At 72.5% G+C, this 50047-nt stretch carries 43 protein-coding genes; 14 read left to right on the forward strand and 29 right to left on the reverse strand.

Annotation, left to right across the window (positions count from 1 at the left end; all coding sequences use genetic code 11):
• Positions 1–104 precede the first annotated feature (104 nt).
• The 17 genes from ACWEGE_RS44160 to ACWEGE_RS44240 all read right to left on the reverse strand — a co-directional run bounded on the left by ACWEGE_RS44160 (position 105) and on the right by ACWEGE_RS44240 (position 22300).
• A complete protein-coding gene (locus tag ACWEGE_RS44160) occupies positions 105–308 on the reverse strand; it encodes an acyl-CoA carboxylase epsilon subunit (RefSeq protein WP_449666494.1) in 204 nt (67 codons plus the stop codon).
• A gap of 14 nt (positions 309–322) precedes the next feature.
• Complete coding sequence (locus tag ACWEGE_RS44165; RefSeq protein WP_449666532.1) at positions 323–1864, reverse strand: acyl-CoA carboxylase subunit beta; 1542 nt, start codon at positions 1862–1864, stop codon at positions 323–325.
• 167 nt (positions 1865–2031) lie between these two features.
• The gene (locus tag ACWEGE_RS44170; RefSeq protein WP_449666495.1) at positions 2032–2229 is read right to left on the reverse strand and encodes a DUF6222 family protein; all 198 of its coding nucleotides are present in this window, start codon (positions 2227–2229) and stop codon (positions 2032–2034) included.
• Positions 2226–3320, reverse strand: a complete 1095-nt coding sequence (locus ACWEGE_RS44175; RefSeq protein WP_449666496.1) for an SDR family NAD(P)-dependent oxidoreductase — start codon at positions 3318–3320, stop codon at positions 2226–2228. Before ACWEGE_RS44175 ends, ACWEGE_RS44170 begins: the two co-directional genes overlap by 4 nt.
• Positions 3321–3333: 13 nt before the next feature.
• Positions 3334–3906 (reverse strand): flavin reductase family protein, encoded by a 573-nt coding sequence (locus ACWEGE_RS44180; protein ID WP_449666497.1) that lies wholly within the window; start codon positions 3904–3906, stop codon positions 3334–3336.
• 1 nt (position 3907) lies between these two features.
• Positions 3908–4357: an acyl-CoA thioesterase gene (locus ACWEGE_RS44185; RefSeq protein ID WP_308674455.1), complete on the reverse strand. Its 450-nt coding sequence runs from the start codon at positions 4355–4357 to the stop codon at positions 3908–3910.
• Positions 4358–4359: 2 nt separating this feature from the next.
• A complete protein-coding gene (locus ACWEGE_RS44190) occupies positions 4360–10182 on the reverse strand; it encodes a type I polyketide synthase (RefSeq protein WP_449666498.1) in 5823 nt (1940 codons plus the stop codon).
• Positions 10183–10445: 263 nt separating this feature from the next.
• Complete coding sequence (locus ACWEGE_RS44195) at positions 10446–11243, reverse strand: TIGR03084 family metal-binding protein (protein ID WP_449666499.1); 798 nt, start codon at positions 11241–11243, stop codon at positions 10446–10448.
• Positions 11244–11468: 225 nt separating this feature from the next.
• Complete coding sequence (locus ACWEGE_RS44200) at positions 11469–12494, reverse strand: carboxymuconolactone decarboxylase family protein (protein WP_449666500.1); 1026 nt, start codon at positions 12492–12494, stop codon at positions 11469–11471.
• A 162-nt stretch (positions 12495–12656) separates the two neighbouring features.
• Positions 12657–14309 carry a GMC family oxidoreductase N-terminal domain-containing protein gene (locus tag ACWEGE_RS44205; RefSeq protein ID WP_449666501.1) on the reverse strand — a complete coding sequence of 551 codons (1653 nt, stop codon included), beginning with the start codon at positions 14307–14309 and terminating at the stop codon, positions 12657–12659.
• On the reverse strand, positions 14306–14875 hold the full coding sequence (locus ACWEGE_RS44210; RefSeq protein WP_449666502.1) for a DUF5987 family protein: 570 nt from the start codon (positions 14873–14875) through the stop codon (positions 14306–14308). Before ACWEGE_RS44210 ends, ACWEGE_RS44205 begins: the two co-directional genes overlap by 4 nt.
• Before the next feature lie 35 nt (positions 14876–14910).
• Positions 14911–16287 carry a cytochrome P450 gene (locus ACWEGE_RS44215; RefSeq protein WP_449666503.1) on the reverse strand — a complete coding sequence of 459 codons (1377 nt, stop codon included), beginning with the start codon at positions 16285–16287 and terminating at the stop codon, positions 14911–14913.
• Positions 16284–17288, reverse strand: coding sequence for an enediyne biosynthesis protein (locus ACWEGE_RS44220; RefSeq protein WP_449666504.1), 1005 nt, complete (start codon positions 17286–17288; stop codon positions 16284–16286). The genes ACWEGE_RS44215 and ACWEGE_RS44220 overlap by 4 nt, the downstream gene beginning before the upstream one ends.
• A gap of 1 nt (position 17289) precedes the next feature.
• Positions 17290–19263, reverse strand: a complete 1974-nt coding sequence (locus ACWEGE_RS44225; protein ID WP_449666505.1) for a CRTAC1 family protein — start codon at positions 19261–19263, stop codon at positions 17290–17292.
• Positions 19260–20243, reverse strand: coding sequence for a DUF1702 family protein (locus ACWEGE_RS44230; RefSeq protein ID WP_449666506.1), 984 nt, complete (start codon positions 20241–20243; stop codon positions 19260–19262). Before ACWEGE_RS44230 ends, ACWEGE_RS44225 begins: the two co-directional genes overlap by 4 nt.
• A 119-nt stretch (positions 20244–20362) precedes the next feature.
• Positions 20363–21358, reverse strand: a complete 996-nt coding sequence (locus tag ACWEGE_RS44235; RefSeq protein ID WP_449666507.1) for a DUF1702 family protein — start codon at positions 21356–21358, stop codon at positions 20363–20365.
• 36 nt (positions 21359–21394) lie between these two features.
• A complete protein-coding gene (locus ACWEGE_RS44240; RefSeq protein ID WP_449666508.1) occupies positions 21395–22300 on the reverse strand; it encodes a helix-turn-helix transcriptional regulator in 906 nt (301 codons plus the stop codon).
• A 490-nt stretch (positions 22301–22790) separates the two neighbouring features.
• Between ACWEGE_RS44240 and ACWEGE_RS44245 the strand changes: the two genes are divergently transcribed.
• Positions 22791–23597, forward strand: a complete 807-nt coding sequence (locus tag ACWEGE_RS44245) for an AfsR/SARP family transcriptional regulator (RefSeq protein WP_449666509.1) — start codon at positions 22791–22793, stop codon at positions 23595–23597.
• Positions 23598–23666: 69 nt separating this feature from the next.
• Positions 23667–24365, forward strand: coding sequence for a winged helix-turn-helix transcriptional regulator (locus ACWEGE_RS44250; protein ID WP_449666510.1), 699 nt, complete (start codon positions 23667–23669; stop codon positions 24363–24365).
• Between the two features lie 80 nt (positions 24366–24445).
• On the opposite strand, the gene ACWEGE_RS44255 is transcribed toward ACWEGE_RS44250, so the two are convergent.
• Together ACWEGE_RS44255 and ACWEGE_RS44260 are read right to left on the reverse strand one after the other, a co-directional pair.
• Positions 24446–25690, reverse strand: coding sequence for an RNA polymerase sigma factor (locus ACWEGE_RS44255; RefSeq protein ID WP_449666511.1), 1245 nt, complete (start codon positions 25688–25690; stop codon positions 24446–24448).
• Positions 25687–26070 carry a YciI family protein gene (locus ACWEGE_RS44260; protein WP_449666512.1) on the reverse strand — a complete coding sequence of 128 codons (384 nt, stop codon included), beginning with the start codon at positions 26068–26070 and terminating at the stop codon, positions 25687–25689. Before ACWEGE_RS44260 ends, ACWEGE_RS44255 begins: the two co-directional genes overlap by 4 nt.
• A gap of 145 nt (positions 26071–26215) precedes the next feature.
• Here ACWEGE_RS44260 and ACWEGE_RS44265 point away from each other — a divergent pair, with 145 nt between their 5' ends.
• The gene (locus tag ACWEGE_RS44265; RefSeq protein ID WP_449666513.1) at positions 26216–26881 is read left to right on the forward strand and encodes a maleylpyruvate isomerase family mycothiol-dependent enzyme; all 666 of its coding nucleotides are present in this window, start codon (positions 26216–26218) and stop codon (positions 26879–26881) included.
• A gap of 18 nt (positions 26882–26899) precedes the next feature.
• Here ACWEGE_RS44265 and ACWEGE_RS44270 read toward each other — a convergent pair whose 3' ends face one another.
• A complete protein-coding gene (locus ACWEGE_RS44270) occupies positions 26900–27520 on the reverse strand; it encodes an L-threonylcarbamoyladenylate synthase (RefSeq protein ID WP_449666514.1) in 621 nt (206 codons plus the stop codon).
• Between the two features lie 143 nt (positions 27521–27663).
• Here ACWEGE_RS44270 and ACWEGE_RS44275 point away from each other — a divergent pair, with 143 nt between their 5' ends.
• On the forward strand, positions 27664–28164 hold the full coding sequence (locus ACWEGE_RS44275; RefSeq protein WP_449666515.1) for a DUF899 family protein: 501 nt from the start codon (positions 27664–27666) through the stop codon (positions 28162–28164).
• Positions 28165–28323: 159 nt separating this feature from the next.
• On the forward strand, positions 28324–30693 hold the full coding sequence (locus ACWEGE_RS44280) for a sensor histidine kinase (protein ID WP_449666516.1): 2370 nt from the start codon (positions 28324–28326) through the stop codon (positions 30691–30693).
• A gap of 30 nt (positions 30694–30723) precedes the next feature.
• On the opposite strand, the gene ACWEGE_RS44285 is transcribed toward ACWEGE_RS44280, so the two are convergent.
• Together ACWEGE_RS44285 and ACWEGE_RS44290 are read right to left on the reverse strand one after the other, a co-directional pair.
• Positions 30724–31329, reverse strand: coding sequence for a response regulator transcription factor (locus ACWEGE_RS44285; RefSeq protein ID WP_449666517.1), 606 nt, complete (start codon positions 31327–31329; stop codon positions 30724–30726).
• A 318-nt stretch (positions 31330–31647) separates the two neighbouring features.
• A complete protein-coding gene (locus ACWEGE_RS44290; RefSeq protein ID WP_449666518.1) occupies positions 31648–31824 on the reverse strand; it encodes a hypothetical protein in 177 nt (58 codons plus the stop codon).
• Positions 31825–32283: 459 nt separating this feature from the next.
• On the opposite strand from ACWEGE_RS44290, the gene ACWEGE_RS44295 reads away from it, so the two are divergent.
• Entirely contained in the window at positions 32284–33033 is a 750-nt protein-coding gene (locus ACWEGE_RS44295; RefSeq protein ID WP_449666519.1) for a helix-turn-helix domain-containing protein, read from the forward strand.
• 262 nt (positions 33034–33295) lie between these two features.
• On the forward strand, positions 33296–33901 hold the full coding sequence (locus tag ACWEGE_RS44300; protein WP_449666520.1) for a response regulator transcription factor: 606 nt from the start codon (positions 33296–33298) through the stop codon (positions 33899–33901).
• A gap of 77 nt (positions 33902–33978) precedes the next feature.
• Here ACWEGE_RS44300 and ACWEGE_RS44305 read toward each other — a convergent pair whose 3' ends face one another.
• The 3 genes from ACWEGE_RS44305 to ACWEGE_RS44315 form a co-directional block, all read right to left on the reverse strand.
• Entirely contained in the window at positions 33979–35166 is a 1188-nt protein-coding gene (locus tag ACWEGE_RS44305; RefSeq protein ID WP_449666521.1) for a sensor histidine kinase, read from the reverse strand.
• A gap of 88 nt (positions 35167–35254) precedes the next feature.
• Positions 35255–36700, reverse strand: coding sequence for a SagB family peptide dehydrogenase (locus ACWEGE_RS44310; protein WP_449666522.1), 1446 nt, complete (start codon positions 36698–36700; stop codon positions 35255–35257).
• Between the two features lie 48 nt (positions 36701–36748).
• On the reverse strand, positions 36749–39058 hold the full coding sequence (locus ACWEGE_RS44315; RefSeq protein ID WP_449666523.1) for a TOMM precursor leader peptide-binding protein: 2310 nt from the start codon (positions 39056–39058) through the stop codon (positions 36749–36751).
• Positions 39059–39354: 296 nt separating this feature from the next.
• Here ACWEGE_RS44315 and ACWEGE_RS44320 point away from each other — a divergent pair, with 296 nt between their 5' ends.
• The 3 genes from ACWEGE_RS44320 (at position 39355) to ACWEGE_RS44330 (ending at position 42099) form a co-directional block, all read left to right on the forward strand.
• Positions 39355–40050, forward strand: a complete 696-nt coding sequence (locus tag ACWEGE_RS44320) for a winged helix-turn-helix transcriptional regulator (RefSeq protein WP_449666524.1) — start codon at positions 39355–39357, stop codon at positions 40048–40050.
• A 145-nt stretch (positions 40051–40195) separates the two neighbouring features.
• Positions 40196–40765 (forward strand): hypothetical protein, encoded by a 570-nt coding sequence (locus ACWEGE_RS44325; RefSeq protein WP_449666525.1) that lies wholly within the window; start codon positions 40196–40198, stop codon positions 40763–40765.
• The gene (locus ACWEGE_RS44330; RefSeq protein ID WP_449666526.1) at positions 40762–42099 is read left to right on the forward strand and encodes a copper resistance CopC/CopD family protein; all 1338 of its coding nucleotides are present in this window, start codon (positions 40762–40764) and stop codon (positions 42097–42099) included. Before ACWEGE_RS44325 ends, ACWEGE_RS44330 begins: the two co-directional genes overlap by 4 nt.
• Before the next feature lie 636 nt (positions 42100–42735).
• On the opposite strand, the gene ACWEGE_RS44335 is transcribed toward ACWEGE_RS44330, so the two are convergent.
• Positions 42736–43410, reverse strand: coding sequence for a maleylpyruvate isomerase family mycothiol-dependent enzyme (locus ACWEGE_RS44335; protein ID WP_449666527.1), 675 nt, complete (start codon positions 43408–43410; stop codon positions 42736–42738).
• Between the two features lie 214 nt (positions 43411–43624).
• Here ACWEGE_RS44335 and ACWEGE_RS44340 point away from each other — a divergent pair, with 214 nt between their 5' ends.
• The 3 genes from ACWEGE_RS44340 (at position 43625) to ACWEGE_RS44350 (ending at position 46497) form a co-directional block, all read left to right on the forward strand.
• A complete protein-coding gene (locus tag ACWEGE_RS44340; RefSeq protein ID WP_449666533.1) occupies positions 43625–44344 on the forward strand; it encodes an MgtC/SapB family protein in 720 nt (239 codons plus the stop codon).
• A 120-nt stretch (positions 44345–44464) separates the two neighbouring features.
• Positions 44465–45796: a M protein gene (locus ACWEGE_RS44345; protein ID WP_449666528.1), complete on the forward strand. Its 1332-nt coding sequence runs from the start codon at positions 44465–44467 to the stop codon at positions 45794–45796.
• Entirely contained in the window at positions 45793–46497 is a 705-nt protein-coding gene (locus tag ACWEGE_RS44350) for a CPBP family intramembrane glutamic endopeptidase (protein WP_449666529.1), read from the forward strand. The genes ACWEGE_RS44345 and ACWEGE_RS44350 overlap by 4 nt, the downstream gene beginning before the upstream one ends.
• Before the next feature lies 1 nt (position 46498).
• Here ACWEGE_RS44350 and ACWEGE_RS44355 read toward each other — a convergent pair whose 3' ends face one another.
• The 3 genes from ACWEGE_RS44355 to ACWEGE_RS44365 are packed head-to-tail and all read right to left on the reverse strand — an operon-like array spanning position 46499 to position 49088.
• On the reverse strand, positions 46499–46780 hold the full coding sequence (locus tag ACWEGE_RS44355; RefSeq protein WP_043785431.1) for a metal-sensitive transcriptional regulator: 282 nt from the start codon (positions 46778–46780) through the stop codon (positions 46499–46501).
• Between the two features lie 56 nt (positions 46781–46836).
• Entirely contained in the window at positions 46837–48885 is a 2049-nt protein-coding gene (locus ACWEGE_RS44360) for a heavy metal translocating P-type ATPase (RefSeq protein WP_449666530.1), read from the reverse strand.
• Positions 48882–49088 (reverse strand): heavy-metal-associated domain-containing protein, encoded by a 207-nt coding sequence (locus tag ACWEGE_RS44365; RefSeq protein WP_325153889.1) that lies wholly within the window; start codon positions 49086–49088, stop codon positions 48882–48884. The genes ACWEGE_RS44360 and ACWEGE_RS44365 overlap by 4 nt, the downstream gene beginning before the upstream one ends.
• 77 nt (positions 49089–49165) lie before the next feature.
• Here ACWEGE_RS44365 and cobF point away from each other — a divergent pair, with 77 nt between their 5' ends.
• Positions 49166–49930: a precorrin-6A synthase (deacetylating) gene (gene cobF / locus ACWEGE_RS44370; protein ID WP_449666531.1), complete on the forward strand. Its 765-nt coding sequence runs from the start codon at positions 49166–49168 to the stop codon at positions 49928–49930.
• The last annotated feature ends 117 nt before the right edge of the window (positions 49931–50047 follow it).

Raw genomic sequence — 50047 nt, forward strand, 5'->3', positions numbered from 1 at the left:
CAGGGCGAGCCGGGACGGCGATCGGGGCGCGCGACGTCGCCGGGACAGCGCTCGGCGCCTGCTGGGGCCGTAAGGCGGGTTCTAACCCGCCTTACCACTCACGACTACCGCGGCAGGCCGGACACCCGCCAGGCTCCCGCGCGCGCCCGCAGGTCGCGCCCGCGCCACCCCGGGTCGCCCCACACCGACGGCCGGGGCGCCTCCGGCGGCCCCGCCGCGCCGGCCACCGCCAGCACCGCCACCAACGCGGCCAGCTCGGCGTCGGACGGACGGCCGTGCACCACCCGGATCGGTTCGGCTGCGGGCACCGGGAACACCTCCGTCAGATCGGCAGGTTGCCGTGTTTGCGGTCCGGGGACGGCTTGCGCTTGTCGCGCAGCATGGCCAGCCCGCGGGCCAGCGCCGCACGGGTCTCCGCCGGATCGATGATGTCGTCGACGAGCCCGCGCTCGGCCGCGTACTGGGGGTTCAGGAACTCCGCCGTGTACTCCGCCACCAGTTTCGCCCGCAGCGCCGCCGGGTCCGCGGCCTCCGCCAGTTCGCGGCGGTGCAGGACGTTCACCGCGCCCTCCGCGCCCATCACCGCGATCTGGTTGGTCGGCCAGGCCAGCGACAGGTCGCACCCGATCGACCGCGAGTCCATCACGATGTACGCGCCGCCGTAGGCCTTGCGCAGGATCACCTGGATCCGCGGGACCGTCGCCTCGCAGTAGGCGTGCAGCAGCTGCGCGCCCTGCCGGATGATGCCGCCGCGCTCCTGCTCCACGCCCGGCAGGAAGCCCGGGACGTCCACCAGGCTCACCAGCGGGATGCCGAACGCGTCGCAGAACCGGACGAACCGCGCGGCCTTCTGCGAGGCCGGCCCGTCCAGCACGCCGGCGAACACCACCGGCTGGTTGCCGACCAGGCCGACCACCCGGCCGTCGATCCGCGCCAGCGCGCAGAGCACGTTGCGCGCCCAGCCCTCGTGCAGCTCGAAGAACTCCCCGTCGTCGGCGACCTCCGCGAACACGTCCCGCATGTCGTAGGGCTGGTTCGGCTCCACCGGCACCAGATCCGCCAGCCGGGGCCGGTAGTCGTCCTTCGCGTTCGTCGCCGCCGTCGACGGCGGCGGGTCGAGGTAGTTCGACGGCAGCAGCGACACCAGGTACCGGACGTCGGCCAGGCAGCTCTCCTCGTCGTCGTGCACCACCGTCGCGACGCCGGACGCGGACCCGTGGACGTCCGCGCCGCCGAGTTCCTCGTGCGTGACGCGCCGTCCGGTCACGGCCTCGACGACGTCCGGGCCGGTCAGGTACATCCGCGCGGTGTCCCGCACCATGAACGTGAAGTCGGCCAGCGCGGGCGAGTACGCCGCGCCGCCCGCGCACGGCCCGAGGATCACGCTGATCTGCGGGATGACGCCGGAGGCCTCGACCTGGCGGCGGAAGATCCCGCCGTAGCCGTTGAGCGCGAGCACGCCCTCCTGGATCCGCGCGCCACCGCTGTCGTTGAGCCCGATCACCGGCGCGCCGTTGGCCACCGCGAGGTCGAGCACCTTGTGGATCTTCGCGGCGTGCGCCTCGCCGAGCGAGCCGCCGAACAGCGTGAAGTCCTGGGCGTAGACGAACACCCGCCGTCCGTCGATGGTGCCGGAGCCGGCGACCACGCCGTCGGTGTGCGGGCGGTTGCCCGCCAGGCCCGGCCCGCTCGCCTGGTGCCGCCGGTAGGGCTCGATCTCGGTGAAGGAGTCGTCGTCGAGCAGCAGGGCGAGCCGTTCGCGCGCGGTCAGCTTGCCCAGCGAGTGCTGCCGGCGGACGGCGTCGAGCCTGCCCTCGTGGATGTGCGCCCGCAGTTCTTCCCGGCGGCGCCGCAGCAGCGGCATGTCCGCGGGCGCGGGCCGGGCCTGGTCCGCGGCGCGGGCCAGCTCGATCACCTGGGCGTCGCCGGTCTCCCCCGGCCGGCCCAGCCGCCGCCGGCCGGCGCGGCCCGCGGAGACCCCGTCCGGGATCGGCACCACCTCGGCGTCGCCCGCGGGCTCCTGGCTTCCGCTCACGCGGCATCCCTCATCCGGGCACGCTCGTCCCGCTCGATCTCGGCGACGATGTCGGACCACACGATGCCGCGGCCCAGCCGGGGCATCGGGCGGACCGGCACGTCCACCGGCAGCCCGGTCGGGGCGGGGTCGGCGGCCAGCCGCACGGGCTGCTGGTCACCGGTGCCCGCGCGGGCGGCGTCGCTGGCGGTCATGGCAGGACCTCCTCGGTCGGGACGTGGGCCGGGACGGTCCCGGATCGGCCGGGACCGTCCGAACTGGACAGAGCAGGCAGCGCGGCCGCGCCGGCCTGCCGGTCGGTGAGGCGCCCGGTCGCGTGCAACCAGGCCACCGTGTCGCGCACGGTGTCGACGGCCGGCCGCGCCGGGACGCCGCCGGTGGGGGCGTCCGCGGCGACCGGGACGGCGGTCGCGCAGACGTAGAGCGCGCCGTACTGGGCCGGCACGTGCCACGGCCAGGCGCGCTGCAGCAGGTCGGCGGCCCGGCCGACCGGGAACATCGCCCGCGGCGGCAGGAACACCGCCGGCAGGGCCCGCCCGGTCGCGGCCCGGACCGCCGCCAGGTACTCGCGGGTGGCCAGGAAGTGCCCCGGCCCGAAGCACGCGGCCCCGGGTGTCCCGGTGGCGAACAGCTCCGCGTGCGCCGCCGCCGAGTCGCGGACGTCGCCGAGCGGCAGCCCGCGTCCCGGCCAGATCGGCATCAGCCCGCGCAGCAGGTCCCGCAGGCGCAGGTTCTGGTCGCCCAGGTGCGGGTCGTGCGGGCCGAGCAGCGCCGGCGGGTAGGTGACGGTGACCGGTGCGCCCTCGGCCCGGTGCCGCCGGGCGATCCGCTCGGCTTCGGCCTTCGACGCCAGGTAGGGCTCCCGCGGCGCGCCGACCGGGCTCGCCGTCCCGATCGACGGCGAGTCCGTCGGGTAGAGCGCGCCGACCGTGGAAACGTGCACGATCCGCCCGGTACCCGCCCGCCGGGCGGCATCGAGGACGACCTCGGTGCCGCCGGCGTTCACCCGCCACAGCTCGCCGCGCCGCCTGCTGTCGAAGGTGTAGACGCCCGCCGCGTGCAGCAGCGCGTCCGCCCCGGCGACCAGCCTGCCCGCCGCCGCGGCGTCCGTCACGTCGCCGACCTGGACGTCCACAGTGGACGCGTCGGCGCCGAGCGGCGCCAGCGCGCGGGCCACGCCGCTCGCGTCACGGGCGAGCAGCCGGACCCGGTGCCCGCGCCGCAGCAGCGCCGCGACCGTGTGGGCACCGAGGAAGCCGGTCCCGCCCGTGACCGCGATCAGCATGACCTTGCCTCCCTCAGGCCGCGCGGGCCCGGCCGTCGACGTGGTGGTAGCCGCCGCCGTAGAAGACGAGCGCGTGCTCACCGGTCCCCCGGCTGGTGGCCACCACCCGGCCCAGGAAGATCGAGTGGTCACCGCCCTCGAGCACCTGCGCCAGCTCGCACTCCAGCCAGGCCAGCGCGCCGAGCAGCAGCGGCGAGCCGGTCTTGCCGCCCGGCGTGTAGCCGACGGCCTCGAACTGGGCCATCCCGTCGGGACGGCGCCAGTCGGCGAAATACTTCGACGTCTCCTGCTGGTCCGCCGCGAGGATGTTCACCCCGAACGAGCCGGCGGTGACGATCGCCGCGTGCATCCTGGCCGCCTTGGACACGCAGCACAGCACCATCGGCGGTTCCAGCGAAACCGACGAGAAGGCGTTGGCGGTCATGCCGTGCGCGTCTTCCCCGCCCGCCGTCAGCACCGTCACCCCGGTCGCGAACTGCGCCATCACCTGGCGCAGTCCCGGCTGGGCCGACAGGCCGCGGCGGGCCGGTGAGGTCGGCAGCCGCTTCAGCACCGGCCGTTCCGAAGGCTCAGACTCGTAGCCCACTTCAGACTCCCTTGCCGTTGACCGCGGCCGTCGAATAGGGCACCAGTGCTTCGCGCAGCTGCTCGGGGACCCGCGACGGCACGGTGGCCGTGTTGGGGCCGCGCATGCAGGCGATGCGCTGCCGTCCCCGAGCCACCAGCACTTCGCCCTCCGCACGGAGGTGGACGTAGTCGAAGGCGAACTGGATCTGCGTCGAGGTGAGCTCCTCCAGCCGCAGCCGGATGGACAGCTCGTCGAACGCGGTGATCTCGGCGAAGAACTCGCACTCCACCTTGAGGGTGAAGAGCTTGAGGTCGTGCCGGACCTCCTCCAGCACCGCCGGCGCCTTTTCCTTGAGGAACATCTCGCGGCACCGGCCCTGCCAGCGCACGTAGTTCACGTAGTAGACGTTGCCCACCAGGTTGGTCTCTTCGAAGCCGACCGTGTGGCGGATCTCGTAGTAGTCGGACATCTTCAGTTCCCCTCTGCGTGGAGCACGGCGAAGACGATCGGGTCGGTCCGGTCGTTGACGGTGGTCGACCAGGTGGCGATCCGGGCGTTGCCGGAGGCGAGCAGCGCCCACCCGTCGGCGTCGACCTGGCGCACGGTCAGCGCCTGGGTCATCGAGCCGGTCTTGCGCACGCACTCCAGCGCGCTCCACACCCGGGTGTTGGCCACGCTGATCGGTTCCCCGGTGTCGGCGGCCAGCAGCCGGCCGAGCGCGAGGAGCTCTTCGCCGAGCAGGCCGGCCCAGTCCTCGTCGGTGCGTTCGATCGCCGTCTCGATGTCGCAGGCGACCTGGTCGGCGCCGGCGACCACGAGGGTCAGCTCCGAGGTGTGCGACGCGGTGACCTGGACGCCGTCGCACTCCGGCTTGCCGTCCGGGCGGTAGCGCACCTCGACCGGCTTGTCGAGCGCCCGGCCCGCGGCGAGCGCGGTCTGCGCCCTCCGCTCGGCGATGCCCTCCGCCGGCCGCCCGGCCGGGTCCGGCTCGAGCACGACCGACCGCGTCCCGCCGAGCAGCCGCTCACAGGCACGCTCCACATAGGACCCCAGCATCGAGGGGACCCACGGCCCGGCGCCGTCGCGCTTGCGGACCGCGCGCAGCTTCAGGCCTTCCCAGCGCTCGACCAGCGTCCCGTCCGGGTTGCGCACGTCCAGGTCGTAGCCGTAGCTGTCGCCGTCCTGGAAGCGTTCCTTCGCGTCCAGCAGGACGTACTCGGAGTGCTGACGGCCCGGCTCGGCGAGGTACAGCTTCTCGATGCCCTGCGGCAGCAGCGTCGCGTCGGGGACGCAGCACTGGATCGCGTGCATCATCGCGTCCCGGGTGCCGGGGTCGGCCAGCAGCCGCTCCTGCGGGAGGAACGGGGCGAACCAGGAGTGGTCGGCGCTGGTCGAGATCTCGGCGACCGCGTGCCGCGCGCTGGCCCGGCGGTAGCCCAGCACCCGCTGGAACCGCTTGCCCTGGAACAGCACCGAGCCGTACAGCTCGCTGATCGGCTCCACCGGCACCGGCGGCAGGGCGACGTCGCGCGGGACGCATTCGCCGATCCGGTCCGGCCGGGCGAAGCTCAGCCGCGCCTTGAAGTGGTCGGCGCTGAAGCCGGTCTCGTCACTGCGGATCACGACGTCCACGGTGTCGGCGTCGCGGGCCAGCGTGGCCAGCCGGACCGTGGTCGACCCGCCGGGCGAGACGATGATCGGCCGGAGGAACTCGACGTCGGAGAGCACCGGGGTGCCGGTGCGGTCCAGCGTCGCCGCCGCGGCCTGCGTCATGGCCTCCATGCCGAGCACCGCCGGGAACAGCAGCTGCCCGTCGAGCAGGTGGTCGGTCAGGTACGGGTCGGCACCGTCGGACAGGTCGGCCTCGGTGATCAGCTCGACGCCCGGGTAGTGCACGACCGCGCGGTCGACGAACCGGGTCAGCGGCAGCTCCCGCTTCTGGATCGGCAGCGTGGCCAGTCCCGACGTGCGGCCGCAGACCACCAGCACCGGCGGCGCGGCCGGGTCGGCCAGCACCTGGCGGAGGATGGTGATGCCCTCCTCGGTCGGGATCGGCGTGATGCCGTCGCGCATCAGGGCGCTGACCACGCCGAGCTTCTCGCCCATGCCGGTGCCCGACCAGACCGACCACTCCAGCGCGATCGCCCGCGCCTGCGGGTGCTCCTGGCCGAAGCGCAGGGTCAGCTCGGTCATCCAGTCGTTCGCCGTGGCGTAGTGCGCTTCACCGCGCAGGCCCGCCCGGCCGATGATGCTGCCGAAGGTGACCAGGAGCTTGATCCGGTCCTGGTCGACCGCGGCGAGCACCGCGTTCAGCCCGCCGATCTTCGGGGCGAGGGTCTTGCGGAAGCTGTCCTCGGTGAGGGAGAACAGGGCGGCCGGCTCGTTGCGGCCCGCGCCGTGGAGGATCGCCGTGACCGGGCCGAGCTCGGCCTCGACGCGGGCGACCGCCTCGGCGATCTGCGGGGCGCTGGTGACGTCGGCGCGCTCGTAGCGGTAGCGGATGCCCGCCGCCTCCATGCGGTCGAGGTTCTCCGCCAGCTCGGTGTCGGACTCCGGGTCACTGCGCCCGAGCAGGGCCAGCCGGGCGCCGGAGTCCTTGGCCAGCGCGAGCGCGCTCTCCGCCGTGATGCCCTTGCCGCCACCGGTGACGAGCAGGACGTCGGAGGAGTCCAGCGAGTCGCGGATCGGGCCGGGCTTCGGCGCGGGCAGCGCGGACAGCCGCGGCACCGTGCGGCCACCGTCGGCGCCGTAGCGGGCTTCGGTGAAGTCCGTGGTCGCGGCGACCTCGGCCACCACGGTGGTCACGGCCGAGGCGATCTCGCCCGCGTCCGACGGCGTCGGGTTCGCGAAGTCGATGATCGTCGTCTTCGCCGACGGGTCCTCGAGCCGCAGGGTGCGGGCGAGCCCGGCGGCGCCGTAGCCGTGGTGGACGACCACGAACCGCGTGCCGTTGGGGGCGGCCATGACCGCGCGGCCGGCGTCGAGGAACAGGCCGACGTGGCTGGAGTCGCAGTCCGCCGGCAGGCAGAGCAGCACCCCGTCACCGGCACCGGACTTGGCCAGCGCTGCCCGCAGCGGTTCGGCCAGCGGGTGCCGAGGCGTCGCGAAGACCTGCCACTCGGCGTTGCCGGCCCCCGGGGTGAGGTCCGCGGTGGGCCGCGGCGCGGGCACGTACTCGACCGCGAACGGCCGGACCCACGGCCCGACGCCCGGGGCCTCGCCGACCTGGGTGTCGGTCGGCTTCGCCGTCTGCGCCAGCTCGTCGATCATCTCGGCGAGCTCACCGAGGCACACCGTCGCGAAGTTCGGCATGCCTTCCAGCGCCGGACGGCCCAGCGCCCGGGTGACGTCGTTGACCAGCTGCCCGACCGTGATCGACGACAGGTGCAGGTCGTCGAGCGGGTGGGTGTCGGCGGTGACGGTCTCCAGCGGCAGCTCGACGCGCTCGGCGGCGAGCTTGCGCAGCAGGTCGAGCGTGGAACTGCCGTCGGTGTCGGCGGCGGCGTCCGCCTCGGCGGCCTGCGCCTTCTCCGCGGCCAGCTCGGCGGCCAGCTCGCTGTCGATCGACGGAGCCGCTTCGCAGGGGCTGGCGAGGAAGTTGAACTGGCCGTCGGCGGGCAGGGCCCGGACGACGCGGCCCTCGAACAGCGCCTCCACCGACAGCTGCGCGCCGAGCGCGAACGCCGCACCGACGACCCGCAGCAGCGCCTGCAGCGACGCGTTGTCCGTGTCGATCGCGAGCACCGGCGTCTCCGGGGCGATCTCCTCGAACAGCCCGGTCAGCACCCGGCCGGGGCCGACCTCGACCACCAGGTCGCTGCGCTCGGCCACCTTGGCGGCGGCCTCGCGGAAGCGGACCGGCAGCACGATCTGGTCGCGCAGCAGCTCGGGCAGGTTCTCCGCGGCGTGCAGGACGTCGCCGCTGACGGTGGAGACGACCGGCCGCTCCAGCCGCGAGAAGGTGAATTCGCCCAGCTGCTCGGTCATCGCGTTCGCGGCGGGCTCGACCGCCGGCGAGTGGAACGCGTGCGAGACCTTGATCCGGGTCGCACCGACGCCCTGGGCCTTGGCCCGGGCGACGATCCGGTCGATCGACGCGGCCGGGCCGGAGATCACGGTCTGCTCGGGCGCGTTGTAGCCGGCGATGACGACGTCGTCGCCGAGGCCGAGTTCTTCGACGCGGCCGGGCGAAGCGGCGATCCCGGCCATCGCGCCGGTCCCGTCGCCGGTCGTCGTGGCCATCACCTTGCCGCGGACCTTCGCCAGCTCGAGCAGCCCGCGCTCGTCGAGCGCGCCGCCCCAGTGCAGCGCGGTCAGCTCGCCGAGGCTGTGCCCGGTGGCGGTCGACGCCTCGATGCCGAACGAACGCAGCACCCGCAGCGCGGCCAGCGAACCGGTGACGATCCGGGGCTGCGCCACCTCGGTGGCGACCTGGTCGCCCGCGGCCGGCAGCGCGGCGGCGCGGTAGATCTCGTCGGCCACCGCGAACCGGCGGCGCAGCGCGCTGTCACCGCCGCGGCCGGAGCCCTGGCCGGGGAACAGGTAGCCGATCTTCGGCGCGGAGGTGCGGCTGCTCGCGAAGATGCCGTCGGCGCTTTCGAAGACCGAGTCACCCGATTCGAGCTGCTCGAGGAGCTTGGTGAGCTTCCGCTCCGCCTGCTCCGGGTTGCCCGCGACCACCGCGGCGCGCACCGGCTTGCCCGAAAGCTCCTTCGCCAGCGACCCGGCGAGGTCGGTCAGCTCGGCGAACGACAGCTTCGGCACGACCTCCAGCGCCGCCGCGATGTTCCCGCGCAGGGTCGCGACGTCGTCGGCGTCGAACAGCAGCAGCTCGGCGTCCTGCCGGCCGGCGACCAGCGTCCTGGCCCGCTCGTCGAGCTCGCGGCGGCGGGCCGCGGTCGGCGCCTCGGTGACCGTGACGTGGGAGTTGATGCCGCCGAAGCCCATCGCGGAGACACCCGCGCGGACCGGCTGGTCCACCGGCCAGAGCGCCGCGTCACGCGGGACGTACATCCGCGCCGACGTCCCGGTGAGCGACTCGTGGGGGTCGTAGTGCCCGGTGGCGGGCGGGATGACCTGGTGGTAGACCGCCAGGGTCGCCTTGATCAGGCCGGCGACACCCGCCGCGGCCTTCGTGTGGCCGATGTTGCCCTTGATCGTCGACAGCGCGGCCTGCTTGGCCAGCGGGTCGGCGTCGCGCCGGGCGGTGGACAGCGCCTCGATCTCGGTGGCGTCGCCGAGCGCGGTGCCGGTGCCGTGGCCCTCGAAGTAGGAGACGGTCTCGACGCCGTAGCCCGCGCGGTCGTAGGCGCGCTTGAGGGCCAGCCGGTGCCCGGCCGCCTCGGGCCGGGTGATGCCACCCTTGCCGTCGGAGGAGACGCCCCAGCCGCCGATGGATGCGTAGATCCGCTTGCCCTGCTCGAGCGCGTCGCTCTCGCGCATCAGGACCAGCATGCCCGAGCCCTCGCCGGGCCAGAAGCCGTTGGAGTCGGCGTCGTAGACCTTCATCTCGCGCTTGGCCAGCGCGCCGGTCTTCGCGAAGCCGATCACCTCGAACGGGTCGATCGAGAGGTCGACACCGCCGGCGATGGCGAGGTCGAGGTCGCCCTGGGCGAGCGCGTTGGCCGCGGTCACCACCGACAGCAGCGAGGACGAGCAGGCGCCGTCGACGGTGTAGCCGCCGCCGGCGAAGTCGAAGTAGTTGCAGACGCGGCCAGCGATGGTGTTCGCCAGGCCACCGGCGAGGGTGTCCTCGTTGATCTCCGGGAACGGCTCCTTGTACTGGACTTCGAGCTCACGCAGGAAGCTCGCGGTGTCCTCGTCCTCCCAGCCGCGGGCGGTCAGCGCCGCGGCGACCGTGCGGCGCACGTACGGCCAGCGCAGCCGCATGATGTTGGCGCGGGAGAACTCGCCGGTGAGGCTGTTGCCGATGACGACACCGGTGGTCGTCTTCGGGGCTCCGTCACCGTCGCCGAACCCGGCGTCCGCGAGCGCCTGCGCGGCGACCTCGAGGGCCAGCCAGTGCGTCGTGTCGGTCGCCCGGAACGTGCTGCCGGCGACCTTGTGCGCCACCCGGTCGAACTCGTAGTCCCGCAGCACGGCCGCCTTCTGCGCGTAGAAGCGGTCCGGCGCCTTGGGGTCGGGCGAGTAGTAGTCCGCCCGGTTCATCCGTTCGTCCGGGAGCCTGCGGAACGCCCGGCGCCCGGCCAGCACGTTTTCCCAGAGCTCCTCCGGAGAACTCGCGTCGGGGTACCGGAGACCGATACCGACGATCGAAATCCGCTCTACGCTCATGCCACCGCACTCCCACTGGCTCTCGAGCCCCGTATCACCGGAACCTTCAGGTCCCCGCTGTCCTCCGGAACGGGATCGGGGTCCCGCTCCGGTCTTCGGTCTTCGCCGCCGGGCGGTGCGCCTTCGCCACCACCCGGTGCCCGATCCGCCGGGCCGTCCGCTCCAGCATCTCCCGGGCGGTCCGGACCGTCTTCTCTCTTCCTGCCCGCGCGCCGCACCTGCGCACGCTCGGACATGCCGCCACTACTGTCTACAAAGGATTGTCAGACGCGGAACTGGCCGGGACGACGTCCTTCGCCCGCCGGCCCGCGGTAGGCCTGGGCGATGTCGAGCCACTGGTCGGCCAGCGTGCCCTTCGCCCGCACGTCGAGGTCGTAGCGGTGCCGCCGCCGGGTGACGAGCAGGCAGAAGTCCTCGGCGCTGCCGCTGATCCGCTGCTCGGCGTCGGCGGGCCCGAACGTCCAGAGCGCGCCCGACGGCGCGGTGAGCTCGAACCGGAACTCCTCCGACGGCGGCGTCAGGTTCCGCGCCTCGTAGCCGAAGTCGCGGACCCGCACGGCGAACCCGGCGAGGTGCCGGATCCGGTCGGTGCGCTCGGGGCGCACGCCCAGCGCGTCGGCGATGTCCTGGCCGTGCCCGAACAGCTCCATCATCCCGGCGCAGGCCAGCACGTACGGCGGCAGCGGGTTCACCAGCCACGGCACCAGCTGGTCGCCCGGCACGGCCGCGAGGGCCTTGATCCCGGCGTCCCGCTCGGCCCGCCAGCGCGTCAGCAGCACCTCGGCCGGGTCGTGGACGTACTCCTGCAGCGCGCCTTCTACCGCCTTTTCGAAGCCGACCGACGCAAGCGACTTCGTCATCGCCACGAACGCCTCCGGCTGCGCCGCCGACAGGCCGGCGATGCGGAAGATGAAGGCGAGGTGCCCGATCTGGTGCCGGACGCACCAGCCCGGCGCGGGGGTCGGCATGTCCCAGCCGTGCTCGGCGAGGCCCGCGACCAGCGCATCGACCTCCGCAGCCTCGGCGGTCAGGTCGGCGATCACGCCCCTGGTGTCAGTCACCCGTCTGTCCTTTCCCGGAATGCGACGTCTTTGCGTGGGCCGGCGGCCGCCGCGGGTGGCGGGTGGGGGAGCCACCGCGCGGCGCGGCCGCCGGCCGAGCGGGCCGGCCGCCGCGCGGGGCAGCGGCGCGAACCGGGTGGTGAGGGTGTGTCCCGGTGCTGCGCGCCCCGGCGGGGCCGTCCGACCTTTCGATCATCACCCGCGCCGACCTGCGCGGTCTTCTCTTCACGCGCGGTGCGCCAGCCGGTCACCGGCCGCCACGGCCGCGGTGAGAGCGGCCCACGAGACCAGCTCCACCAGGCCGCGATCGTCCGTCCTTTCCGGACGGACGGCGGCGACGTCCGCCGCGCCGATCCGGTACGCCGCCTTGGCGGTGAGCAGCGCCAGCCGTCCCGCGGCCCGCTCCTCCACCGGCAGCTCGCCGAGCACCGGCTCGAGCCAGGCCCGGCTCAGCCCGGGCGGTTTCCCGTCCCAGTCCTTGACTTCCCGGCGGACGAGGTCCCGCACGCGCGAGGGCACCGAGCGTTCCCCGGCCGCCTCCACGGCCGCCGTGGCGCGCGCGAAGGCGTCTTCGAGCGGGCCGGCCGGTGCGTCACCGGGCACGGCGGGCAGGAACCCCAGCGCCTCCCCGGCGGGCGGTGCGTCCCCCGGCTTGAGCAGGAAACCCAGCACCGCCTTGGCTTTCTCCCGCGCCCGCGGCGGCACCCGCTCCGGCAGCGGCGACGGGCCGAGGAACACGCTGACCACCCGGTTGAGGTAGTGGAACGCGACGGCCACCGCGGTGAACTCCGCCGCGGTGGCGGCGGGCACGTCCGCGGGCAGCGCGCCCTCGCCTCGCGCCCACAGCGCCAGGGCCCGCGTCTCGCGGTCCTGGATGGCGCCGGCGTCGCCGCCCTCGATGGCCGCGGCGGCGTCCGGCTCGCCCAGCGAGCCGAGCGCCATCCCGTGCACCTCGACGCAGTACGGGCACGAGTTCGCCGCCGACACCGCGGCCGCGACGACCTCCTTGTCCGCCCGGCTCCCGGTCCCGGCCGCGACCAGCGACTCCCGCAGCACCAGCCACGCCGCGGCGAGCACCTCGGGGGCCGCCGAGTGCAGCGCGATCGGCGGGGCGAGCATCCCGAAGTCCCGTTCCACCTGCCGGTAGACGTCCTTCACCAGCCCCCGCGCCTGCCGCGGCCGCACCACATCGACGTACTTCACCTCCCGCAGCGTCCGCCGCAACGCAACCCGCACCACTCCCGGCGCCATACTTCCTCCTCAAACCACCGAACTCACGTGCTGGCAAACGGAACTCGCGTGATCAGAGCCGTAACTCACGTGCTTGGAGCCGTACCGCGTCCGATCACGCGAGTTACGGCTTCAATCACGCGAGATCCGTCCCCGATCACGCGAGTTCGCTTTTGCGGTGCGTCAGTTTCCGGCGACCAGGTCCAGTTTGGAGACCGCGCGGCGGCCGGTGATCGAGCCGTCGGGGGCCGGGGCGCCGTACTTGACGTCGACGCCGCGGGCCTGCAGCTCCCGGACGATGCCCGGGATCGAACGCTCGGCCAGCGCGGCGATGGTCATCGCCGGGTTGACCGTCAACGCACCCGGCACCGACGCGCTGTCGGTGACGAAGATGCCCGGGTGGTTGCGCAGCTCGTGGTTCGGGTGCAGCGCGGACGTCGCCGGGTCGTCCCCGATCCGGCAGGACGCCAGCGGGTGCACCGTGTACGCCCCGACGACGTCGTTCGTCCAGGGGGCGACGCGAGCCAGGCCGTCCTTCTCGATGATCGCCTTGCAGTCCGCGTCCGCGAGCGCCCAGCCGTGGCGGGTGTTCTCGGTCGGGTCGTAGCGCAGCGAACCGCGGCCGAGCATCTGCTGCGAGATCCGGTAGGCGTTACCGGTCGGCGGCGGCGTGCCGAAGACGCCTTCGTTGTCGTCCTCGGTCATCAGGAAGATCGTCAGCCAGTTGGCCCACTGCTTGAGGATCTCCTTCTTCTCCGCCCCGAACCAGCGCGGCTCCTCGCCGCCGGGCACCTGGGCGAGGATGGTGCCCAGGCCCGGCGGGAAGTACAGCTGCTCCAGCGAGTACCGCTCGTACTCCGGCAGCGACCCGTCGAGCTTGTCCCAGTTCGCCACGGTCGGGCCCTTGCCGATGTGGTTGGCCGAGTACACCGGACCGTCCTCACGGGACAGTCCCAGCACCTCGCGGACGCGGTCCTCGTCGATGATCGCGGTGTTCAGCCGCTCGCCGTTGCCGGAGAAGTACCGGCCGACGCCGTGCGGCATCTCGCCCAGCGCCGCCTCCGAGCGCTGCAGGATCACCGGGGTGGCCCCGGCGCCGGCGGCGATGATGACGACCTTCGCCTCGATCACGCCGCTGCCGGTGTGGATCCGGTAGTCCTCGTCGTCGACGATGTCGAAGTGGACGCGGTAGCTGCCGTCCTCGGTGCGTTCGAGCCGCTGGACCTCGTGCAGCGGCCGGATCTGCGCGCCGTGTGACAGGGCCGCGGGCAGGTAGTTCGTCAGCATCGACCGCTTGGCGTCGAACTTGCAGCCCGCCATCATGAAGTTGCAGTTGACGCAGGTCGCGTTGTCGACGGCGACCGGCGCCGGGTTGGCGGTCCGCCCGGAGTGGTTGCAGGCCGCGGCCCACAGCCCACCGGCGTAGGAGACGTCGCTCCAGTCCTGTTTGGACACCGGGATCGACTCGTCGACGCGGTCGTACCACGGCTCCAGCGTGTCACGGGAAATGACCGAAGGCCACATCCGGCGCCCGATGCTGCCGTGGCGTTCGAAGACGAACCGGGGCGCCCGCGGCATCGCGGCGAAGTACACCACGCTGCCGCCGCCGACGCAGTTGCCGCCGAGCACGCTCATCCCGTCGCCGACGACGAAGTCGAACGCGCGGGTGTAGGACGAGCCGAGCAGGTAGTCGTGCTCGAAGTCGTCGGCCGCCAGCCACGGCCCGCGCTCCAGCACGGTCACCTTGGCCCCGCCGGCGGCGAGGTGGTAGGCCGGGATGGACCCGCCGAAACCACTGCCGACGATGACGACGTCGGTCTTGTCGATGGCACTCATGCCGGGCTCCCGGAGGCAGTCGTGTCGGGGTGGAGTTCGGCCAGCTTGCGGCCGTAGCCGTACTTCGGGAACCGCCAGAACCCGTCCGCGTCCGGCGGCGTGTACCCCAGCGCCAGCAGGCCGGGGTGGCCGTCGCGGATGGCTTCGGCGGTGTGCAGGTGCGCGGCGCTGTCGAAGGCCATGTTGCAGAACAGCGCGAGGCTGACCCAGCCGTCCTTCTCCGGGTGCCCCGGCGTGGTCAGCCGGTTGACCAGCTCGCGGCGGTGCTCGTACGGCAGCGCGACGAACGGCGGGACGTCGTGGTCGAGCTCCAGCTCCACCTCGCCCGCGTAGGCCTTCGCGTGGTCGTTGAGCGACTGCGCGAGGTAGGGCAGCCCGGCCGTGACGCCGGTCGCGTCGAAGTTCAGCAGGTCGAGCGCGCCCGCCGCCACCGAGCCGGGGCCGGGCGCGGCCCCGGCGATCGCCCGGTCCTCGGGGGACCGCTTCTCCCCCGGGACGATCGTGTCCGCGTAGGCCTCGAGGGTCATGTTCTTGAAGCGTTCTTCTTCGGTGGCCTCGGCTTGCACCGGCCTACCTCCTCATCGAAATGTCCACAGTGAACTCAGGCGGCTTCGGACCGCCGCAGCCGTTCCCGGCGGTGCACCGTCATCGGCAGCCCGCCGCGCACCCGCAGCGAGAGCATCGCCTCGGGTTCGACGACCTTGCCCGGCACCTTGCGCAGCTCCAGGTCGCGCGCGGCCATGGCGAGCACGAACACCGCCTCCATCACCCCGAGGCTGTTGCCGATGCAGAACCTCGGCCCGGCCCCGAAGGGCAGGTAGGCGTACCGCGGCGGCCGCTCCGCGGCGGTGAACCGCCCCGGGTCGAAGCGCTCCGGGTCGGTCCAGAACTCCGGGTGCCGGTGCAGCGTGTAGGGCACGACGACGACGTCGGAGCCGGCCGGCACGTGGTACCCGCCGATCTCGTCGTCGGCCTGGGCGATCCGCGGCAGCAGCCACACCGGCGGGTACAGCCGCATGACCTCCTCGACCACCGCGACGGTGAAGGTCAGCTTCCGCAGGTCCTCGTGCTCGGGCAGCCGGTCGCCGAGCACCTCGGCGGCCTCGGCGTGCAGCCGCTCGCCGACCTCGGGGTGCTCGTCGATCAGGTGGAACGCCCACCCGAGCGTGCTCGCCGTGGTCTCGTGGCCGGCCAGCAGCAGGGTGATGAGCTCGTCGCGCATCCGCTCGCGCGTCGCGCCCTGCTCGGACCCGGACGCGATCAGCCGGGACAGCACGTCCTCGCCGTTCTCGACCGGGTTCGCCAGCCGCTGCTCGACGAGCTCGTCGGCGATCCGGCGCAGGTCGTCGCGGGCGGTGCGGAAGTGCAGCTGCTTCTTGAGCGGTACCCACTGCGGGACCATGCTCAGCGTGACCGCCTCGAACATGGCCTGGTCCTGCACGGCTTCGAACGAGTGACCCAGCGTCTCGTAGCCGCCGAGCTCGGCGTCGAGCAGCGTCTTGCCGAGCACGCCGAGGGTCAGCCCGGTCATCTCGTGCAGGATCTCGACCGGGCCGTCGTGCGCGGCCAGCCGCTTGACCAGACCGTCCACTTCGGACGCGACCACGGCGGCCTGCCGCGAGATCCGCTTGGGCTGGAACACCGGCTGGATGGTCCGGCGCTGCTTCTTCCAGGTGTCCCCGTCGCTGGTCAGCAGGCCGTCGCCGAGTGCGCGGCGGGCCTCCTGCAGGCCGATCCCCTTGTGGTAGTTCGCCGCGTTGTCCGCGAGCACGTGCTTGGCCAGGTCGGGGTGGTTGACCAGGTACATCGCCTTCGGTCCGATGGCGATGCGGACGACGTCGCCGTAGGTCTCGGCGTTGTCGCCCATGAGCGCGAGCCGGTCGGTGAAGAGCTGCTTCAGCAACCGGAACGTCGCCCGGCGCGGCGGCCCGGGCGGCGCGGTGCGCGCCGCCCGGGCCTCGTCCGAAGGACCGGTCATGCCGCGACAGCCCCGGGCTTCTCGTCGCCGGACGGCGGTGCCGACGCGAGTTCCAGCTTGGCCTTCTGCGCGGCCTGGTCGGCCTCGAACCTGATCCGGGCCTTGTTCGAGAAGTGCAGGCCCCACAGGAACATCCCGCGGATCAGGCAGACGGTCGCGGTGGCCAGGAACAGCCCGTAGGCCACGTGCACGGCGGTGAAGAAGCCGTACGCGAGCGCCACGCCGGACCCGAAGAGGAACTGCGAAGCCGGCTTCGACGGCGACGTGCCCGGGTCGGTCACCATGTAGTTGGTGTAGAGCACGAACGCGACGCCGGTGCCCATCGCCAGCGCGCCGGGGATCGACGTGCCGAAGAGCCAGCCGCGGACGAAGGCCTGGACGACGAAGAAGCTCAGCCAGCCCGCGATCAGCCACATCCGGTTGGTCAGCATCGCGTTGAGCACCGTGCCCGACGCGAGGATGATGCCGACGATCAGCCAGCCGCCCCAGGTGGGGATCTGCTCGGTGAAGTGGTACGGCGGGGCGATGCTGGCCCACGGGAACACGAGCAGGATGATCGTGATGCCGAAGTTCGACGGGTTCATGTAGTGCCGCATGCGGCCGTACACCGGCGCCTGCAGGATCCACTTGGTGCCGACCGCGACGGCGACACCGAACATCATCACCAGGATCTGGTCGTTGACGTAGGTCAGCATGTTGAGGGCCAGGCCGGTGATGTGCGCCGGCAGGAGGAACTCCGCCAGGCCCTTGAACCCGTTGCCGCGGAACCGGACGGCGCGGTGCGTGACGCGGGCGTTGATGATCTCGAGGGCGATCTCCGTGGTGTACGCGGTCGCCAGCGCGACGAACGGGTACAGCCACGGCTGCTCGAAGCCGAGCACGGTGTAGCCGACGATGTTGAAGATCGTGATCGAGATCGCGAAGCGCCGCAACGCGGTGATGACCTTGTTGGTCCGCTTCGGCGGCGCACTGTCCACCTTGGTCAGAGTCGGGGTGGTCATGTCACATCGCTTCCTTCGCCGTGGAGCCGAGCTGGTACATGTGGCAACCGGGTTCGAGCTTCAGGTTCTGCGTCCGCAGCTGCCCGTCCCGGTCGCGCCACTGCAGGTGCACGTCGAGCGGGCCCTTGACGTCGTGCCCGAGGCCGATCTGGACGTCGAAGCTGCGCCGTCCGGCCTCACCGCTGCTGCCGTCGACCCGGCCGAGGTACTTCTTGCCGTCCGAGGTCGTCACGGTGACCTGGGCGCCGATCGCGGGCGTGCCGGCCGCGGGCAGCGGGCCGGGCGCCACCGGGGCGTCGGTGCTCAGCTTCAGCTGCAGGTACTTGCCGGGGTTCGGGCTGTCGTTGTGGTAGAAGATCGGCTGCTCCCACTGCCGCGCCACGGCGAACTCGGGCAGGCCGTCGCCGTCGGTGTCACCGACCGCGATGCCACGGGTGGGCACCGGCACCGCCAGGCCGAGCTTCGGCGCGAGGTCGGCGTACCGGCCGTCGGCGCTCTTCACGAAGAAGTGCAGCGTCTGGTCGCCACCGATGTCGTCACCGGCCTTGGCGTTCGGCCACCACAGCGGGTTGGACAGCAGGCCGTCGTGCGCGGTGGCGATCTCCTGGAGGTTCGGCCAGCGGTTGACCTGGCCCTTGACGAACCCGGTCGCCTGCGCGATCTGGTTCTCGCCGCTGTTGTTGAAGTCCTGGATCTTGACGTCCCAGCCCCAGCCGGACCACGCCGTGCCGTGCTCGGCGCTGTCGTCGTGGAACGGCGCGACGCCGTCCTTCAGCTGCTTGGTCAGGTCCGCGGTGTCCTTGGCCTTGTTCATGAACTGGAAGTTCGACTCCTCGATGCCCCACGACGTCGTGATGTTGCTGACGAACATGTCGTAGAGGCCGTCGTGGTTCAGGTCGCCGAAGTCGACGCCCATGCCCTTGAAGGAGTCGTGGCCCAGCACCTTCGACTTCGGGTCGTCGATCCCGCGGACGCCGGCGACCTCGGCGAGCTCGATCTTGCCCGGCGTCGACTTGTTGTACAGCAGGTGGTCGTGGCCGAAGTCGTTGGCGATGTAGAGCTCCGGCAGGTTGTCGCCGTCGATGTCGGTGGCACTGGAGGCCAGCGTCCAGCCGAAGCGCGCGCTCTCCGGGATGCCCTGGGAGGCGTCGACGTACTTGGCGCTCGGGTCCGCCCCGGAGGTGGCCCCGGTCCAGCGGTAGATGTACTTTTCGCCCGAGTTCACCGCGTGCGACATCGACTGGTTCAGCGTGATGCCGCCGTCGGCGGTCGGGTCCAGGACCTTGCTGTCCGGGAAGTAGTTCCCGACGAAGACGTCGACGTGCCCGTCGCCGTCGAAGTCGCCGATGGTCACGGAGTCGGTGTTCCACAGCGGGCCGCTGTACTTGCCGTCGGCGCCGCGGTGGTTGCCCGCCACCAGCTCGGTCGGCTGGAACGCCGAGGCGTCGAACTTGGTGGCGGTGGCCTTCTGCAGGAACAGGACCGGGGTGCGGCCCCAGTAGTAGGCCAGGATGTCGGTCCGGCCGTCTTCGTTGTAGTCACCGGGGACGCAGCCCATCGGGGCCATGTAGTCCCACGTCGGCAGGGCCGGCGCCGGGTCGAGCGCGAAGGGGGCGTAGCGCGGGCCCGAGTCCGGCGTCGGCGTGACGACGACCTGGTCGCTGCGCGGGTCGACGAGGCAGAGGTCGTTGGGCTTGCCGCTGCCGCTGATGTCGTTGATGGCGATCGCGGCACCGACCGAGGAGATCCAGGCCGCGATCTTCTCGTACTCCTTGTTCACCGTCCGGATCGACTGCGACTTCGTCGCCGCGGGCAGCGCGATCGTCATCGGGGTGAAGTGGAACTTGTCCGCCATCGTGTCCTGCTCGGCGGCCGAGACACTGGGCAGGCGCGCGACCAGGAACAGGCCGAGGATCAGCGCCAGCGCCACGATGCCCGCCAGCTGCCTGCGCAGCCAGCCGAAGGTCGCGGTCATTTGTTCTTCCCTCCGTGGGTCAGCACTTCTTCGGCGATCCGCTGCCGCCAGGTTTCGAACGCCGGGACGTCGTCACCGTCGACGACGACGGCCGGCCGGACCTCTTGGGTGATGGCCGCGGCGCGTTCGGCGGACATGCCGCAGATCGCGCGGGCCGCCATCTCGGTCTCCGGGATCATCAGGCCCGAGCGCACCCGGCACTCGGAGGCGAAGGCGCTGCCCTGCGCCAGCTGCCCGTGGTGGATCCCGGCGCGGTCGACCAGCTCCGCCAGCTCGTCGGCGGTGACGCCGCACGCGTAGGTCGAGGCCAGCCCCACCCCGGCGTACAGGTCGCCGTGGCGGGACTCGGGGAACTCTTCGATCGTCTTGGCGACCAGTTCGACGTCGGTGCCGCAGATGAACCACAGCGCGCGGCCGATGCCCTGGTCGATGGCCCGCAGCGCGTAGCCGTCGTAGCGCCGGTCGGGCCAGGAGAAGCCCGGCTCCTGGTACTGCTGCTTGATGTAGGAGTCGGTCTTGAAGTACGCCTGGTGGAACCCGTACCCGTCCAGGACCAGCCAGCGCAGCAGCGGGTCGAAGGCCGAGGCCTTCGGCCAGGCGAACCGCGGGAGCCGGCACATGGCCCAGCCGACCCCGACGTAGATGATGTAGTCGTGCTTCTCGCCGGGGCCGGCCAGGAAGTCGGCGACGTTCGTGCTCTTGCCGAACGGCAGCCCGTCGAGCACGCCGTAGCCCATTCCCGCGCCTTCGTAGGCGAACCCGCGGAATTGCGTCGGGATCTCTTCGAGCCATTCTTCGGCTTGCTCGACCGAACGCGCTTCGACCGCGTGCGCGTACCCGAGGAGGAATTTCTCGCCGACCGTCTCGAGCCGTTCTTGAGCGGCTGGGCTCTTCCGGTGGAAACCCCGCTTCTCCAGCGTAGTCTCCGAGACATCTGGTGTCAGGATACGGCGTCTGAGCGCACGCCAACCATTGCCCAACGCACTCTCCCCCTTACGGGTCGGATGGTCCGGATCTTCCCTTATACGGTCACAGATTCGCTGGTCAGCGCTCTACTCCACGTTTGCGTGCAGATCGGCGCGCGAATGCGGAATCGGTCTCAGCCCGCCTGGCGCCGGGCGGTGGGGGCGAATTCGTCCCGGATCCGCTGGCGCCACAGTTCGTAGGCCGGGTCCGGCCCGTCCTCGCCGTCGGCCCGCTCGGTGCGGTCCGCGAGGTTCTGCGCGCCCTGCACCGACAGGTCGGTGAGCACACCGGCCGCGAGGTGGGTGTGGGCCGGGACGTAGGAGGAGTAGGTGCGGGCCTTCACCGCGAAGATCACGCCCAGCGCGAGTTCGTCGTAGTACTCCCCGGCCAGCCGGCGCAGCTTGCCGAGGCCGGGCTGGTCGCTGCCGCCGGCGAAGGTCGCCGCGAGCCCCACCCCGCTCCACAGGTCCGCCCGCCGGTGCTCGGGGAACTTCCCGACCGCGGCCGCCGCGGCCTCGGGGTTGCCGCCGTTGATGAACCACAGCGCGCGGCCGACCCCCTGGTCGAAGGCGCGGCCGAAGTACTCCGGACGGCCCGCCCAGGGGTAGGGCACCGGGTCGGCCTGTTCGCCGACCCACTTGTCCGTGTCGAAGTAGGCGCGGTCGAAGCCGTAGCCGTCGACGGCGAGCCAGCTCATCACCGGGTGGTAGGCCACCCCGGTCAGCTCGGGCAGGATGTTCTTCCACAGTGGACGCGGCAGCCGCGCCATGGCGAAGCCGATCCCGATGTAGGTGAGGAAGATGTGCGGGCGGCCCGGCCCTTCGAGCAGCTCGCGCGTGCGGTCCCGGCCACCGCCGGGCATGGCGTCGAGGATCGTGTAGCCCATTGTGGCGCCCTCGTAGGCGAACCCGCGCTGCTCCGGCTCGATCAGCGCCAGCCGGCGCTCGATCTCCCAAAGCGATGCGCCTTCGATGGCCCATTCGAACCCGCACACCACCGCCTGCGGCACCGCCTCCAGCCGGGCCGTCGCATCGGTGTGGGTGACCGGGAAGCCGCGTTCGGCGAACCCGACCGAGGCGAGCGAAGGAGCGAGGAACCGCTTGCGGAGGACTCCGATGACGGTCGACATCGTGGTGATCCTTACTGTGACAACGCGTGGGCGGGATCAGGCGACGGCGCGCAGGTGCGGCCGCTGGGCGGCGAGCATCCGCTGGGTGAAGGGCGACTGCTTCGACGCCAGCGTGATCGCGATCGGCGCGTCGGTGGGCGCCGGGGCACGCAGGCCGATCCGGCCGGTCGACTGGCCGTACGGCGACACCTGGACGGCCGAGTAGCCGATCGAGAACTGCGGCCCGGCGACGCCGGGGCGGTGCTGCGCCACCGCGATCGCGGTCCACCGGCCGGCGGGCACGCCGTGGATGGCCAGCTCGCCCGAGGTCATGTTCGCCATGCCGCCGAAGGCGACCGGGCCGCACTGGGGCACCGGGTCGGCGAACAGCCCGACCAGGGTGTCGGCGGGCGCCGAGCCGTGGGGCATGTCCAGCTGCAGCGACAGCACGCCGGTGCCGGTCTGCAGCGAGGCGCAGCTGCGGCCGGCCGCGCGCAGCGTCCGCAGCGGCGGGAGCCGCTGGAAGGTCGGCGAGATCGCCACGAGCAGCTCGGCGACCTGCGGCTCCCGGTACTGCGTCGGCGTCATGCCGACCGCACGCGAGAACCGGCTCGTGAAGGTGCCGACGCTGCTGTAGCCGACGCTGCACACGATGTCGGAGACGTTCAGCGACGTCGTCAGCAGCAGCCTCTTCGCCTCGAACAGGCGCACGGCGGTGAGGAAGCGGCCGGGGGTCACCCCGGTCGCCTCGGCGAACATCCGGGAGAAGTGGAACCGGCTGACGAACACCTCCGACGCCAGCGCCGCGAGCGTGATCGGCTCGAAGTACCGCTCCTGGATGGAAGAGATCGCTTGCAGCACCGCGGGACGGACCGACTTCTCCACTCGCTCGAGCGCCGGTCCGCGGGGCGGCTCGCCGAACTCGCTGTCGTTCCCGACAGCTGCAACAGAGCGCAACATCATCAGCCCAATCCTCGATTTTCCCCGATGGCAGTTCTCCTGCTGCCAGGGAAGACGCCGTGCCTTGCAGATCGATTGACGAGCGATCGAGGAATCCGCGCCGGTCCGGCCGGTTGTCCGTGCGGTACCCGTCCGGTGCGGACGTTCCACCCGGGACTGTCCGTGTGGAACGCACGGACGGCGCGTGCCCGACACCCGCGGGCTTGATCGGCGGCGGTCCGGCGGAAGCCGCCCTTGGTCCGTTCCAGCGACGCCCTCGAGCGGACCTTGCGCAGGTTGGGCCGGATGGCCCACCGTGCACGGCGCACGGCGTGAACCTGCGGAACGCATGCCGGCACGGGGCAAACGCACGTCGAGTCTGGTGGGCGGTTCACTGGCCGCCGGGACGGCACTCTGTCACATTCGGATAGGAGCCCGGAGTTCGGCCGTCCACCGACCCGCGCGGCACGAACTGGGGAGCGCGAGGACGCATTGATGATGCTGGAGGCCTACCATGTACTCCGAACAGCGGCGAACCGACGAGCCGGACGACGGCGGGGTGCGCTTCACCGTACTGGGTCCGTTGGAAGTTCTGCGTGACGGCGTCGACTACGCCCCGACCACGCCGAAGGTCCTCCAGCTGCTCGCCGTGCTCGTGATGCGCCCGGGCAAGATGGTACACATCGACACCCTGATCCGGGAGCTGTGGTCGGACAACCCGCCCCGGACGGTGCGCACCACCCTGCACACCTACGTCTACCACCTCCGCCGGTGCATCGACCAGAACGCGCTGGCCGCCGACGGCGAGAAGATGCTGGCCACCAAGCAGTCCGGCTACACCTTCTACATCGATCCGTCCCAAGTGGACACCTACCGGTTCATCCGGCTGCAGCAGCTCGGCCACGAGCACCAGGACAACGGCGACCACGCCGCGGCCGCCGACGCCTACCGCGCGGCGCTGGACCTCTGGTCCGGGCCGCCGCTGGCCAACGTCTACTGTGGACCGATCCTGTCCGCCTACCGCACCGAACTGCTCGAGCAGCGGCGCAGCGTGCTGCACCTGCGCATCGAAGCGGAGATCACCAGCGGCAGGCACCGCGAGCTGATCGGCGAGCTGCGGTCGCTGGCCACCAGCAGCCCGCTCGACGAGGCGCTGCACGGCCAGCTGATGCGCGTGCTGGGCCGCAGCGGACGGCGGTCCGACGCCATGGCCGTCTACCGCAGGCTCCGCTCGCGGCTGGCCGGCGAACTGGGCGTCGAACCCTGTGACGACCTGCAGCTGCTGCACCGGGAGCTGATCTCCGAAGGTGACCACCGCTGACCCGTGCCACCGCTTCCCCGGCTCCGGCCGAACTGTCGCATCGCCCGAGAAAGAAGTGAGGAACGTTCGATGCCCGCTCCCAACACCCGCGCCTACGGTCAGTTCTGCGGTCTCGCCCGTGCGCTCGAGATCGTCGGCGAGCGCTGGTCGCTGCTGATCGTCCGCGACCTGGTGCTCGGCCCGAAGCGCTACGACGAACTGCAGGCCGGCCTGCCCAAGATCCCGCCGTCCATCCTGTCCGCGCGGCTCAACGAGCTGGAGGCCACCGGCGTGCTCCGCCGCCGCGTCCGCGCGGAGCTCGACGCGGGCCTGGTCTACGAGCTGACCCAGTACGGCAGCGAGCTCGACCACATCCTGCTCGACCTCGGGCTGTGGGGCGCCCGCTCGCTGCACCAGCCGGGCCCGGACGACGTGTTCACCCTCGACTCGGCGATCCTCTCGCTGTACACGACGTTCCACGCGGACGTCGCCGAGGGCGTCCAGATCAACTACGAGATCCGCTACGGCGACCGCATGATCGTCCACGCGCTGGTCGAGGACGGCGTGGTCAAGGTCGGCGAGGGCCGGTTCGCCGGCGCGGACCTGGTGATCAAGGCCGCGAGCGGCGCGGCGCTGCTGGACGTGATGAGCGGCCAGGTCCCGGCCGCGGAGGCCATCCGCGCGGGCAAGCTGTCGATCGAGGGCGAGGTGGCCGACCTGGAGCTGTTCGGCCGCCTGTTCCACGTCCCGGCGGCCCCGGAGCCCCCGTCGGGCATCGTGGTCCGCTGACGGTTGCGCCGCCGGGGGTCGTGAGTGGTGAGGAGGGTTCTAACCCGCCTTGCCACTCACGACCAGCCGCGGCAGACCGCTCACTTCCGCGCCGGGTCCCCGCCGTTCGGGATGTTGCCCGCCCGCTTCATCAGGTACCGCCGCTCCGGCAGGCTCGCCGTGCGCTCCGCCGCCCGCAGGTAGTGCTCCCGCGCCCCCGGCAGGTCGCCCGCCAGCTCGAGCAGGTGCGCGCGGACCGCGTCCAGGCGCAGGCTCACGTCCAGCTTGGCGTCGACGGTGTCCAGCAGCTCGAGGGCCTGCGCCGGTCCCGCCGCCTGCGCCACCGCCACCGCCTGGTTGATCGTGATGACCGGGCTCGGCATCAGCGCCTGCAGGACCTGGTACAGCTCGACCACCTGCGGCCAGTCCGTCTGCTCGGTGCTCGGCGCCGTGTCGTGCAACGCGGCGATCGCCGCCTGGACCTGGTACGGGCCGAGGGCCGCGCGGCCCAGCGTCGCCCGCACCAGCGCTTCGCCTTCGGCGATCAGCTCCGCGTCCCACCGGCCGCGGTCCTGCTCCGGCAGCGGGACCAGCTCGCCGTCCGGGCCGGTGCGCGCCGCCCGGCGGGCGTGGGTCAGGAGCATCAGCGCGAGCAGGCCCGCGACCTCGCCCTCGCCGGGCATCAGCGCGTGCACCGCGCGGGTCAGCCGGATCGCCTCCGTGGCCAGCTCGTCGCGCAGCAGGTTCTCCCCCGACGTCGCCGTGTACCCCTCGTTGAAGATCAGGTACAGCACCTGCAGGACGACGCGCAGGCGCTCCGGCAAGTCGTCCGGCGAGGGCTCGCTGAAGGTCGACCCCGCCGCCGCGATGCTCTCCTTCGCGCGGGTGATGCGCCGCGTCATGGTCGCCTCGGGCACCAGGAAGGCGCTCGCGATCTGCGCCGTGGTCAGGCCGCCCACCGCGCGCAGCGTCAGCGCCACCTGCGAAGGCGGCGAAACCGCGGGGTGACAGCAGAGGAACAGCAGCGACAGCGTGTCGTCGGTGTCCGGCGGCTGCTCCTCGCCGGGACCGGCGACGACGGCCGCCGGCTCCCGCACGGCGACCGACTCCTCGCGCCGCCGCCGCGCGCTCTCGCTGCGCCAGTGGTCGGTGAGCCGCCGGGTCGCGACCGTGATCAGCCAGCTGCGCGGGTTCTCCGGGACGCCGTCGGCCGGCCACTGCTCGCTCGCCGCGAGCAGCGCCTCCTGGACCGCGTCCTCGCACGCGTCGAACTGGCCGTACCGGCGGACCAGCACGCCCAGCACCTGCGGCACGAGCGGCCGCAGCACCTCGGCGACCGCGGTCACGCCATGGGGACTTCGGTTTCGGCGTCGGCGAAGAAGACGACCTCGCGGACCTCGATGCCGAGGCCTTCGATGGCGGCGTCCGGGATCATCGCCGCGAGCTCGACGGCGCGCTCCTTGCTCGCGCACTCCACGAGGTAGTAGCCGGCGAGGAACTCCTTCGACTCCAGGAACGGCCCGTCGGTGACCGCGGGCAGGCCCGAGCGCACCCGCACGACGGAGCTCTCGGCGACCGCGCCGAGCGCCTGCGTGCTGATCATCTCGCCGGTTTCCCGGATCGTCCTGATGAAGTCCTGGTGCCCGGTCATGATGCCGTCCATGTCCTCCTCGGACAGGTTCGCCATCACCTCGGGGTTCAGGTACATCGCCAGCAGGTACTTCACGTCCGGGCTCCCTTCGGCTGCCCTCGCCTCGTCCGTGGCAAGAACATAGCCGATGCGCCGCAAGCGCGGAGTGGAGCCGCCGCGGGGCCGCCTGCCAGCCTGGATCCGGGCAAGCCCGGTTACCCGGACCAGGAGGTTGGCGGCGATGGCCGACGTGTTCACGGACCTGCAGACCGAGACCGAGGCACTGGCCGAGCTGGCCGAACGCCACGGGTACGGAGCCGCCCCCGACGTCACGGCGCACTTCGCCCGGCTGACGTCCACCGCGCGGCTGGTCCGGCTCAGCGCCGAGAACCCGGCCGGGTTCGGGGTGACCCCGCAGATCTCCTACGACTCGCTCGACGAGGCGATCCTGACCTGGCTGATCGAGCAGCGGAAGGCCAACGCCCTGCTCGCCGCGGCGCCCGCCGAGCCCCTGTTGCCGTGGAGCGACGGGCCGCTGCGGCCGTCGGTGCTCGCCGCGGCCGCGCTGACCGAGCTGTTCGCCTGCGGCCAGGACATCGCCGACGCGCTCGGCGTCCGGCCGCGGCGCGACGACGCCATCGGGCACGTCGCCTACTACGGCGTCCGGACCAGGGACCAGGTCTACCGGCGGCACCAGCAGGCACCGCCGTCCGGGCCGTTCCGGTTCGAGCTGGTGGCCCCCTCGGGCACGCGGTGGGAGTTCGGGCCGTCCGACGTCGCCGACCGGGTCAGCGGCCCGGCCGAGGACTTCTGCCTGCTGGTGACCGGCCGCCGGTTCGCCGAAGACTTGGCGCTGACGTTCAGCGGCGGGCACGTCGCCGAGTGGCTGGAGCTGCTGGAGCGCTGATCGCTCCACCAGCGGGGGTCACTCGAACGGCGCAGGGTCACCGGCGCCGACGCGCACGATCTCCGCCTCCCCGGAGGAGAAGTCGACCACGGTCGTCGGCTCGACGCCGCAGTCCCCGGAGTCGAGCACCGCTTCCAGCTGGTTGTCCAGCTCTTCCTTGATCTCCCAGCCCTGCGTCATCGGTTCGCCTTCACCGGGCAGCAGGAGGGTGCTCGACAGCAGCGGCTCGCCGAGCTCGGCCAGCAGCGCCTGGGTGACGCGGTGGTCGGGGATGCGCACGCCGACCGTCTTCTTCTTCTCGTGCATCAGCCGCCGCGGCACCTCCTTGGTGGCGGGCAGGATGAACGTGTAGCTGCCCGGCGTCGTCGCCTTGATCGCGCGGAACACCGCGTTGTCGATGTGCACGAACTGCCCGAGCTGGGCGAAGTCCTGGCACACGAGCGTGAAGTGGTGCCGGTGGTCCAGTTTGCGGATCGCGCGGATCCGGTCGAGGCCGTCGCGGTTGCCCGGACGGCACCCGAGCGCGAAGCACGAGTCGGTCGGGTAGGCGATCAACCCGTCGTCCTTGAGGATCTCGACGACCTGGCCGAGCGCCCGCTTCTGGGGGTTCTCCGGGTGCAGGTCGAAATAGCGTGCCATGACCGCAGAGCCTAGGGTCCGCGCCGGCCCGCGGCACGACGGCCCGCGCGTCTCCCAGCTTGCCGTTCCCGCGGCGAACGCTGGGCCCGCCGCGGGCGGGAGGCCCACACTTCGGTGGGAACCGCAGCCAGGGAGGACGAGTCATGACGGAGCTGACCGTGCCGGAGCTGGACCGCCCCCGAGCCGTCGCCGGGGCGAAGTACCTGTTCGAGGGCCCGCGGGGCCGCGTTTCGCTGGCCGGGCTGTTCGGCGGCCACCAGCGGCTGGCCGTGCACCACCCGATGGCCGACCACAGCGGGCCGTCGGACGTGGTCCCGACCGCCGAGGTCGCCGCCGCCGTGGGCGACCCCGGCCTGCGGCTGGTGCTCGTCTCCCGCGCGCCCTACGCCAAGGTGGAGCAGTACCGGCGGCACCTCGGGTGGGACGTGGCCGCGTTCTCGGCCGCGGGCACGGCGTTCACCGGCGACTTCCCGGCGACCCGGCACGTGCCCGGCGCCGGAGGCGGCGGCGAGCAGGACGACGAGTCCGGGCTGAGCTTCTTCCGGCTGACCGACGGTTTCCTGCTGCACACCGGATCGGTCGCCGTGCCGCTGCCGGACTTCCTGAGCCTGCTCGCCCACCTCGGCGGGTTCCCCTCCGCCTGAGGCCGCGGTCCGCGGCGGCGGCAAGATCCGTTCCGGAGCTTTCGCACCGGTTCTTGCGAGCTCCTCTGAGTTAGGATCGACTGACAGGACGTACACAGCGTCGTGGTCCCCCCGGCGGGCACCCCCGTCGTCGCGCAGATCCCGGAGGGTCCGCAACCGATGTCTCCGGCCGCCACACTCGAGCCCACCACCGAGCGTTCAGCGACCGCCGAACCCCGTGGCACGACCGCCGCGGACCGGCGCCCACGGCTGGCCACCTACCTGGCCTCGGCCATCATCGTCGTGGTCATCGCCGGCTTCGGCGTGACCGGCGTCGTCAACCTGCTGCCACCGTCGGTCGACGTCTTCCACGCCGGCTACGCGATCGGCGCCGTCGCCGCGCTGCTGGCCATCCAGCTTCTGTGGTTCAGCCGCCCGTCCGCCCGGCTCGACTCGACCACCAGCCGGGTGCTGCTCGGCGTGATGGTCCTCCTGGCCTACGTCCCGCTGCCGACCTTCGGCATCCTCTGGGCCGACATGCCGGACTTCGTCGGCGGTGCCGTCCTGCTCGTGCTGCCCGCCCGCTACGCCTGGCCCGCGTTCGGCGCGGTCTGCCTCAGCGTCGTCGGTGTCTACCGGTTCTACGGGATGTCGCTGCTGAACACCCTCTACGGCGGCGTCATCGCGATGGGCTTCTACAGCCTGGTCTTCTACCTGCTCGCGCGGCTCGCGCGGATGGTCCACGAACTCCACGAGGCCCGCTCCGAGCTGGCCCAGCGCGCGGTCGCCGAGCAGCGGCTGGCCTTCGCCCGCGACCTGCACGACCTGCTCGGGCTCAGCCTGTCCGCGATCGCGCTCAAGGGCGAGCTCGCGCACCGCCTGATGCGCCGGTCCGCCGACCGGGCCAAGGCCGAGCTCGCCGAGATCACCGCCACCGCCCAGCGCACGCTGTCCGACGTCCGCGCGGTGTCCCACGGCTACCGCGAGCTGTCGCTCGAGAAGGAGTCGCGGACGGCGGAATCGCTGCTGTCGGCGTCCGACATCGCCGTCCGGATCCACCTCGACCAGGGCGACCTGCCGGTGCAGGCCCGCACGCTGCTGGCGAAGGTGCTGCGGGAAGGCGTCACGAACGTCCTGCGCTACAGCGACGTCGAGCACTGCGAGATCGACATCCGGCAGCACGACGGCACGGTCAGCCTCGAGATCATCAACGACGGCGTGACGGCGGGCGACCCGGCGCTCACCCCGGACAACACGCTGACGGCGCTGCCCGCCGAGCTCACCGCCCTCGGCGGCACGGCGACCGCGAAGACCGGCGCGGACGGCCGGTTCCGGCTGCGCGTCGAGCTCCCCGTGCCCGAGCCGATGGGCAGCCCGGCCGCGCGCGAGGCCGAGCGGCAGTCGGAAACCGACTCGAAGCGGATCCGCCGGCTCCTGCCGGTCGTGATGACCCTGCTGGGCTGCGGGGCCACGGTCCACCTCCTCCAGCTGACCACCCGGCCGTGGGAGGTGACGCTGGTCGTCGGTTCGGTGCTGGCCCTGCTGGTCCTGCAGTTCTCGTACTTCAACCGGCCGGGGGCCAACCTCCGGTCGGCGCAGAGCTACGGCATGCTGTTCGTGCAGGTCTGCCTGGTCTACCTGCCGCTGCTGCCGCTCGGCCCGAGCTGGGTCAGCCTGCCCGGGCTGCTGATCGGCAGCGCCCTGCTGGTGCTGCCGCCGGTGGCGGGCTGGCTGTTCTTCGCGCTCAACATCGCCGCCTACGCCGAGATCCAGCGGCTGTCGGGCGCGGACATCACGGCCACGATCTTCTACACCGCCGCCACGGTGATGACCGGGCTGGCCGTGTTCGGCCTGCTGTGGCTGGTCCGGCTGGTCACCGAGCTCGACAACACCCGGCGCCGGCTGGCCGGGATGGCCCTCGCCGAGGAGCGCCTGCGCTTCGCCCGCGACCTGCACGACCTGCTCGGCATGAGCCTGTCCGCGATCGCGCTGAAGAGCGAGCTGACCGCGCGGGTGCTGCCACTGGACCGCGACCGCGCCGCCGAGGAGCTGCGGGAGGTACTCGGCCTGACCAGGCAGGCGCTTTCCGACGTCCGCTCGGTGGCCAGCGGCTACCGCGAGCTGTCGCTCGACAGCGAGTCCCGCACGGCGAAGTCCGTGCTGGCGGCCGCCGACGTCCGGGTGCGGATGGAGATGCTCTCCGACGACCTGCCCGCGGCGGTGCGCACCGTGCTGGCCGTCGTCCTGCGCGAAGGCGTCACGAACGTGCTGCGGCACAGCAGGGTGGAGAGCTGCGAGATCGCGATGCACCGGACGGACCAGGGGGTGGCCCTCGACATCGTCAACGACGGCGTCGAGCGGACCGCCCCACCGCAGCGCGGGGAGCCCGCGCCGCGGGACCCCGAGCCCACCGTGCCCCGGCCGCGCGACACCTCTCCCGGCAGCGGGATCGGCAACCTTTCGCACCGGGTGGCCGATCTGGGCGGCGAACTCACCGCCGGGGTCGAACCGGACGGCCGGTTCCGGCTGCGCGCCGTCGTTCCGGTCTGAACCACCCGGTCTGGACCACCGGCACCGCCGTCACAACCAGCCGGACTCCTCGGCGATGCGGATCGCGTCCACCCGGTTGCGGGCGTTGAGCTTCGCGACGACGGTGGTGAGGTAGTTGCGAACCGTTCCCGCCGACAGGTACAGCCGCGCCGCCACTTCCACCGTCCCGTAGCCCTGCGCGGTCATCCGCAGCACGTCCAGCTCGCGGCTGGTGAGCGGGCAGTCGACGGAGTCCCAGGCGGCCAGCGCCAGGTCGCCGTCGACCATCCGGCGGCCGGCGAGCACCCCGCGGACGGCGTTGGCCAGCTTGTCGGGTGGCGCGTCCTTGAGCAGGAACCCGCTCACCTTGGCGTCCAGCGCGCGCCGCAGCGTGCCCGGCCTGCCCAGGCTGGTGAGGATGACCGTGCGGCACTCCGGCAGCTGTTCGTGCAGCTCACCGGCCGCGGTGAGGCCGTCCTTGCCCGGCAGGTCGATGTCGATGATCGCCACCTGGGCGCGTTGCGCCCGGGCCGCGGGCACGATGTCGAGGCCCGAGGCGACCTCCGCGACCACCTCGATGTCGGGTTCCAGCCGGAGCAGGGCGACCAGCGCCCCCCGCACGATGTGCATGTCCTCGGCAACCAGCACTCTGATCACGGGTGCCTCCGCTTCACGATTCCCCAGAAGCCCAGTTAAACATTCTGTTCAACGAATCGGTTGCACCATTCGGGCACCTCTCGGGCACCCCGGCCGCGAAATGCACATGCGCGGGTCATGGCCACGTTAGGGACTTCGTTTCGCGCTCGCGCGACTACCAACCGTGACAAGCAATTTACCCTCCGCTTGCCCAAGGTGGGAAATTTTCCACTCACCCCCGGCCGGGCACCCTCCACACGCGACGAGCCGGCCACCGCCGACGCCGGTCAGGCGTCGGCGGTGGCCGGCTCGCAAGGATCAGAACAGCGAAAACGTCCATCAAGCCGCTTCGAGCTCCTCGAACCGGCAGACCGTGGGACGCACCGGGCGACCGAGGCCGGCGCCGTTGTCCCACAGCTCGAACCGCTCGATCACCAGCTCGTCGGCAGTCTTTCCGAAGTCGATGCCCATCTCGGAAAAAAGGGCGCGAACGTTCACAGAAACCTGCTCCGACATTTGTGCTCCCCAGTGGCGAAGATTAACGCTTCTTGTGACACAAATCGTCGCCCAGGGACACGAAAACGGCCAGTGTCCACCTCATCGGGGCGCTGTGGTTTACACATGCTCCGTGCGGTTTCGAAAAAGACGCCGAATGGCCTAACAAGCCGTCGAAAGCATGTCGAAAGGCGGGGATTTCGTCACCATCCGCGGTCGCGCGGGCGCTCCCCGCAATCATCGGCCTAGCCGATGTGCGTTCGTCACGGGTCAGGTACCCCTCGCCGCAGGGGACCAAACCCGCATGTGCAAAACGCATGTCGACCATCGGTGAAATCCATGCGCACCGGTGCACAGAGCACTTAAGAAGTAGACGGCAACAGACCTACAGTTTTAGCCGAAATCAATTCCACCGCCCCGGGCGTCTTCCCCGGAAGGCGCTTGGCGGCGGCACTCCTCGGACCGGAGGGACGGCCCACCATGGATGAGATCGTCCGGCAAGCCGTGGCACGCGCCATCGTGACCATGCGAGACAACCTGGGCGAACGGCTCACGATCGACGACCTCGCCCGCGCGGCCATGTTCAGCAAGTTCCACTTCACCCGGGTGTTCCTGCGGGTCACCGGGCTGTCGCCGGGCCGGTTCCTCTCGGCCCTGCGGCTGGCGGAGGCCAAGCGCCTGCTCGCCACCACCGTGATCTCGGTGGCCGACATCAGCCACCAGGTCGGGTACAACAGCGTCGGCACGTTCAGCGCGCGGTTCAGCGGCAGCGTCGGCGTCTCGCCGTCCGGCTTCCGCCAGCTGCGCGGCGCGGCGCCGCGGATCGCCGAGGCGCAGGTCCCGCCGGGCTCGGGCGCCACGGTGCGCGGGCAGCTGCGCGTGGCCGGACCGGCCGAGGTCGGGCCGGTGTTCGTCGGGCTCTTCCCGGCCAAGATCGCCGAGGGCACGCCGGCCCGGCACGTGATCCTGCCCGCACCGGGCCCCTACGCGCTGGCAGACGTCCCGCTGGGCTCATGGTACGTGCTGACGCACGCCTACGGCACCACGGCGCCGGACGGCACCCCGCTGCGGCCGTTCGCCGGCCTCTCCGGGCCGGTGACGATCCAGCACGGCGTCACCGCGAGCCTGGCCGACGTCCAGCTCCGGCCGCGGCACGGCTTCGACCCGCCCGTCCTGCTGGCCCTGCCGGACCTGCGGCAGGCGGCGCTCACCCGGCCGATGGCGAGCTGAGCGGGCGGGCAATTCGCGGCCGGAGAATCCGCCGTCCGTTAATCCGCGGGCGGCGGGCTCACCCGCGTGAGTTCGACAGCAGCCATTCGGCCCAGCGTGCGGGCATCGGCGGCCGGATTGCGGGCACCGGCCGGGCGGCGCCGCGAATTCACGGGCATTCCACGGTGGCGTCATCGGGTCCGCTTCACGAAACACCGGCATCGGACGGCAATGACGTACAATTGCGGTTCGGAGTCGTCGGACTGGGGTGCGAGGTACCGTCGTGATCAAGGTGTTGCTGGCCGAGGACATGCACATGGTCCGCGGTGCCCTGGTCGCCCTGCTCAACCTCGAGTCCGACATCGAGGTGGTGGCCGAGGTGTCCTCGGGCGACCAGATCCTGCCCGCCGCGAAGGCGGCCCAGCCCGACGTGGCGGTCATCGACATCGACCTGCCGGGCAAGGACGGCCTGTCCGCGGCGATCGAGATCCACGAAAGCCTGCCGGACTGCCACACGCTCATCCTGACCAGCCTCGGCCGGCCGGGCACGGTGCGCCGGGCCCTGGACGCCAAGGTCAACGGCTTCCTGCTCAAGGACTCGCCGTCGGACAAGCTGGCGAACGCGGTCCGCTCGGTCGCGATCGGCCGCCGGGTCATCGACAGCGACCTGGCGCTGGCGGCCTGGGAGACCGACGACTGCCCCCTCACCCCGCGCGAGATCGAGATCCTGTCGCTGGCCGCCAAGGGGCGCACGGTCGCCGACATCGCCGCCGAGCTGTTCCTGTCGGCGGGCACGGTCCGCAACTACCTGGCCGCGGTGGTGACGAAGCTCAACGCCCGCAACCGGGTGCACGCGATCCGCATCGCCACCGAAGCCGAGTGGCTCTGAGCCGCACCCGGAAGGAAAGCGCTTACCCTCCCCGGGCGCGGACGCCGGGGGTGCGCTGAGGCGGGTCCGGGCCGGCCTCAGCTCGCCCGCCCCCGCCAGCGCTGGCCGGACGACCGCACCGGGATGGCCACCACCAGCCGGTGCGTCCCGTCCGCGCCCGCTTCGGTGGTCAGCGTGCCGGCCAGGTCCTCGACCCGGTCGCGGACGTTGCGCAGTCCCGCGCCGGAGTCCGCGCCGCCGTCGGCCAAGCCGCCGGCACCGTCGTTGACGATCTCCAGCCAGGCCGTCCCGTCTTCGGTGCTCACCGAGAACGCGCACCAGCTCGCGGTGCTGTGGCGCACCACGTTCGTCACCCCTTCGCGCAGCACCGTGGCCAGCGCGGTCGCCACCCTCGGCGGCAGGCCGCCGATGCCGGACCGGGCGACCGTCACGCGGATCCCGGCCGCGCTCAGCACCGCCGCCGCCGCGCGGCACTCGTCGTCGAGCGACAGGTCGCGGTAGCCCGCGGCGATCGTGCGGACGTCGGCCAGCGCGCGCCGCGACATCACCAGCAGCTCCGCCAGCTCCTCCTTCGCCTGCGTGGGCCTGCCAAGCACCAGCCGATCGACAAGTTCACCCTTGAGGGTGATCGCCGAAAGGCTCAACCCCAGGAGGTCGTGGAGGTCGCGGGAGAACTGCTTCCGCTCCTCGGCGATGGCCTGGCGCTTCAGCTCGCGCGCCTCCTCCTCGCGCTCGGCCACCAGCCGCGCCGCCGTGCCGAGCCCGAACAGCGTCAACGCGGCCACCCCGGTCGTCACCGCACTCGCCGCGCCCACGTCCACCGAGGCGCCGGACCAACCGGCGGCGAGCCCGGCCGCGAGGCACACCAGCAGCGCGAACGGCACCGCCCAGGCCGGCCGGAAGGCCAGCAGCAACCCGCCCGCGAAGAAGCTGGTCGCCGTGCTCCACACCGCGCCGAACTGCAGCAACGGCAGGCAGCCCAGCGCCGCCTGCACGGCCAGGGGCAGGGCCGGGCGCCGGACGCGGCCGCGGGCGAACCAGGCGACGTGCCCGCCCGCGAGCGCCGCGGCACAGGCCAGCGCGGCCAGCCGCCCGAACCAGGACTCCTGGCCGGCCAGCACGGGCAGGAACGTCAGGGACGCCACCGCGACGGCGGCCAGCGCCTGCGCGCCGAACACGAGCGTGCGGTGGCCAGGCCGCTCGTCCCCGAACGCGGGAGCGCGTTCCCGGAACCCCGCACCGCGAATCCGCACCGGCTGAACCACGGCCCCTCCTGCATCCCCCCGAACCCCGGTCAACCAAGGTAACAGGACGGACTTAACGGGCGGTGCCGGTTCCTCGGCGACGCCGCGGTCACCGCGAGGGCGGGAAGTCCAGGACGCACTCGCCGACGCTGACCTCGGCCGGCCACTCCAGCTTCAGCGACCGGTCGACGCGGTCGCCGGCGTCGACCGGCACGGCGTGCGCCGCCAGCCCCATCGCCTTCGCCGTCAGGTAGAGCACCTGCTGGAGCGCGCCGACGTGCACCAGCGTCGTCGCGTAGGCGGCGCTGCCGAGCACCCAGGCGATCCGCGACATCCGCGCGGTCATCGTCAGCAGCACCGAGGGCCTGCGGTGGCTGCCGGCGCCGACCATCGCCAGGTCGAGCATGCCGTCCAGGACGCCGAGGTCGTCGTTGATCAGCGTCAGCGTGTGCCACATCGGGTCGTAGTGGTAGATGCCCCGCGCCAGCCCGGCGCAGCGGTTGATCCCGACGTAGATCTCCAGTTCGTACAGGCAGGCGATGCTGAAGTACGGCCGCTGGGACGCCTCGTGGCCGGGCCCGCCGGGCAGGTACGCGGGCCCGATCGACCGCACCCGCGCGGCGCGGTAGAGGAACTCCCCGATCTGCTCGGCCGACAGCGGGCGCTCGGTGACCTCCGGGCACGTGTGGTCCTCTTCGAGCAGCCTGGTCAGCGTCGGGTCGGTGGCACCGAGCGCCACCGGGTCCGGCCGGGGCAGCGGGAAGGTCGGGCCGGCCGCGACCTGCTTGACCACCGGCGGCTCGGCGCCCGCACGGGGCGCCTGCGGGTCCGGCGGCCCGCCCTTCTGCCACGTCCGGCTGCGGGCGTGGAAGAGCAGGTCGTCGGGCGACCAGACGGAAAGCTCGTCGTCGGTGTCCTCGGCGAACGCGGCCCAGTCGTCGGCCACCAGCACCACGCCCGCCGCCACCAGGAACGCCACGACGTCGGCGACGACCGGTTCGGCCAGCCCGGTGGCCTCGGCGACCTGCGTGACGGTGACCGGACCGGCCAGCGAGGACGCCACGGTCACCGCGGGCGGGCGCAGCAGCGCGACCCGGTACCGGGCCCGGGGCGACTCGAGCAGCAGCCCGCCGTCGTCCGGACGCATCGCCGAGAACCGCGACAGCTTCACCAGCCTGCCCGCCGGCACCCGGTCGGCCGGGAAGACCGGCGACTGGGTCACCGGGATCGCCGACAGCACCGGCCCGCGGCCGTCGTTCAACGCGAGCGAGTGCACCACCGAGCCGGACAGCCGGTTGAGGACCTTGCGCAGCGTGCCGGCCCACGCTTCGGCGCCGCCGCTCGCCGACGCGGCGAGGTTGCCCATCGACACCGGGCCGAGCACCATCCGGCTCAGCGATTCGCGGACCGGCACCGGGATGTCCGCCAGCTCGAACTCGCCCCACCAGGTGATCGCGACGAGCGTGTCGTCTTCTCCCGCCTCCAGCAGGGTGTCTTCGGTGAAGGACCAGAGCCGGACGGTCTCGGTGATCCCCTCCGGGCGGTTTGCAGGCAAAGCCTTCTCCTCAAGCGAGCAGCGAACACAAGGCCCCGCGAGGGGCGGTCACAAGAACATCGGGAACGGGTTGAGCTGCTCGTACGGCGTCGGCGCGGCGAGCCGGCCCAGGCGGACCGGGACGTCGAAGAGCCGTCCCGGCGCGAACCGGGCCCAGAACGGGCGGATCCCCGGCGCGAGCACCTTGACCACCGGGATCCCGACGTCCGGCCGGGTCTGGTCGAGGACCAGCAGCTCCAGGCCGGCCCCCTCGAACACCCGGTTCAGCGCCTCGACGTCGTCGCGGACGTCGGGCCGGTTGACGAACCCGAAGTCCGCGGCGGTCCGCATCCGCTGCCCCGCCGCGGGCCGCAGGTACGGCTGGTTCGCGACGGTGGCGTAGGCGAGCCAGCGCCGGGCGTCCGGGTCGTCGAGGTCGTCGCTGCCCGCCTGCACGATCGGCAGCATCTGGTTCAGCTCGGTCACCGCCCGGCGCACCGCGATCCGCGGGTCGAGGTGCGCCCCGAAGCCGAGCATGATCTCCTCGCGCGGGCCGTCGGTGCGCCGCGACAACGCGGCCGCGACCGGGATCCCCAGGTCCGAGGTCAGGTCCAGCACCCACAGCTCGCGGCCGATCGCCGCGTAGTTCCCGGACATCTCCTCCAGCCACGGGTCGGCGAAGGAGGCGAGGTCGACCCCGGCCATCGGCGTGCGGTTGTACCACCACAGCGCCACCGCGTCGCGCTCGACGAGCTCGAGCGCGCCCTGCAGGATCGCGTCCTCCAGGCTGCTGCCCGCCGCGGAGCCGTTCGAGTCGGCGCGCACGCCGCGCGCCGAGCTCGCGCTCGGCGTCCCGTAGTACAGCTGCGACGTCGGCAGCAGGCGGCGCCGCCCGGAGAGCGACCACACCGGCGTCCAGTCGGTCACGGCGGCGGGGTCGAACGGCTCACCGACCCGCTGGAAGGCGCCGTGCGCGGCGTTCCAGGCCGCGCGGCCGGCGTACTGCCGGTCCGCGAAGAGCATGCACTCGTTGGGGTGGACGGCTTCGCCGGCCAGCTCCTCGTAGGTGCCGCGGATGCGCAGCTCGTCGCCCTGGAAGTTGCCGGAGAACCGTTCCGCGGCCTCGCAGAGCGCGCCGACCTCGGCGTCGATCGGGCTGACGCCCTTGCCGCCGTTCTCGCAGCGCAGCCCGGCCCGCAGCGCGGCCAGCCCGGTGACGCCGCGCGCGATGTTGGGCCCGGACCGGTAGGCGTTGGCGAACCACGGCGCGGCCGGGTCGGGCGTGATCTCCTTGATGATCCCGGTGACCGGGCTGACCAGGTGCCGGAACCGGTCGAGCATCTGGGCGGGCGTCGCCGTGCGGTGCCCGCCGCCCCCGGTGGTCGCCTTCTTGGCCGGCTGCAGCACGACCGGGCGCGTCGAGCGCCACGCCACCCGCCACGGGTCGCCGCAGCACGGGCACTGCGGGCGGCGGCGCAGCTCGTGCAGCCTGCCCTGCAGGTCGAGCGTGTCGAGCGTCCACACGCACTGCTGGCCGTGGTGGCGGTACCCGGCCACCCACTTGGCCGCCTCCAGCGCGATGAGGTGCGCCGCGGCCGAGGTCAGCGGCGGCAGCGCCGAGACCGGGCGGCGGGCCGGGCCGGCGTGGCCCAGCTCCTCCTGGACGCACGCCTCGGCGTGCCGGTGTCCCCACAGCCGGTGGGTCAGGCAGTGCCAGCACGCGCCGTCGGGCCGCAGGACCGGGCCGATCCACACCTGCGCCCCGAACGGGCGCGCGAGCAGCCACGGCCGCCCGGCCCGCCGGTGTTCGGCGTCGATCCGGGCCAGCCGCGGGTCGAGGTAGTCGGCGCACAGCACGACCGACAGGTCGGCGGTGCCGGTGTCCGTGCGCACCACTTCGAGGTCCGCGGCGACCAGCGCGCGTTCGACCGCGCCCGGGTCGACGCCGTCCGCGCTCTCGCCCACCGCCGTCAGCCGCACGGTGCCCTGCCGCGCGGCCACGAGGTCGGCGTCGACCCCGCAGGCGTCCCAGTAGGCCAGGGCCCGGTCGTCGCCGGGCCGGGTCTCGGCCGGACCGCTGCGCATCGTCACCAGACCGGCCTCGACCAGCTGCGTCAGCAGCGCGGCGACCTCCTCCGGCGCCATTCCACCGGGCCGGCCGCGCAGCAGCCGGTCGAGGTCGTGGGTGCCGTCCAGCAGCGCCGCCAGCGACTCGATCTTGGCGCCGCGCATCGCGATCACGCCCTGTTCGGAGAACAGGTAGGCGCCCTTGCCCTCCCGGACCTCGGCCCGCAGGTGCCGCCGGAACGCCGGGGTTCGCGTCGGCGCCGGGGCCGGACCGCCGTCGGGAACCCACGCATCCACCGCATTCGTGCGCATGAGCTCTCCTGCCGGTCGTGGGAGCCTGGACGAGGAACCAGAATCCTGCTCCACGCGGCGTCTACTCTGCCAGTGCTGCAAGCACGGCGAAGTCGTGCAAAACGCATGGTCCGACGGGGAAAACGCACACGGCGGTGGTGCACGGCTCACTGGCCGCGCGCGGCGGGAAACCGTCACCGTAGACAGCGACGCCCGTGGCGGCATGGCGCGTCGGGGGCACCGTATACCGGACTCGCGGCCCACGCGAATCGGGGCGGCGCCCGGTCTGGCACCCCGAGACAAGTGAGGACCCGAGTATGCCTACCTCTGCTCGCACCTACGGACAGTTCTGCGGCCTGGCCCGGGCGCTCGAGATCGTCGGTGAACGGTGGTCACTGCTGGTCATCCGGGACCTCATGCTCGGACCGAAGCGGTTCAACGACCTCCAGCGCACGCTGCCGCGCATCCCGGTGAGCATCCTGACCTCCCGCCTCAACGAGCTCGAAGAGGCGGGCGTCATCCGCCGACGGGTCCTGTCGCAGCTGGACGCCGGCGTGGTCTACGAGCTCACCGAATACGGCTGCGAACTCGACCACATCGTGCTCGACCTCGGCCTGTGGGGCGCCCGCTCGCTGACCTACCCGCGGGCGGACGAGGTCTTCACCCTGGACACCGCGATCATCTCGCTGTACACGACCTTCCAGGAGGAAGCGGCCGCCGGCGTGCACATCAACTTCGAGCTGCACCACCTCGGCGGCGAGATGATCGTGCACGCCATGGTCGAGGACGGCGCGCTGAAGGCCTCCGCCGGCGCGCTGCCCGACGCGGACCTGATCCTCGAGCCGCAGGGCCCGGCGATCCTCGACCTGCTCAACGGCAACCTGTCCGCCCAGGAAGCCATCGCCAGCGGCAAGGTCCGCGTGCAGGGCGACCCGGCACACCTGGAGCTGTTCACCCGCCTGTTCCACATCCCGGCCGCGCCGGAGCGCCCGACCGGGCTCGCCATCCACTGACGCCGTCGTCCGGGCGGGACCGCCCGTCTCGCCCGGATGCACGACGAAATCCGTTGCAGGATCAGCAATCCGGAGTAACGGAACAGCGTTCGAAACAGCTATCGTCGACGAACACCGTCGTCTTCGCGAAATCTGGGGTGTCTGCATGTCGACGTCCGAAATCGCCCGTCCGTCCGGTTTCCTCGGCGGGCTCAACAGCCGCAACCACCACCGCGCGCTCGCGGTGTTCATGATCATCGTGATCGGGCACTGGGCCGAACACCTCGCGCAGGCGTTCCAGATCTACGGGCTCGGCTGGAAGACCTCCGACGCCCGCGGCGTGCTCGGCATCCCGTTCCCCGCGCTGATCAGCTCCGAATGGCTGCACTACGGCTACGCGCTCGTCATGCTCGTCGCGCTGTGGACGCTGCGGCACGGCTTCGCGGGCCGCTCCCGGCAGTGGTGGAACCTGGCGCTGGCCCTGCAGTTCTGGCACCACATCGAGCACCTGCTGCTGTTCGTCCAGGCGCAGACCGGCTGGCGCCTGGCCGGCGCGAAGGTGCCGACCAGCATCGTCCAGCTGCTGATCCCGCGCGTCGAGCTGCACCTGTTCTACAACACGATCGTCACCATCCCGATGATCGTGGCGGTCGTGCTGCACCGGCGTGCGTCGGCCGCGGAGCACGAGCTGACCGGCTGCACCTGCGGCCAGCGTCCGGCGCTCGCCGCTTCGTGAGCGGCCGGACCGCGCGGCGGGCACTGGCCCTGCTGGCCTTCCTGGCCGGCTGGCTGGTGCTCACCGCCGCTCCGGCGTCGGCGCACGTCGAGATCACCGGTGTCACGCCGCGCGACGGCGCGCGGCTGACCACCGCGCCGGCCCAGGTGTCGGTCACGCTTTCGGAGAACGTCGGTATCCAGCCCGGCTCGCTGAAGGTCGTGGACACCCAGGGCACCGCCGTCGACACCGGCCCGGTGTTCCAGCCGGGCGCCGTCGCCGAAGAGGTGGCGGTCCGGCTGCGGCCGGACCTGCCGGACGGCAGCTACCTCGTCGAATACGCCTTCGTCTCCGCCGATTCCCACCCGGTGCGCGGCACGTTCGCCTTCGTCGTCGGCACCGGCCCGCTGATCACGTCGGCGGGCGCGGTCGCCGCCGCGACCGGCACGGATCCCGCCGTCGACGTGGTGGCCACGGTCTTCCGCTGGCTGTCGTTCGCCGGGGTCGTCCTGCTCGGCGGCCTGGTGTTCCTGCTGACCTGCCGCCCGGCCGGGCGCACGGACCCGCGCGCGACGCGGCTGCTGCGCCAGGGCGCCTGGCTGACGGCGGCCACCGCGGTCGGCACGTTCCTGCTGCAGGGGCCCTACGCGGCCGGCCGCGGCCTGGACGCGCTCCTCGACACCGGCCTGCTGGCCGACACCTTCCGGCTGTCGTTCGGCAAGCTGCTGCTGGTCCGGCTGGTCGCGGCCGTCGTACTGGCGCTGCTGGTGCCGCGGCTGCTGGCGCCGTCGACGCCCGATCGGCAGCGCGGCCGGCTGGAGAACGCGGCGATGATCACCGGGTTCGCCGTGCTGCTCAGCTTTTCGGCCACCGGGCACCCGGTGACGGACCTGGTCATGTTCTTCTCGGTGGGCGCCGACCTGGTGCACTGGGGCGCGATCGCGGTGTGGGCGGGCGGTCTGGTCCAGCTGGCCCGCTGCCTGCACCGGCCACCACCGGACGAGGACCTCGGCCCGGCGGTGACCAGGTTTTCCCGGCTGGCGATGACGTGCGTGACGTTGATCGCGATCAGCGGCGGGGTACTGGCCCTGCGGATCATGCCGTCGGTGTCATCGCTGTGGACGACGGCGTACGGCCTGCTGGTGCTGGGCAAGATCGCCGGCTTCGCGATCCTGCTGACGGTGGCGAACGTGGCTCGCCGCGCGGTCCTACGCGGGGTGGGCGGTCAGGAGCCGGGAACGGTCATGACGACGAACCTGCGCCGCCTCCGCCTGGCGGTGACAACCGAGGTCGCACTGGCGGCGGTGGTCCTGGTGCTGGCGGCGATCCTGACGGCAACACCCCCGGGCGGCTGAGGCCGCGGCGCCCCGCGGGCACCGGTCGCCGCGGCACGGCTGCTCCGGCCCGCAGCCGCGCCGCACGCCCCCAGCGGCGGGAACGAACAGCGCCGCCCGAACACCAGCACCCCTGCCCTCAGCCGCTGCGACCACCGGCCCACGCCACCGGCCGCAGCCGCCGAGCGCCATCACGCCCACTGCTGTCGCTCAGCCGTTGCCGCTGCGCCCACCGGTCGCAGCGGCAACGCGAACAGCTCCGCCCGAACACCACCACGCCGACTGCTGCCCCGCAGCCGATGCTGCCGCGATCACCAGCCCACGCCACCGGCCGCAGTGCTGCCGTGCGCCACCACGCCCGCTCCCGCCTCACAGTCGATACCGCTGCGCCCACCGGTCGCAGCGGCAACGCGAACAGCTCCGCCCGAACACCACCACGCCGACTGCTGCCCCGCAGCCGATGCTGCTGCGATCACCAGCCCACGCCACCGGCCGCAGTGCTGCCGTGCGCCACCACGCCCGCTCCTGCCTCACAGTCGATACCGCTGCGCCCACCGGCCCAGCCCCGCCTCGCCTCGCAGCCGCTGCAAACACCGGTCCCGGCGGCCCGCCCGACCGCCCCCAACCACGCCTTGCCCACCGCCGGCCGCCCCGGCGTCACACCCCCGGCTCCACCGGCGGCGCGAACGGTCCCCAGCTGAACGCCGGCAGCCAGGGCCCCGGCGCCTCGCTCCAGTCCAGCGCCGCCAGCTGCCCGAGCGAGCGGCGGCCGGCCAGCGCGCGGTAGAGGTCGTGGGCCGGGGCCGTCACCGAGGCCGCCGGGCTTTCCCCGCCCGCCGTCCAAGTCGATCCGCCCGTCGTGCGCAGGCGCAGCGGCGGGAGCCCGCGGCCGGCGACCGAGCCGAAGAAGCCCCGGACCAGCACTTCGAAGCTCGGCGCCCAGGCCGCGTGCTCCACCGGCGGCGGCACCCCCAGTGCCGCGCGCAGGTCGAGTTCGTGGGTGTAGGCGTCCATCACCATGACCTCGCCGCTGCGCCCGCCCGCGGCCGCGAGCCGCCGGTCGAGGTCCTCGCCGACGTCGTCCCAGCGGTCGAGCAGCTCCGGCACCGCCAAGGCGCCCGCCGGGGGCGGTGGGGTGCCGCCGTGGCGCTCGAGCACGCGCTCGCCGATCGCGGTGAGGTGGCCGAGCAGGTCGGTGACGGTCCAGCCCGGGCACGCCGGAACCGGCCGCCGGTGGGTGCCGGGCCGTCCCTCGAGCAGCGCCCGGATGCCGCGCCGCACCTCCGGGTAGCCCACGAAGTCCGGCGCCGGGACCGGCCGAGTCGCTGTCACGCGTTCCACCTCACCTGGCACGATCGGGCCTCTGGGCCGTACCGATCCGGCCGGAAGCAGGCCGACGCGGCCGGTGAGCCGCCCGGCGCACCGGCGTCCCTTCCGCCGTGGCTGCCGGTCGGATCGGTAGCTGATTGAATTCAGTATCCCCTGGTGAGAGCCTTCGCCGGTTCTTCCCCGTTGCCGCTCCGCGCACGCCTTGGAGGTCGTGACCTTGCCCACCCTGTGGTCCACGCCGTCGCAGTGGGACCTGCTGCCGCCCGTGCTGCTCGCGCTCGTCCTCAGCGTCGCCATCGGCCTCGAGCGCGAAGCCGGCATGAAGGCCGCCGGCCTGCGCACGCACGCCCTGGTCGGCGTCGGCTCGGCCGTGTTCATGCTCGTCTCGAAGTACGGCTTCGCCGACCTGCTCGGCCTCGACCACGTCTCGCTCGACCCGTCCCGGATCGCGGCGCAGATCGTGTCCGGCATCGGCTTCGTCGGCGGCGGCCTCATCTTCGTCCGCCGCGACGCGGTGCGCGGGCTGACCACGGCGGCGACGATCTGGCTCACCGCCGCCGTCGGCACCGCGTGCGGCGCGGGGCTGCCGGTGCTCGCGGTGGGCACGACGATCGGGCACTTCGTCGTGACGCGCGGGCTGCCACCGCTGCAGCGGTTCGTCGCGCGGCACCGGCGGGAGCCACCGGTGGTCCGGCTGAGCTACCTCGACGGGCACGGCGTCCTGCGCGCGGCGCTCGCCGTCTGCACCGGGCGCGGCTGGTCGGTGCACCACGTCGACGTCGACCACGAACCGCTTTCCGAAGAGGGGCAACGGATCGCGGTCGTGACGCTGCGCTTGGAGGGGCGCGGTGATCTCTACGACCTCGCCGGGGAACTGGCCGAACTGCCCGGCGTGCGGAGCACGTCCACCGGCCGCGGGGAACCGTTCGACGAATGATCGCCCGCCCGGGCAGCGCGCGGCGGCGGGTTTGCGGCACACTGGGGTGCACGTGAGATTCCCCGGCACCGCAACGAAAACGCGCGGCCGGGGAGAAACCATCCAATTCGGAGGTGAGGCATGGCCCCCGGCGGTGGCGAGGACGTGGCGCAGACGCAGCCCGGATTCGACCTGGCGTGGCGCGGTTTTCACCGCGCGCAGGTCGCCGAATACGTCGCGTGGGCCGAGGCCGAGCTGAGCAGACTCACCGCCGAGCGCGACGCGGCGTGGCAGCGCGGGGCGGCGCTCGCCGAGGAGAACCGCGAGCTCCGCGTGAAGATCGACCGGATCAGCATGACCCCGATCCCGGCGGACGCGCTGCAGGAGCGCTCCCGCCGGATGATCGAGCTGACCCGCGAGGAAGCGGCGGAAATCACCGCACGGGCAACGGAAACGGCGGAGCGCATCCGCCGCGAGGCCGAGGCGGAGGCCGTCCGGCTGACGGAGCGGGAACGCCGCCTGGTCGCCGAAGCCGAGGCCGAGGCCGAGCGGCGGCGGGCCGAGCACGAGGAGTTCGTGCGCGCGGCCGAGCAGCGCCGCCGCGAGCTCGACGAGGCGGCGGCCCACCGCCGGGCCGAGCGGGAAGAGGACCACACACGGGCCATGACGGTCCGCCGAGCGGACGCCATGCGCGAGCTGGCCGAGCAGGAAGCGGCGGCCCGCGCGAAGGCGGCCCAGCTGGTGACGACCGGCGAGCGTGAGCTGGCCGCCGCGCGGGAGAGGGCCGCGCAGGTGGTCGCGGAGGCGGCCAAGCAGGGCAAGACGCTGATCACGAAGGGCGAAGCGGAACTCGCCGCGGCCCGGGAGAAGGCCGCCGCAGTGGTCGCGGAGGCCACCAGCCAGGCCAAGACCCTCGTCGCCACCGGCGAAGCCGAACTCGCCGCCGCCCGCGACAAGGCCGCCCAGGTAGTCGCGGAAGCCACCGACCAGGGCAAAACCCTCGTCGCCACCGGCGAAAGCGAACTCGCCGCCGCCCGCGACAAGGCCGCCCAGGTAGTCGCGGAAGCCACCGACCAGGGCAAAACCCTCGTCGCCACCGGCGAAGCCGAACTCGCCGCCGCCCGCGACAAGGCCGCCCAGGTGATCGCGGAGGCCACCAGCCAGGCCAAGACCCTCGTCGCCACCGGCGAAAGCGAACTCGCCGCCGCCCGCGACAAGGCCGCCCAGCTGGTCACCGAAGCCGCCAGCCACGGCGAAACCCTCGTCGAGGCGGCCCAGCGCGAGGTCACGGCCCTGCACGAAGTCCGCGACAAGCTCCAAGCGAGCCTGGTGGGCTGCCGCGCCCTGCTGGCCGACGCGGCGGTGGCGCTCGACGAACGTCCGGCCCCGTTCGACCCCGAAGCGACCTTGCCGATGTCGAAGCGCGTGCCGGTCCAGCGGCGGTCCCCGGCGGGCGACCTGGCGGTCGGTTGACGCACGCCGCCTCCGCCGTCCGGCGCGGGCCGGCCGTGGCGGCGGCAGTGGTGACGCTGGCCGCGTCGACGACATTGGCCAACCGGGTGCTGCCCGGCTGGGCGTACCCGCTGTGCGGCCTGCTGGCGGCAGCCGTGCTGGTGGCGCTGGCTCGCGCGGCCGGCTGTTCCTGGCTCGACCTCGGCCTGCGCGGGGTGCGCCGCCCCGCGCTGGCCGGGCTGGCCGGCGCGGCGCTGGTGGCGGCGGTGTTCGGCATCGCGCTCGCGGTGCCCGCGCTGCGCACGGTGTACCACGACGGCCGCGTCGGCGACCCGGACTTCGGTCAGCTGCTGTGGCTGACCTGCGGCCGCATCCTGTTCGGCACCGTCCTGATCGAGGAGGTGGCCTTCCGCGGTGTGCTCCCCGCCCTGTTCGGCGCCGAAGACGAGCGGTGGCGCTGGGGACCGATCCTGGCGTCGGCCGCCCTGTTCGGCCTGTGGCACGCGCTCCCGGCGCTGGCGATCGGCCGCAACGCCGCGGTCCACACGGTGTTCGGCGCCACGCCGGCGGTGGTCCTGCAGGTACTGGCCATGGCCGCGGCAGCCGCGGCGGGGATCTTCCTGCACTGGTGGCGGCACGTGGGCCGAGGCGTCCTGGCGTCGGCGATCGTGCACTTCACGACCAACGCGGGCGGCCTCACGCTCGCCGTCCTGGTCCGCTGACCTACGAGCGCACCAACCGCGCGATCGCGTCCGACGCTTCCCGCACCTTCAGGTCGGCCTCTTCGCCGCCGGCCGCCGCGGCCTGGACCACGCACGTCGCCAGGTGCTCGTCCAGCAGCTCCAGCGAAAACGACTGCAGTGCCTTCGTCGCCGCCGAGACCTGGGTCAGGATGTCGATGCAGTACTTGTCCTGCTCGACCATCCGCTGCAACCCGCGGATCTGCCCCTCGATCCGGCGCAGGCGCTTCAGATAGGCGTCCCGCTCGCTGCCGTAACCCGTCATCGCCCACCTGTCCCCGTCGTCGGCTCTCCTCACCCCGACTATACCCTCCCGGGGTGTCAGCGGAAGCGCCGCAGCCGGAGGCTGTTGCTGACCACGAACGCCGACGAGCAGGCCATCGCCGCCCCCGCGATCATCGGGTCGAGGAAGCCGAGCGCGGCCAGCGGGAGCGCCGCCACGTTGTAGGCGAACGCCCAGAACAGGTTGCCCTTGATCGTGGCCAGCGTGCGGCGGGCCAGCCGGATCGCGTCGGCCGCCGCGCGCAGGTCACCGCGCACCAGCGTCAGGTCGCTCGCCTCGATCGCCGCGTCGGCGCCGGTGCCCATCGCCAGGCCCAGGTCGGCCTGGGCGAGCGCCGCCGCGTCGTTGACGCCGTCGCCGACCATCGCCACCACGTGGCCTTCGGCCTGCAGCCGCTTGACGACGGCGACCTTCTCCTCCGGCAGCACTTCGGCGACGACCTCGTCGATGCCCGCCTCGGCGGCGATCGCCCGCGCCGCGCCGGCGTTGTCGCCGGTCAGCAGCACCGGCTTCAAACCGAGTCCGCGCAGCTCGGCGACGGCTTGCGCCGACGTCGGCTTGATCGTGTCGGCGACGACGAGCCGGCCGCGGACCTCGCCGTCCCAGGCCACACCGACGCCGCCCTCGGCACGCCCGACGCTGACCGTGTGCCCCTCGACCACTCCGGTCACGCCGACGCCCGGCGTGCTGCGGAAGTCCGTGACCGCGGGAAGCGTGCCGAACCGCTGCTTCGCCGCCTCCGCGATGGCGCGGCCGACGGGGTGCTCGGAGGCGGCCTCGACGGCGCCCGCCAGCCGCAGCGCTTCGCCGTCACCCTCGACCAGGGTCATCCGGCCGGTGGTGACGGTGCCGGTCTTGTCCAGGACGACGGTGTCGACGCGGCGGGTGGATTCGAGCACCTCGGGGCCCTTGATGAGGATGCCGAGCTGGGCGCCCCGGCCGGTGCCGACGAGCAGCGCGGTCGGTGTCGCGAGGCCGAGCGCGCACGGGCAGGCGATGATCAGCACCGCGACCGCGGCGGTGAACGCCTGGTCCGGGCGCCCGCCGGTCGCCGACCAGACCACCAGCGTGGCCAGCGCCGCGAGGACGACCAGCGGGACGAACACCGCCGAGACGCGGTCGGCGAGCCGCTGGGCTTCCGCCTTGCCGCTCTGGGCGGCTTCGACGAGCCTCGCCATCTGCGCCAGCCGGGTGTCGTCGCCGACGCGGGTGGCCCGCACGACCAGGCGCCCGCCGGCGTTGACGGTGGCGCCGGTGACCGCGTCCCCCGGCCCGACCTCGACCGGGACGGATTCCCCGGTGAGCATGCTCGTGTCGACCGCGGAGCCGCCTTCGGTGACCACGCCGTCGGTGGCGATCTTCTCCCCGGGCCGGACGAGGAAGAGGTCCGCTTCCCGGAGGTCGGCGACCGGGACCAGGTGCTCCTCGCCGTCGCGGAGCACGGTGACGTCCTTCGCACCGAGGTCCATCAGCGCGCGCAGGGCGGCGCCGGCCCGGCGCTTCGCCCGCGTCTCGAAGTAGCGGCCGGCCAGGATGAAGGTGGTGATCGCCGCGGCCACCTCGAAGTACAGGTGGTGGTGGCCCCCGCCGAAGACGAGGGCGTACAGCGACCAGCCCACGGCAGCGACGACGCCGAGGGAGATCAGCGTGTCCATCGTGGCGGTGGCGTGCCGCAGGTTGACCGCGGCGACGCGGTGGAACGGCCACGCGCCCCAGGTCACGACCGGGGCGGCCAGTGCGAGCGCGACCCACGCCCAGCCCTGGAACTGCCAGGCCGGGACCATCGCGAGCGCGATCAGCGGGACGGTCAGCCCGGCGGAGACGAGCAAACGATTGCGCGGCGTCTCCTCCGGTGGTTTCGGCTCCGGGAGGCGCGCGGAGTAGCCGGCGGCCTCGACGACGGCCTTGAGGTCGTCGACCGACAGCCCGGCCGGGTAGCTGACCTGCGCTTTTTCGGTGGCGTAGTTGACCGTCGCGGTGACGCCGTCGACCTTGTTGAGCTTGCGCTCGACGCGGGCGGCGCAGGACGCACACGTCATCCCGCCGATGGCGAGCTCGACGTCGGCCGGCACCCCGGCGGAGCTCATGCGACCAGGCGGTAGCCGGCCTCGGTCACGGCGGCGGCGACCGCGTCGGTGGTCAGCGGCGTGTCACTGGTCACGGTCACGCGTCCGCTCTCGACGTCGACGTCCACGCTGCGGACGCCGTCGAGCTCGGAGACCTCCTCGCGGACCGAGGTGGCGCAGTGCCCGCAGGTCATGCCCTCGACGGTGTAGGTCGTTTCGGCCATTTCCCGCTCCTTTCGTCACCTTCCTTTATACCCATCGGGGGTAGGGGTTCCGCGCCGGGGGCCGTCAGACTCGCGGCATGCGCAAGCTCTACGCGATCGGGATCGGCGCCGGTGACCCGGAGCACCTGACGGTGCAGGCGATCGACCGCCTCAACCGCGTCGACGTCTTCTTCGTGCTCGAGAAGGGGCCCGAGAAGGCCGACCTGGTGCGGCTGCGGCAGGAGATCCTCGACCGGTTCGTCACGCGCCCGTACCGCGTGGTGCTGGCGGAGGACCCGCCGCGCGACCGCACGCCGGCGGACTACCGGGCCGCGGTCGCCGACTGGCACGCGGCGCGCGCGGAGGTCTACGAGTCGCTGCTCCTGTCGTCGCTGGGGCCGTCCGAGACCGGCGCGTTCCTGGTGTGGGGCGACCCGTCGCTGTACGACAGCACGATCGCGCTGATCGAGGCGGTGCTGGCGCGGGGGAACGTGTCGTTCGAGTACGAAGTGATCCCGGGGATCAGCAGCATCTCGGCCCTGGTGGCCCGCCACCGGACGACGATGAACCAGATCGGCCGGGCGGTCCAGCTCACCACGGGCCGCCGGCTGGCCGACGGCTGGCCATCGGGGGTGGACGACGTGTTCGTCCTCCTCGACGCGCACACGACCTTCGACCGCTACGTCGACGAGGGGCTGCACATCTTCTGGGGTGCCTACGTCGGCACGCCGCACGAGATCCTGCGTTCGGGCCCGCTCACGTCGGCGCTGGCCGAGGAGATCAGGCGTGTGCGGGCGGAGGCGCGGGAACGGCACGGCTGGATCATGGACACGTGCCTGCTGCGCCGGCCGGCGCAGGGTTGAGGAAGGGCCCCGGGAGCGGGGTTTTCGGGCATGCGAAAAGGCCCCGGGAGAACCGTGAGGTTCTCGACCGGGGCCTTCCCTTGGTTAAGTTCGGCGGTGTCCTACTCTCCCACAACC

Source organism: Amycolatopsis sp. NPDC004747 (genome assembly GCF_053601335.1).

What these genes read in the sequence shown, in the direction of transcription:
- ACWEGE_RS44165 (WP_449666532.1), bottom strand. Translation starts at nt 1,864, where the DNA reads ATGCCGCTGCTGCGGCGCCGCCGGGAAGAACTGCGGGCGCACATCCAC.
- ACWEGE_RS44170 (WP_449666495.1), bottom strand. Translation starts at nt 2,229, where the DNA reads ATGACCGCCAGCGACGCCGCCCGCGCGGGCACCGGTGACCAGCAGCCC.
- ACWEGE_RS44175 (WP_449666496.1), bottom strand. Translation starts at nt 3,320, where the DNA reads ATGCTGATCGCGGTCACGGGCGGGACCGGCTTCCTCGGTGCCCACACG.
- ACWEGE_RS44185 (WP_308674455.1), bottom strand. Translation starts at nt 4,357, where the DNA reads ATGTCCGACTACTACGAGATCCGCCACACGGTCGGCTTCGAAGAGACC.
- ACWEGE_RS44190 (WP_449666498.1), bottom strand. Translation starts at nt 10,182, where the DNA reads ATGAGCGTAGAGCGGATTTCGATCGTCGGTATCGGTCTCCGGTACCCC.
- ACWEGE_RS44200 (WP_449666500.1), bottom strand. Translation starts at nt 12,494, where the DNA reads ATGGCGCCGGGAGTGGTGCGGGTTGCGTTGCGGCGGACGCTGCGGGAG.
- ACWEGE_RS44205 (WP_449666501.1), bottom strand. Translation starts at nt 14,309, where the DNA reads ATGAGTGCCATCGACAAGACCGACGTCGTCATCGTCGGCAGTGGTTTC.
- ACWEGE_RS44215 (WP_449666503.1), bottom strand. Translation starts at nt 16,287, where the DNA reads ATGACCGGTCCTTCGGACGAGGCCCGGGCGGCGCGCACCGCGCCGCCC.
- ACWEGE_RS44220 (WP_449666504.1), bottom strand. Translation starts at nt 17,288, where the DNA reads ATGACCACCCCGACTCTGACCAAGGTGGACAGTGCGCCGCCGAAGCGG.
- ACWEGE_RS44225 (WP_449666505.1), bottom strand. Translation starts at nt 19,263, where the DNA reads ATGACCGCGACCTTCGGCTGGCTGCGCAGGCAGCTGGCGGGCATCGTG.
- ACWEGE_RS44235 (WP_449666507.1), bottom strand. Translation starts at nt 21,358, where the DNA reads ATGTCGACCGTCATCGGAGTCCTCCGCAAGCGGTTCCTCGCTCCTTCG.
- ACWEGE_RS44240 (WP_449666508.1), bottom strand. Translation starts at nt 22,300, where the DNA reads ATGATGTTGCGCTCTGTTGCAGCTGTCGGGAACGACAGCGAGTTCGGC.
- ACWEGE_RS44245 (WP_449666509.1), top strand. Translation starts at nt 22,791, where the DNA reads ATGTACTCCGAACAGCGGCGAACCGACGAGCCGGACGACGGCGGGGTG.
- ACWEGE_RS44250 (WP_449666510.1), top strand. Translation starts at nt 23,667, where the DNA reads ATGCCCGCTCCCAACACCCGCGCCTACGGTCAGTTCTGCGGTCTCGCC.
- ACWEGE_RS44265 (WP_449666513.1), top strand. Translation starts at nt 26,216, where the DNA reads ATGGCCGACGTGTTCACGGACCTGCAGACCGAGACCGAGGCACTGGCC.
- ACWEGE_RS44270 (WP_449666514.1), bottom strand. Translation starts at nt 27,520, where the DNA reads ATGGCACGCTATTTCGACCTGCACCCGGAGAACCCCCAGAAGCGGGCG.
- ACWEGE_RS44275 (WP_449666515.1), top strand. Translation starts at nt 27,664, where the DNA reads ATGACGGAGCTGACCGTGCCGGAGCTGGACCGCCCCCGAGCCGTCGCC.
- ACWEGE_RS44280 (WP_449666516.1), top strand. Translation starts at nt 28,324, where the DNA reads ATGTCTCCGGCCGCCACACTCGAGCCCACCACCGAGCGTTCAGCGACC.
- ACWEGE_RS44290 (WP_449666518.1), bottom strand. Translation starts at nt 31,824, where the DNA reads ATGTCGGAGCAGGTTTCTGTGAACGTTCGCGCCCTTTTTTCCGAGATG.
- ACWEGE_RS44295 (WP_449666519.1), top strand. Translation starts at nt 32,284, where the DNA reads ATGGATGAGATCGTCCGGCAAGCCGTGGCACGCGCCATCGTGACCATG.
- ACWEGE_RS44315 (WP_449666523.1), bottom strand. Translation starts at nt 39,058, where the DNA reads ATGCGCACGAATGCGGTGGATGCGTGGGTTCCCGACGGCGGTCCGGCC.
- ACWEGE_RS44320 (WP_449666524.1), top strand. Translation starts at nt 39,355, where the DNA reads ATGCCTACCTCTGCTCGCACCTACGGACAGTTCTGCGGCCTGGCCCGG.
- ACWEGE_RS44325 (WP_449666525.1), top strand. Translation starts at nt 40,196, where the DNA reads ATGTCGACGTCCGAAATCGCCCGTCCGTCCGGTTTCCTCGGCGGGCTC.
- ACWEGE_RS44345 (WP_449666528.1), top strand. Translation starts at nt 44,465, where the DNA reads ATGGCCCCCGGCGGTGGCGAGGACGTGGCGCAGACGCAGCCCGGATTC.
- ACWEGE_RS44355 (WP_043785431.1), bottom strand. Translation starts at nt 46,780, where the DNA reads ATGACGGGTTACGGCAGCGAGCGGGACGCCTATCTGAAGCGCCTGCGC.
- ACWEGE_RS44360 (WP_449666530.1), bottom strand. Translation starts at nt 48,885, where the DNA reads ATGAGCTCCGCCGGGGTGCCGGCCGACGTCGAGCTCGCCATCGGCGGG.
- ACWEGE_RS44365 (WP_325153889.1), bottom strand. Translation starts at nt 49,088, where the DNA reads ATGGCCGAAACGACCTACACCGTCGAGGGCATGACCTGCGGGCACTGC.
- cobF (WP_449666531.1), top strand. Translation starts at nt 49,166, where the DNA reads ATGCGCAAGCTCTACGCGATCGGGATCGGCGCCGGTGACCCGGAGCAC.